At 68.3% G+C, this 55,279-nt stretch carries 54 protein-coding genes and 1 riboswitch (2 of these 55 cut by a window edge); of the genes, 21 read left to right on the top strand and 33 right to left on the bottom strand.

What is annotated here, in order from left to right; all coding sequences use genetic code 11:
* Both BUE42_RS13755 and BUE42_RS13750 read right to left on the bottom strand, forming a co-directional pair.
* Positions 1-138, bottom strand: partial view of an NINE protein gene (locus BUE42_RS13755; RefSeq protein WP_073465674.1) — the beginning only. The gene continues 300 nt to the left of window position 1, outside the view; 138 of the gene's 438 nt are visible here — the first part of the coding sequence; its start codon is at positions 136-138; its stop codon lies off the left edge, out of view.
* Positions 139-140: 2 nt separating this feature from the next.
* Positions 141-683 carry a GNAT family N-acetyltransferase gene (locus tag BUE42_RS13750; RefSeq protein ID WP_073465673.1) on the bottom strand — a complete coding sequence of 181 codons (543 nt, stop codon included), beginning with the start codon at positions 681-683 and terminating at the stop codon, positions 141-143.
* A 156-nt stretch (positions 684-839) separates the two neighbouring features.
* On the opposite strand from BUE42_RS13750, the gene rpsP reads away from it, so the two are divergent.
* The 6 genes from rpsP (at position 840) to BUE42_RS13720 (ending at position 4,810) form a co-directional block, all read left to right on the top strand.
* Entirely contained in the window at positions 840-1,106 is a 267-nt protein-coding gene (rpsP, locus tag BUE42_RS13745; RefSeq protein WP_073465672.1) for a 30S ribosomal protein S16, read from the top strand.
* Between the two features lie 22 nt (positions 1,107-1,128).
* Entirely contained in the window at positions 1,129-1,719 is a 591-nt protein-coding gene (gene rimM, locus BUE42_RS13740) for a ribosome maturation factor RimM (RefSeq protein ID WP_073465671.1), read from the top strand.
* Between the two features lie 9 nt (positions 1,720-1,728).
* On the top strand, positions 1,729-2,487 hold the full coding sequence (gene trmD, locus BUE42_RS13735) for a tRNA (guanosine(37)-N1)-methyltransferase TrmD (RefSeq protein ID WP_073465670.1): 759 nt from the start codon (positions 1,729-1,731) through the stop codon (positions 2,485-2,487).
* Between the two features lie 112 nt (positions 2,488-2,599).
* Positions 2,600-2,953: a 50S ribosomal protein L19 gene (rplS, locus tag BUE42_RS13730; protein WP_073465669.1), complete on the top strand. Its 354-nt coding sequence runs from the start codon at positions 2,600-2,602 to the stop codon at positions 2,951-2,953.
* 146 nt (positions 2,954-3,099) lie between these two features.
* Complete coding sequence (locus BUE42_RS13725) at positions 3,100-3,783, top strand: CoA pyrophosphatase (RefSeq protein ID WP_143171489.1); 684 nt, start codon at positions 3,100-3,102, stop codon at positions 3,781-3,783.
* A 37-nt stretch (positions 3,784-3,820) separates the two neighbouring features.
* Positions 3,821-4,810, top strand: coding sequence for a CobD/CbiB family protein (locus tag BUE42_RS13720; RefSeq protein ID WP_073465667.1), 990 nt, complete (start codon positions 3,821-3,823; stop codon positions 4,808-4,810).
* On the opposite strand, the gene rsgA is transcribed toward BUE42_RS13720, so the two are convergent.
* Genes rsgA through BUE42_RS13705 form a run of 3 tightly spaced genes read right to left on the bottom strand, consistent with a single transcriptional unit; the run spans position 4,811 to position 7,345 of the window.
* Positions 4,811-5,716 carry a ribosome small subunit-dependent GTPase A gene (rsgA, locus tag BUE42_RS13715; protein ID WP_073465666.1) on the bottom strand — a complete coding sequence of 302 codons (906 nt, stop codon included), beginning with the start codon at positions 5,714-5,716 and terminating at the stop codon, positions 4,811-4,813.
* The gene (locus tag BUE42_RS13710) at positions 5,713-6,045 is read right to left on the bottom strand and encodes a 4a-hydroxytetrahydrobiopterin dehydratase (protein WP_073465665.1); all 333 of its coding nucleotides are present in this window, start codon (positions 6,043-6,045) and stop codon (positions 5,713-5,715) included. The genes rsgA and BUE42_RS13710 overlap by 4 nt, the downstream gene beginning before the upstream one ends.
* A gap of 4 nt (positions 6,046-6,049) precedes the next feature.
* Positions 6,050-7,345 (bottom strand): M48 family metallopeptidase, encoded by a 1,296-nt coding sequence (locus tag BUE42_RS13705; RefSeq protein ID WP_073465749.1) that lies wholly within the window; start codon positions 7,343-7,345, stop codon positions 6,050-6,052.
* 53 nt (positions 7,346-7,398) lie between these two features.
* Between BUE42_RS13705 and orn the strand changes: the two genes are divergently transcribed.
* From orn to BUE42_RS32175, 4 genes are all read left to right on the top strand, one after another.
* Entirely contained in the window at positions 7,399-7,965 is a 567-nt protein-coding gene (gene orn, locus BUE42_RS13700) for an oligoribonuclease (protein ID WP_073465664.1), read from the top strand.
* A 393-nt stretch (positions 7,966-8,358) separates the two neighbouring features.
* Complete coding sequence (locus BUE42_RS13695) at positions 8,359-9,927, top strand: DEAD/DEAH box helicase (protein ID WP_083614134.1); 1,569 nt, start codon at positions 8,359-8,361, stop codon at positions 9,925-9,927.
* A 208-nt stretch (positions 9,928-10,135) separates the two neighbouring features.
* Positions 10,136-11,053: a Fic family protein gene (locus tag BUE42_RS13690; RefSeq protein WP_235002324.1), complete on the top strand. Its 918-nt coding sequence runs from the start codon at positions 10,136-10,138 to the stop codon at positions 11,051-11,053.
* A gap of 88 nt (positions 11,054-11,141) precedes the next feature.
* Complete coding sequence (locus BUE42_RS32175) at positions 11,142-13,001, top strand: leucine-rich repeat domain-containing protein (RefSeq protein ID WP_143171487.1); 1,860 nt, start codon at positions 11,142-11,144, stop codon at positions 12,999-13,001.
* Positions 13,002-13,027: 26 nt separating this feature from the next.
* Here the strand turns inward: BUE42_RS32175 and BUE42_RS13680 are convergent, their stop codons facing one another.
* From BUE42_RS13680 to BUE42_RS13640, 9 genes are all read right to left on the bottom strand, one after another.
* Positions 13,028-13,990 (bottom strand): YihY/virulence factor BrkB family protein, encoded by a 963-nt coding sequence (locus BUE42_RS13680; RefSeq protein WP_073465661.1) that lies wholly within the window; start codon positions 13,988-13,990, stop codon positions 13,028-13,030.
* 5 nt (positions 13,991-13,995) lie between these two features.
* Positions 13,996-15,225 (bottom strand): AI-2E family transporter, encoded by a 1,230-nt coding sequence (locus BUE42_RS13675; RefSeq protein ID WP_083614119.1) that lies wholly within the window; start codon positions 15,223-15,225, stop codon positions 13,996-13,998.
* A 107-nt stretch (positions 15,226-15,332) separates the two neighbouring features.
* Positions 15,333-15,647: a BON domain-containing protein gene (locus BUE42_RS13670; RefSeq protein ID WP_073465659.1), complete on the bottom strand. Its 315-nt coding sequence runs from the start codon at positions 15,645-15,647 to the stop codon at positions 15,333-15,335.
* Positions 15,648-15,752: 105 nt separating this feature from the next.
* On the bottom strand, positions 15,753-15,932 hold the full coding sequence (locus tag BUE42_RS13665) for a DUF1328 family protein (RefSeq protein WP_047584709.1): 180 nt from the start codon (positions 15,930-15,932) through the stop codon (positions 15,753-15,755).
* A gap of 199 nt (positions 15,933-16,131) precedes the next feature.
* Complete coding sequence (locus BUE42_RS33425; RefSeq protein WP_073465658.1) at positions 16,132-16,761, bottom strand: hypothetical protein; 630 nt, start codon at positions 16,759-16,761, stop codon at positions 16,132-16,134.
* On the bottom strand, positions 16,758-17,141 hold the full coding sequence (locus BUE42_RS13655) for a hypothetical protein (RefSeq protein WP_073465657.1): 384 nt from the start codon (positions 17,139-17,141) through the stop codon (positions 16,758-16,760). The genes BUE42_RS33425 and BUE42_RS13655 overlap by 4 nt, the downstream gene beginning before the upstream one ends.
* Before the next feature lie 108 nt (positions 17,142-17,249).
* Positions 17,250-17,651 carry a hypothetical protein gene (locus BUE42_RS13650; protein WP_083614118.1) on the bottom strand — a complete coding sequence of 134 codons (402 nt, stop codon included), beginning with the start codon at positions 17,649-17,651 and terminating at the stop codon, positions 17,250-17,252.
* A gap of 70 nt (positions 17,652-17,721) precedes the next feature.
* A complete protein-coding gene (locus BUE42_RS13645) occupies positions 17,722-17,889 on the bottom strand; it encodes a DUF1328 domain-containing protein (protein WP_047500752.1) in 168 nt (55 codons plus the stop codon).
* Positions 17,890-18,028: 139 nt separating this feature from the next.
* Positions 18,029-19,372 carry a sensor histidine kinase gene (locus tag BUE42_RS13640; RefSeq protein ID WP_073465656.1) on the bottom strand — a complete coding sequence of 448 codons (1,344 nt, stop codon included), beginning with the start codon at positions 19,370-19,372 and terminating at the stop codon, positions 18,029-18,031.
* 59 nt (positions 19,373-19,431) lie between these two features.
* On the opposite strand from BUE42_RS13640, the gene BUE42_RS13635 reads away from it, so the two are divergent.
* Complete coding sequence (locus tag BUE42_RS13635; protein WP_056805727.1) at positions 19,432-20,064, top strand: response regulator; 633 nt, start codon at positions 19,432-19,434, stop codon at positions 20,062-20,064.
* Between the two features lie 25 nt (positions 20,065-20,089).
* Here BUE42_RS13635 and BUE42_RS13630 read toward each other — a convergent pair whose 3' ends face one another.
* Positions 20,090-20,491: a response regulator transcription factor gene (locus BUE42_RS13630; RefSeq protein ID WP_073465655.1), complete on the bottom strand. Its 402-nt coding sequence runs from the start codon at positions 20,489-20,491 to the stop codon at positions 20,090-20,092.
* 344 nt (positions 20,492-20,835) lie between these two features.
* Here BUE42_RS13630 and BUE42_RS34090 point away from each other — a divergent pair, with 344 nt between their 5' ends.
* From BUE42_RS34090 to BUE42_RS13620, 3 genes are read left to right on the top strand one after another with little or no spacing between them, the layout of a single operon-like run.
* Entirely contained in the window at positions 20,836-20,958 is a 123-nt protein-coding gene (locus BUE42_RS34090) for a hypothetical protein (protein ID WP_255376863.1), read from the top strand.
* Positions 20,959-20,992: 34 nt separating this feature from the next.
* Entirely contained in the window at positions 20,993-29,776 is an 8,784-nt protein-coding gene (locus BUE42_RS13625; protein WP_073465654.1) for a glycoside hydrolase family 94 protein, read from the top strand.
* Between the two features lie 44 nt (positions 29,777-29,820).
* Positions 29,821-30,405, top strand: coding sequence for a hemerythrin domain-containing protein (locus BUE42_RS13620; RefSeq protein ID WP_073465653.1), 585 nt, complete (start codon positions 29,821-29,823; stop codon positions 30,403-30,405).
* Between the two features lie 9 nt (positions 30,406-30,414).
* Here the strand turns inward: BUE42_RS13620 and BUE42_RS13615 are convergent, their stop codons facing one another.
* From BUE42_RS13615 to BUE42_RS13605, 3 genes are read right to left on the bottom strand one after another with little or no spacing between them, the layout of a single operon-like run.
* Positions 30,415-31,338, bottom strand: a complete 924-nt coding sequence (locus BUE42_RS13615) for a transglutaminase family protein (protein WP_073465652.1) — start codon at positions 31,336-31,338, stop codon at positions 30,415-30,417.
* Positions 31,339-31,352: 14 nt separating this feature from the next.
* Positions 31,353-31,706, bottom strand: a complete 354-nt coding sequence (locus tag BUE42_RS13610) for an FKBP-type peptidyl-prolyl cis-trans isomerase (RefSeq protein WP_143171485.1) — start codon at positions 31,704-31,706, stop codon at positions 31,353-31,355.
* Between the two features lie 44 nt (positions 31,707-31,750).
* Positions 31,751-34,168 carry a membrane-bound PQQ-dependent dehydrogenase, glucose/quinate/shikimate family gene (locus BUE42_RS13605; protein ID WP_235002322.1) on the bottom strand — a complete coding sequence of 806 codons (2,418 nt, stop codon included), beginning with the start codon at positions 34,166-34,168 and terminating at the stop codon, positions 31,751-31,753.
* A 203-nt stretch (positions 34,169-34,371) separates the two neighbouring features.
* Between BUE42_RS13605 and BUE42_RS13600 the strand changes: the two genes are divergently transcribed.
* Positions 34,372-35,394 carry a methionine synthase gene (locus tag BUE42_RS13600; RefSeq protein ID WP_073465649.1) on the top strand — a complete coding sequence of 341 codons (1,023 nt, stop codon included), beginning with the start codon at positions 34,372-34,374 and terminating at the stop codon, positions 35,392-35,394.
* 61 nt (positions 35,395-35,455) lie between these two features.
* Here BUE42_RS13600 and BUE42_RS13595 read toward each other — a convergent pair whose 3' ends face one another.
* Both BUE42_RS13595 and BUE42_RS13590 read right to left on the bottom strand, forming a co-directional pair.
* Complete coding sequence (locus tag BUE42_RS13595) at positions 35,456-35,788, bottom strand: hypothetical protein (RefSeq protein WP_073465648.1); 333 nt, start codon at positions 35,786-35,788, stop codon at positions 35,456-35,458.
* Positions 35,785-38,163 (bottom strand): RHS repeat domain-containing protein, encoded by a 2,379-nt coding sequence (locus tag BUE42_RS13590; protein WP_083614116.1) that lies wholly within the window; start codon positions 38,161-38,163, stop codon positions 35,785-35,787. The genes BUE42_RS13595 and BUE42_RS13590 overlap by 4 nt, the downstream gene beginning before the upstream one ends.
* 374 nt (positions 38,164-38,537) lie before the next feature.
* Between BUE42_RS13590 and argG the strand changes: the two genes are divergently transcribed.
* Entirely contained in the window at positions 38,538-39,872 is a 1,335-nt protein-coding gene (gene argG / locus BUE42_RS13585; RefSeq protein ID WP_073465646.1) for an argininosuccinate synthase, read from the top strand.
* 4 nt (positions 39,873-39,876) lie between these two features.
* Here the strand turns inward: argG and BUE42_RS13580 are convergent, their stop codons facing one another.
* Positions 39,877-40,521 (bottom strand): hypothetical protein, encoded by a 645-nt coding sequence (locus BUE42_RS13580; protein ID WP_143171484.1) that lies wholly within the window; start codon positions 40,519-40,521, stop codon positions 39,877-39,879.
* Positions 40,522-40,653: 132 nt separating this feature from the next.
* On the opposite strand from BUE42_RS13580, the gene BUE42_RS13575 reads away from it, so the two are divergent.
* Entirely contained in the window at positions 40,654-41,100 is a 447-nt protein-coding gene (locus BUE42_RS13575) for a hypothetical protein (protein ID WP_073465644.1), read from the top strand.
* 16 nt (positions 41,101-41,116) lie between these two features.
* On the opposite strand, the gene BUE42_RS13570 is transcribed toward BUE42_RS13575, so the two are convergent.
* Positions 41,117-42,559 (bottom strand): DHA2 family efflux MFS transporter permease subunit, encoded by a 1,443-nt coding sequence (locus BUE42_RS13570; RefSeq protein ID WP_073465643.1) that lies wholly within the window; start codon positions 42,557-42,559, stop codon positions 41,117-41,119.
* 214 nt (positions 42,560-42,773) lie between these two features.
* Here BUE42_RS13570 and BUE42_RS13565 point away from each other — a divergent pair, with 214 nt between their 5' ends.
* Positions 42,774-43,292 carry a hypothetical protein gene (locus BUE42_RS13565; protein WP_073465642.1) on the top strand — a complete coding sequence of 173 codons (519 nt, stop codon included), beginning with the start codon at positions 42,774-42,776 and terminating at the stop codon, positions 43,290-43,292.
* Here BUE42_RS13565 and BUE42_RS13560 read toward each other — a convergent pair whose 3' ends face one another.
* The 10 genes from BUE42_RS13560 to dusB form a co-directional block, all read right to left on the bottom strand.
* A complete protein-coding gene (locus BUE42_RS13560) occupies positions 43,293-43,772 on the bottom strand; it encodes a 6,7-dimethyl-8-ribityllumazine synthase (protein WP_073465641.1) in 480 nt (159 codons plus the stop codon). It abuts the gene before it with no gap.
* 80 nt (positions 43,773-43,852) lie between these two features.
* A riboswitch (FMN riboswitch) is annotated at positions 43,853-44,023 on the bottom strand.
* A 50-nt stretch (positions 44,024-44,073) separates the two neighbouring features.
* Entirely contained in the window at positions 44,074-45,303 is a 1,230-nt protein-coding gene (locus BUE42_RS13555; protein WP_083614115.1) for an alpha/beta fold hydrolase, read from the bottom strand.
* Between the two features lie 12 nt (positions 45,304-45,315).
* The gene (locus tag BUE42_RS13550; protein WP_073465639.1) at positions 45,316-46,227 is read right to left on the bottom strand and encodes a hypothetical protein; all 912 of its coding nucleotides are present in this window, start codon (positions 46,225-46,227) and stop codon (positions 45,316-45,318) included.
* Positions 46,224-46,790, bottom strand: a complete 567-nt coding sequence (locus BUE42_RS13545; protein ID WP_083614114.1) for a DUF6932 family protein — start codon at positions 46,788-46,790, stop codon at positions 46,224-46,226. Before BUE42_RS13545 ends, BUE42_RS13550 begins: the two co-directional genes overlap by 4 nt.
* Positions 46,791-46,884: 94 nt before the next feature.
* Positions 46,885-47,433: a crossover junction endodeoxyribonuclease RuvC gene (gene ruvC / locus BUE42_RS13540; protein WP_073465637.1), complete on the bottom strand. Its 549-nt coding sequence runs from the start codon at positions 47,431-47,433 to the stop codon at positions 46,885-46,887.
* 15 nt (positions 47,434-47,448) lie between these two features.
* Positions 47,449-48,417, bottom strand: a complete 969-nt coding sequence (locus BUE42_RS13535; RefSeq protein ID WP_073465636.1) for a phosphatidate cytidylyltransferase — start codon at positions 48,415-48,417, stop codon at positions 47,449-47,451.
* Positions 48,417-49,037, bottom strand: coding sequence for a lysophospholipid acyltransferase family protein (locus tag BUE42_RS13530; RefSeq protein ID WP_073465635.1), 621 nt, complete (start codon positions 49,035-49,037; stop codon positions 48,417-48,419). The genes BUE42_RS13535 and BUE42_RS13530 overlap by 1 nt, the downstream gene beginning before the upstream one ends.
* A gap of 22 nt (positions 49,038-49,059) precedes the next feature.
* Positions 49,060-50,643: a bifunctional phosphoribosylaminoimidazolecarboxamide formyltransferase/IMP cyclohydrolase gene (gene purH, locus BUE42_RS13525; RefSeq protein ID WP_073465634.1), complete on the bottom strand. Its 1,584-nt coding sequence runs from the start codon at positions 50,641-50,643 to the stop codon at positions 49,060-49,062.
* 14 nt (positions 50,644-50,657) lie between these two features.
* Positions 50,658-50,894, bottom strand: coding sequence for a Fis family transcriptional regulator (locus BUE42_RS13520; protein WP_047500781.1), 237 nt, complete (start codon positions 50,892-50,894; stop codon positions 50,658-50,660).
* Positions 50,891-51,949 (bottom strand): tRNA dihydrouridine synthase DusB, encoded by a 1,059-nt coding sequence (dusB, locus tag BUE42_RS13515; protein WP_073465633.1) that lies wholly within the window; start codon positions 51,947-51,949, stop codon positions 50,891-50,893. The genes BUE42_RS13520 and dusB overlap by 4 nt, the downstream gene beginning before the upstream one ends.
* Positions 51,950-52,014: 65 nt before the next feature.
* On the opposite strand from dusB, the gene BUE42_RS13510 reads away from it, so the two are divergent.
* Positions 52,015-52,497, top strand: coding sequence for a YqaA family protein (locus BUE42_RS13510; protein WP_073465632.1), 483 nt, complete (start codon positions 52,015-52,017; stop codon positions 52,495-52,497).
* A 156-nt stretch (positions 52,498-52,653) separates the two neighbouring features.
* Positions 52,654-53,394 (top strand): hypothetical protein, encoded by a 741-nt coding sequence (locus BUE42_RS13505; protein ID WP_073465631.1) that lies wholly within the window; start codon positions 52,654-52,656, stop codon positions 53,392-53,394.
* 135 nt (positions 53,395-53,529) lie between these two features.
* On the opposite strand, the gene BUE42_RS13500 is transcribed toward BUE42_RS13505, so the two are convergent.
* Entirely contained in the window at positions 53,530-54,057 is a 528-nt protein-coding gene (locus BUE42_RS13500) for a phasin family protein (protein ID WP_073465630.1), read from the bottom strand.
* Between the two features lie 203 nt (positions 54,058-54,260).
* Between BUE42_RS13500 and BUE42_RS13495 the strand changes: the two genes are divergently transcribed.
* Positions 54,261-55,279, top strand: the 5' portion of a protein-coding gene (locus BUE42_RS13495) for an SDR family oxidoreductase (RefSeq protein WP_073465629.1). The gene runs 979 nt beyond the window's last position; 1,019 of the gene's 1,998 nt are visible here — the first part of the coding sequence; the start codon lies at positions 54,261-54,263; the stop codon falls past the right edge of the window.

The following is a 55,279-nucleotide window of genomic DNA, read 5'->3' as shown; positions in this document are numbered from 1 at the left end:
GCCATAGGCGCCGATCAGCGTCGGCACCGGCCACAGCCAGCCCCAGACGTCGCGCGGGCCATGCAGGTAGAAGCGGTGCAGCCCGAGGCTGCCGCCGACCAGGGCGATCCAGGTCGCGAGCGTCTTCGACTTGGCCATGGTCACAGGCCCGCGGCCGGCGGCACGGCGTCGCCGCTGCCGAGCGCGCGTTGCATCAGCACCACGTCGAGCCAGCGCTCGAACTTCCAGCCGACGGATTTCAACAGCCCGGTGTGCTCGAAGCCGAGGCTGCGGTGCACGCCGATCGATCCGGCGTTGGCCGAGTCGCCGATCACCGCGAGCATCTGGCGCGCGCCGAGCGCCTCGCACTGCGCCATCAACTCGGCCAGCAGCGCCTTGCCGACACCTTGCCCACGGGCGGCGTCCGACAGGTAGATGGAATCCTCGAGGCAGAAGCGGTAGGCGCGGCGCGGGCGGAAATGGTTCGCGTAGGCATAGCCGAGCACCTCGCCGCCGCGTTCGGCCACCAGCCAGGGCAGGCCCTTGGACAGCACGTCGTCGCGGCGGCGGGTCATCTCGGCGAGGTCGGGCGCCTCGAGCTCGAAGGTGCCGGTGCCGTGCAGCACGTTCCAGCCGTAGACGGCGGTGATGGCGGGGAGGTCGGCGGCCGTGCTGGCGCGAATCGTGATGGGGCTCTCGGACATGATGGGGTCGTGGGGTGGTCTGACGAGTTTATAATGTCGGGTTTCGGTGACGGCCGGCCCGGAGGGTTGGCGTATCTACGGCACCGACCCCCCGATCTGCTTGCCCTGAGTGTCTCCTGGTGCGGTGGATGTTTTCGATAATCTCAAGGAAACAACATGGTCGTGATTCGACTCGCACGTGGTGGCGCCAAGAAGCGTCCGTTCTACAACATCGTCGTCGCTGACTCGCGCGTCCGCCGTGACGGCCGCTTCATCGAGCGCGTCGGCTTCTACAACCCGGTGGCGTCCGGTGCCGAAGAGCCGCTGCGCGTGGTGTTCGACCGCATCGCGCACTGGGTTGGTTATGGCGCCCAGATGTCGCCGACGGTGGCCCGCCTGGTCGCCCAGGCCAAGGCTGCGACCCCGGTTGCTGCTGCAGCCTGAAGTCCGGCTTGAGGACGTGTCGATGACCACCGCGCCGGTGCCGACCGGGACGATCGATCCCGCGTGGCCCGAGGATGCGGTGGAAATCGGCAGGATCCTCGATGCCTGGGGCGTGAAAGGCTGGCTTCGCGTGCAGCCTTTCGCCTCTGATCCCCAGGCTCTGTTTTCTTCGCGCCGGTGGTTCGTGAAACCACCGGAGCCTCAAGGCATCAAGCTGCCGGCGACCGCCGCAGCCGCCTTTCCGCCCTTCCTGAAGGTCGTGCAGGTCAAGGAGCACGGCGATGGCGTCGTCGCCCAGGTGGCGGACGTCGCCGATCGCACCGGGGCCGAGGCCCTGCGCGGGGCGCGCCTGTTCGTCAGCCGCGCGAGCTTCCCGACCGCCGAGAAGGACGAGTACTACTGGGTCGACCTGATCGGCATGACGGTCGTGAACCGCGAGGGCCAGACCCTCGGCACTGTGGCCGGCCTGATCGACACCGGCCCGCACAGCGTGCTGCGGCTGGCCGCCCCGACGCCGGCCGAGGAGCGGTTGATCCCGTTCGTCGGCGCCTATGTCGACGATGTCAGCATGGCTGAGCGCCGCATCACCGTCGACTGGGGCCTGGACTACTGACCCTGCGCGATGCGCTTCGACGTCGTCACGCTGTTCCCCGAGCTGTTCTCACCCCACCTGACCGTGGGCGTGACGCGCCGCGCGTTCGAATCGGGGCAGGTCGACGTGCGGCTGTGGCCGCTGCGCGATTTCGCCGACGACAACTACCGCCGTGTCGACGACCGTCCGTATGGTGGCGGTCCAGGCATGGTGATGCTGGTCGAGCCGCTGGAGCGTGCGCTCACCGCCATCCGCGGCGAGCGGGCCGATGGGGCCGAGTTGGCGGTCGTGCACTTCACGCCGACCGGCCGCCGAATCGATCAATCGGTGATGCGCGAGTTCGCGTCCGGCCCCGGCGCGGTGCTGCTGTGCGGCCGCTACGAGGGCATCGACCAGCGCTTCGTCGACCGCCACGTCACGCTGGAGCTGAGCCTGGGCGATTTCGTGCTGTCCGGTGGCGAGCTGCCGGCGCTCGCGCTGCTCGACGGCGTGGCGCGGCTGCAGGACGGCGTGCTGGGCGATGCGCAATCGCACCAGCAGGACAGCTTCTCCGACGGGCTGCTCGACTGCCCGCACTACAGCCGGCCCGAATTGCTCGATTCGCCGAGCGGCCCGGACCCGGTGCCGCCGGTGCTGCTGTCGGGCCACCATGCCGACATCGCCCGCTGGCGACGCGAGCGTTCGCTCGAGATCACTGCCCGGCGGCGGCCCGAATTGATCGCCGCCGCCCGCGAGCGTGGCGAACTCAGCAAACTCGACGAGAAGTTCCTCGGCAGCCTCGGGCTATAATCGCAGGCTTTTCGATCCTCTACCGGGCGTGGCCGCCTTCTTCTTGAGCGGCCACATGAAATTGAGCAATCGTTTCCAGCAAACCGCGCCGGCAAGATCACAGGAGAACCCCATGGACCTGATCCAGACCCTCGAGCAAGAAGAAATTGCTCGCCTCAACAAGACCATTCCCCCCTTCGCCCCCGGCGACACGGTGATCGTCAGCGTCAACGTCGTCGAAGGCACGCGCAAGCGGCTGCAGGCTTATGAAGGCGTCGTGATTGCCAAGCGCAACCGCGGCCTGAACTCCAGCTTCATCGTGCGCAAGATCTCGAGCGGCGAAGGCGTGGAGCGTACGTTCCAGCTGTACAGCCCGCTGATCGCGACGATCGAAGTCAAGCGCCGCGGCGATGTCCGCCGCGCCAAGCTGTACTACCTGCGTGAGCGTTCGGGCAAGTCGGCCCGGATCAAAGAAAAGCTGGCCTGACGAAGTCAGGGTCCGACGCCAGTCGGACCTGCCGCGTAGCGGCAAAGCCGGCTTTCGCGCGCAGCGCACAAACTGGCTTAATCGCCGTTTCCCCCGGCAAAAAGGCCGCCTCACACGAGGCGGCTTTTTTCTTGTCCAATCGATCCATGCCGCTGAGCTTCAATCCGCTGGAACTGCCCGTCGAGGGCATCGACGACCACCTTCCCGCCGTTGCGTTGCCGCAGCTCTCGCCCGAGGCCTTGCGAAGCCGTTTCCTCGCGCCACCCGCATGGTCCCCCGAGATCGCCGCCGAGCGCAGCTTCGTGACCCGTGCGCCGGCCCACGCCTCGGTGCTCGTGCCGCTGGTGCAGCGTGAGGTGCTGTGCGTCGTGCTGACCCAGCGCACCGACCACCTGACCGACCACCCCGGCCAGATCAGCTTTCCCGGCGGCCGTGCCGAAAGCTACGACGCCGACGCCGTCGACACCGCACTGCGCGAGGCCACCGAAGAGATCGGCCTTGCGCGCGAGTACGTCGACGTGCTCGGCAGCCTGCCCACCTACACCACCGGCACCGGGTTCATCGTGACGCCGGTCGTCGGCCTGCTGCGCGGGGGCTTCACGATCCAGGCCGATCCGTTCGAGGTGGCCGAGGTGTTCGAGGTGCCGCTCGCGTTCCTGATGAGCCCGGCCAACCACCGCCGGCACAGCGTCGAGGTGGGCGGCGTGCGGCGCGAATTCCTGTCGATGCCGTGGACCGGCGTCGCCGCCGACGGCCGCCCGCGCCAGTACTTCATCTGGGGCGCGACCGCCGCGATGCTGCGCAACCTGTACCGATTCCTCGCCGCGTAGCTCGCCGGACCAGGCCTCGCCGCTATCATCGCGGGCCATGAGTTTCTTCGCCGTCCTGTTCGCGCTGCTCATCGAGCAACTGAAGCCGCTGCCGCGCCGCAACTTCGTGCACGACGGCCTGACCGGCTGGATGCGCTGGACCGGCCGCAACTTCGACGCCGGCCAGGACCACCATGCCTGGGTCGTCTGGTGCGTGACGACGCTGGTGCCGGCGCTGCTGGCCTGGGCGGTCTTCGCGATCGTCGTGCGCTTCAGCCTGGTCGCCGCACTGGCCTGGAACGTCGTCGTGCTGTACCTGACGATGGGCTTCCGACAGTTCAGCCACTACTTCACCGACATCCGCGATGCGCTCGAGCGCGGCGACGAGCTCACCGCGCGCCGGCTGCTGGCCGAATGGCGCCACCTCGATGCCAGCGAGCTGCCGCGCGCCGAGCTGCTGCGGCACGTGATCGAGCATTCGCTGCTGGCCGCGCACCGCCATGTGTTCGGGGTCTTCTTCTGGTTCGTCGTGCTGTCGTCGCTCGGCCTCGGGCCGGCCGGCGCGGTGTTCTACCGAATGGCCGAGTTCGCGAGCCGCTACTGGGCCTTCAAGAGCCGCACCGTCGGCGCGCCGGTGAACGAGCGTCTGCTCGCGCTGTCGCAGCGCCTGTTCGGGCTGATCGACCACCTGCCGGCGCGGATGACGGCCTTCGGCTTCGCGGTGGTCGGCAACTTCGAGGAGGCGGTGTCTTGCTGGCGTCGCGACGCCGGGCTGTGGAAGCATGCGAACGAGGGGATCATCCTGTCGGCAGCCGCCGGTGCGGTGGGCGTGCAGCTCGGTGGCAGCGCGGCGCCGGGCGTGACGCCCGACCGCTCGAAGACCTTCGACAGCGGAGCGCCGGATGAGCTGTCGAATGCCGAAGGCTCGACCCCGGGGGCGCCGCCGCAGACCGGGCACCTGCGCAGCATCGTCGGGCTGGTGTGGCGCTCGGTCGTGCTGTGGATGCTGCTGCTGGCCTTGCTGTCCCTGGCCAACCTGATCGGCTGATCAGAAGCGCTGCCGGCCCAGCTCTTCGCGGATTTCGCCGTAGATGCGGTGCCTCGACTCGCTGATCTCGCCGCGCGCCAAGGCGGCCAGCACACCGCAACCGGGCTCGTGCTGGTGCGTGCAGTTGTAGAACTTGCAGTCGGTGGCCGCGGCGCGGATGTCCGGCATCAGCATCGCCAGCTGCTGCGCCTCGATCTGCCGCAGCCCGAATTCCTGGAACCCCGGCGAGTCGATCAACGCCGTGGTGCGGGCCGAATCGAGCCAGTACCACTGCGTCGAGGTCGTCGTGTGGCGGCCTGAATTCAGCGCCACCGAGATGTCGCCCACCTGCGCCCGCGCATCGGGTGCCAGCAGGTTGATCAGCGTGCTCTTGCCGGTGCCGCTCGGCCCCAGCACCAGCGTCGCGCGGTCGGCCAGCAGCGGGCCCAGGCGGTCGCGTGCTTCCTGGGGCCGAGTCTTCAGCGCCAGCTCGATCACGTCGGCACCCATCGCGCTGTAGGGCTTCAGGCGCTCGCGCGCCGCGGCGATCTGCGGCAGGTCGGACTTGTTCAGGATGATGCGCGTCGGGATGCCGGCGCTCTCGGCAGCGATCAGCGCGCGCGCCAGCTGCGACTCGCTGAACACCGGCTCGGCCGCCACCAGCACCAGCAGCTGGTCGAGGTTGGCGGCGAACGACTTCGTCTTCCATTCGTCCTGGCGGAACAGCAGGTTGCGCCGCGCGTCGACATGCTCGATCACGCCTTCGTCGCCGGTGACCTGCCAGCGCACGCGGTCGCCGACCACGCAGTCGCTCTTCTTGCCGCGGGGGTGGCAGACGATGCGCTCGCCGTCGGGTGTCTCGACGATGTAGTGGCGGCCGTGCCCCGCGACCACCAGCCCGGTGTCGAGCGCGACGGTGTGGCTCAAGCGAGGAAGGCGACGAGCGCGTCCGCCTTGGCCGCGCAGATGAAGTCGTTCAGCGAGATGCCGCCGACCGAATGCGTGTTGAAGCGCGCGACGCAGCGGTCATAGGTGACGGCCAGCTCGGGGTGGTGGTCTTCGGTGTGCGCGATCCAGGCCAGCGCATTCACGAACGCCATCGTCTCGTGGTAGTTCTTGAAGCTGAAGGTCTTCTCGATGGCGCCGTTGTTCAGGTGCCAGCCACTGACTTGCGCCAGGTGGCTGCGGACTTCGTTCGGGCCCATCGCGTCGGCGCCTTCCAGCGCCTTGCATTTCAGGTGCAGCAGGTTGCTCATGGTGTCAGCTCGGTTGTGGATGCGTCTGGGGACGCGCTTGCGAATCTAGGGCCGCCAGGCGCTCGGTGGCCGGCGGATGGGAGTAGTAGAAGCTCGCGTACACCGGGTCCGGCGTCAGCGTGGTCGAATTGTCCTCATGCAGCTTCAGCAGGGCCGCAGCAAGGTCTTGCCCGTTCGCCTGCGAGCAGGCGTAGGCATCGGCCTCGAACTCGTGCTTGCGCGAGACCCGCGCCGCCAGTGGCCCGGCGAACACGCCGAACACCGGCATCGCGAGCATCAGCAGGATCAGCGCCAGCGCGTCGTTCGGTGCCGCGAGCGAGGGCTGCACGCCCAGCCCCAGGAAGAACCAGGCCTGGTTCGACAGCCAGCCGAGCAGCGCGAAGGCCAGCAGGCTCAGCACCGTCATCGTCAGGCTGCGCTTGAGCAGGTGGCGCAGCTTGAAGTGGCCGAGTTCGTGCGCCAGCACCGCTTCCATCTCGGGCGGGCTCAGCTTGTTGATCAGCGTGTCGTAGAAGATCACGCGCTTCGATTTGCCGAGCCCGGTGAACATCGCGTTCGCATGGGCCGAGCGCTTGCTGCCGTCCATCACGTAGAAGCCCTGGGCGGTGAAGCCGCAGCGCGCCATCAGCGCGAGCGCCTGCTCCTTCAGCGTGCCGTCGGGCAGCGGCTCGAACTTGTTGTAGAGCGGCATCACGACCAGCGGGTACACCACCTGCACGAACAGGCCGAAGGCCGTCCACGCGAGCCAGGCCCAGAACCACCAGTAGGCCCCGGCCGCCCCCATCAGCCACAGGATCAGCGCGACGATCGGCAGGCCGAGCACGATGCCGACCAGCGTGTTGGTGACCAGGTCGCGCACGAACAGCTGCCAGGTCATGCGGTTGAAGCCGAAGCGCGCCTCGAGGCGGAAGGTGGCGTACAGCTCGAACGGCAGCTCGAGCACGGCGCCGATCACCGAGAAGGCGAGCACCAGCGCCAACTGGTAGGCGAGGCCGCCGAAGCGCGGGGCGACGGCATCGCGCAGCACGCCGTTCAGCACGTCGAGCCCGCCCAGCAGCGTCCAGCCGAGCAGCACGACGGCGCCGAAGGCCATCGACACCAGCCCGAAGCGGCCCTTCGCGAGCGTGTAGTCGGCGGCTTTCTGGTGCGCTTCGAGCGACACCTTGCCGACGAAGGCCGCCGGCACGGCGCCGCGGTGCGCCGCGACGTGCCGCATCTGGCGTGTCGAGAGCCACAGGCGCAGGCCCAGCGAGGCGAGCAGCGCGGCGGCGAACAGCAGGGTCAGGTGAATGGCTTGCATGGTCTGCAAGTGTAGGGCGCGGGTCGGCGAGAATGCCCCCAAGGAGAAAACCCATGAGCGACATCGCAAGCCCGCTGCAGCAGAGCGACCAGAACCTGATCTGGATCGACCTCGAGATGACCGGCCTCTACCCGGACACCGACCGCATCATCGAGATCGCGGTCGTCGTCACCGATGCCCAACTGACGCAGCGCGTCGAAGGCCCGGTGTTCGCGATCCACCAGAGCGACGCGACGCTCGACGCGATGGACGCCTGGAACAAAGGCACGCATGGCCGCAGCGGCCTGATCGACCGCGTGAAGGCGTCGACCATCGACGAGGCCTCAGCCGAGGCGCAGGTGATCGACTTCCTGAAGCGCTACGTCGGCAAGAGCACCTCGCCGATGTGCGGCAACAGCATCTGCCAGGACCGCCGCTTCCTGGCGCGCACGATGCCGAAGCTGGAAACCTTCTTCCACTACCGCAACCTCGACGTCAGCACGCTGAAGGAATTGGCCAAGCGCTGGAAGCCGGAGATCCTCGCCGGCTTCAAGAAGGCGCAGGCCCACACCGCGCTGGCCGACATCCACGAGTCGATCGACGAGTTGGCGTATTACCGGGAGCACTTTCTGGCGAAGTGACCGTGGCGAAGTGACGCCGCGCCACGCAGAGCCCTCGCAGAATTTGGGGGCATTGCTACTTGCGGGAAAACCCGGATCCCCCTAGAATCCGCCCTTCGCCTCGGCAAAGTCTTTTTGAAAAAGCCGGGCGTTTCGTTCATCCCCTCTGACCTCATCGAGTCTTCCCACGGGTGGTTTATTCCACCGTGCGGCCTGTTCGAACCCCTCACGGGAATGGTTGGCGGCGATGCCGTCGCTTTGACTGTTCCCATGTTCCCCGGCACCGGCGCGAGTTCTTCTCGCCGATCTGGGTTCGGACCTTCTCCCCAGCGACTGATCCGCGTGCGCTTGATGCGCGCTGGTGTCGTGCTGTGCCCGTCGGGGCCGGCGGCACCGTGTTTGAGAAAGAAAATGATGAGTTCAGAGAACAATTTCGAGGCCCTGGGCCTCCACGCCGCACTGCTCCAGGCCTTGAAGGATTCGGGCTACGAGACCCCGACCGACGTGCAGTCCCGCGCCATTCCGCCGGCCCTCGAAGGCAAGGACCTGATGGTTGCCTCGAGCACCGGCAGCGGCAAGACCGCCTCGTTCGTGCTGCCCGGCCTGCAGCGCATCCTCGCCGCCCGTGGCGACAACACCAAGCGCCGCGAGAAGGGCCTGGTCTACGGCCCGCGCATCCTCGTGCTGGCCCCCACCCGTGAACTGGCGATGCAGGTCGACAAGGCCGCCACCGTCTACGGCAAGCATGTGCAAGGCCTGCGCGTGACCACCGTCGTCGGCGGCGTGCCGTACGGCGCGCAGCTGAAGGCGCTGCGCGGCCCGCTCGACATCCTGATCGCGACCCCGGGCCGCCTGCTCGATCACCTGAACAGCGGGAAGGCCATCCTCGAGAACGTCGAGATGCTGGTGCTCGACGAAGCCGACCGCATGCTCGACATGGGCTTCATCGACGACATCCGCACGATCGCCGACCAGCTGCCGCAAGACCGCCAGACGGTGATGTACAGCGCGACCTTCGCCGGCCACGTGGGCCGCCTGGCGCAAGACCTGCTGCGCGATCCGCAGCGCATCGAGGTCACCTCGCACACCGACACGCACGAGAACATCGAGCAGCGCCTGCACTGGGCCGACAACGGCGCGCACAAGAACGCGCTGCTGGACCACATCCTGACCGAGCGCGACATGGAGCAGGCGGTGGTGTTCACCAGCACGCAGCGTGATGCCGACTGGCTGGCCGACCGCCTGGCCGACATGGGCCACGCCGTGGCGTCGCTGCACGGCGGCATGCCGCAAGGCCGCCGCACCCGCGTGCTGCAAGGCCTGCGCAACAAGGAACTGCGCGTGCTGGTCGCCACCGACGTCGCCGCGCGCGGCATCGACGTGCCGACCATCAGCCACGTGATCAACTACGGCCTGCCGATGAAGGCCGAGGACTACGTGCACCGCATCGGCCGCACCGGCCGTGCCGGCCGCAATGGCCTGGCGGTGACGCTGGCCGAGCGCATGGACACCGGCATGATCCGCCGCATCCAGGCCTTCACGACGCAGAACATCCCGGTCGCGACGATCGTCGGCCTGGAGCCGAAGTCGCCGGAACCGCGCATGTTCGCGGCACGCCCCGAAGGCAAGTTCGGCGGCAAGCCGTTCGGTCGCCCGAACGGTGGCGGCTTCAACAAGGGCTACGGCAAGCCGGCCCCGCGTGGCGGTGAAGGTTTCGCCCCGCGTGGCGAAGGCTTTGCGACCCGCGGCGCCGACGGCTTCGCGCCGCGCGGTTCGTTCGATCGCCCGGCTCCGGAACGCCGCGACAACCCGTTCGCGAACCGTCCGCCGCACGAAGGCGCGCCGCGTCACGCCTTCGACCGCGCGCCGGCCGACCGTGGCAACAACGCCGGCTTCGCGCCGCGCAAGCCGGGTGGCCCGGGTGCCAACAAGGGCGGCTTCGGCAAGCCGCAGCGTCCACGCCAGGGTGGCTTCAGCCGCTGATCTCGGCTGACCGGCTGACAAAGGGCCCGCACTGCGGGCCTTTTTTTTTGGCCAGACGGATCGGGCCCGTCTGGTCTGATACGTTCTGTCGACCCGACTGAACGGGAATCAGACTGTGCCAGCGTCGTTCCGCCCCCTCACGTCCCCGTCACCGCAGCCACGCTGGTCCGAAGCGTCGCTGGCCTTGCGCGCAGCGCTTGACCAGCCCTTGGGCACGCGTTCACCGGTGACCTGGCGCCGGGAGTTTCTCGAAGGCTATCGACCGAATGACAGCGCGTTGCTGCCGCCGAGCCTGGCAGCCGAACTCGCCGAGTTGGGTCGCATGCCAGGCCAGCAGCCGGCGGGAAGCTATGCGCGCAAGGTGCTGGCGCCATGGCGGGTCGATCTCTCCTGGTCGTCGGCGCAGCTGGAAGGCAACCGCTGCTCGCGCCTCGACACCGAAGCGCTGTTCAGATCCGGCGTGATGGGCACTCACATCGACGCCGTGATGCTGTTCAACCACAAGAACGCGATCGAGTTCCTCGTCGACGTGGTGCCCGAGCACGGGCTGACGCCTGGCGTCGTTCGCAACCTGCACGCGGTGTTGATGCAGGACCTGCTGCCCGACAGCGGCGAGTTGGGCGCGATCCGCCGCAAGGTCGTCAACATCAGCGACACCGTGTACTTCCCATCGCAGGTTCCGTCGCTGCTGTCCGAGATGCTGGAGCGCATTCTCGACACGGCGCGCGTCATCAAGAACCCGATCGAAGCGGCCTTCTTCCTGTGGGTCAACATCGCCTACCTGCAGCCGTTCGAGGATGGCAACAAGCGCACCAGCCGGTTGGCGGCCAATATCCCGCTGATGCTCTACAACCGCGCACCACTGGCGTTCCTCGACGTCGACCGAGGCCACTACGCCGAGGCGATGGTGGGCGTCTATGAGCGGCAGGACGTGTCGCTGGCCGTCGACCTGTTCGACTGGACCTATCGCCGCTCCTGCGCGAAGTACGCGGTGGTGCTGGAGGCGATGAGCGCGCCGCCCCTGTTGCGAGAAGAACTGCGCAAGCTCGAAGCGTTCAACTGCGCGCGTTACCGTGTGACGATGGGCGCCACCGAGGCGTGGACTGCTGCGGGGCGTCCTGCCTGACAGGCGTTGAACAGTTTCCTGAGGCATGGCGGGAACGATCGAGGCCGAGCTGTGACCAAGCTCCGTCATCCTCCTCGTCGAGCCTTCCATGGAAAAGACCTCCGTTCCCAAACGAAGCGAGCTCAAACCTCACCCTCGCCGACACGATGTCGCTGCGCTGTCGGCGGGGCGCTTCACGGCAAGGATTCTTTGGACACTGGGTCAGGGGCCTGACAAGGCCGTTGCCGCGCTTCTGAAACTGTTCGAGCACGACAAGGTCACTTGCCTGGACCTTCGTGGCCAGCGACTCAATGGACAGCGCGGAATGGCTCTTCGAGCATTGCTCGAGCACGCGAGTTGTCCTCTGCGCGAACTCGATCTTTCAGGTTCGGCGCTGCCGCTGACCGTCTTGCGGGGCGTGGCGGAGAACGAGACATTGACCGCGTTGAAACTCGCAAATGCCCGCCTTCCGGCAAACCTGATGACTTATTTCCATGTCAACGCGCTGGTCGACGTCGTCGCAAGCAAATCACTGACGCATCTTGATCTGCGGGGGGTGGATCTCGTGGGTGTCCGGGAATCGGCCGCCTTCGCGAAGTTCTGTTCGGCCCTGGGCCAGAACAAGAACCTCGAATGGCTTGAACTTGGTGGCACCTGTCTGGGCAACGAGCAGCTTGGCCATCTCGCAGCGGCGCTGAAGGCTCATGGACAGTTGAAGTACCTTGGGCTCGGCGACAACGATTTGTGTTGGAGCGATGCGAGGGCTGACGGATTCATGAATGCTCTTTTCGCGAATCAATCATTGACGCACCTGGTGCTGCCGTGTCCTGAAACGATGCAAGACGATTTCGATTCGCGGATTCTGCGCATGCTGGAAAAGAACACGACGTTGACGGTGCTGGAACCCTACAACACTCCTGGCAGGCCGCCGCAGGCCTGCTCTTCGCGAGCCCATGACGTGCGAGTGAAGCTGGAGCAAAACCGGTTTGATCAGAACCGGCTGCGGGGCGATGCGTGCGATCTGTCCATTCGCCCACCGTCACCGATGATGAAGTGTCTGCATGAAATGACGCCGGATGCATTCGACGCATTGCTGCGCTCGCAGTGCATCACGCGCTTGCTTCTGCAAGGAGCGCAGCTCGACGAGGAAGACGTCGAGACACTCGCGCATGTCATCGGCCAAACGAGATGTCAGGTGAGGGAACTTGATCTGACGGGGGCGACATTTGCGACGATGGGAGCTCTTTTCGAGCAGATGCAGCACAACACATCGTTGCGCCGCCTCTGCCTCGGCGGCGTGGACGTGGTGAACGAACGAGGCCGGTTTCCATTGCAGGCCCATCACATTGGGGCGATTGCCAGATTCTTGACACGCACGCGGACGCTGCACACCTTGACGCTGAGCGGGCAGGGGACACTCGGCGCAAACGCAGCAGCGTTCGACGGCTTGATGGAAGCCCTGGGGAGGAATGTCAGCCTGAAGTGTCTCGACATCGGCGCCACGCTTCTTCCGGGGACTCACCTGACGCTGATCTCATCGGCCTTGCGGTGGCATGCACTGGAGTACCTCAATCTCGACTCGAATCCACTGTGCTGGGGGCCGGAGCTGAAGGCATTCCTGAAAGGACTCGCGCAGAACGAGTCGCTGCTGAAGCTCGTATTGCCTCGTGCCGTGTGCGGGAGCGACGAGCTGGTCGCGTGCCTGTGGAACATGAAAGACACGTTGCACCTCTGCCACCTTCCTCCCTTCAGCGACGAGGCGTCGCTGCCCCACCGGCAGACCAAGCGCGGTGCCATTCGGAAACAGCTCCTCGACAACCAGCGGCGCCAGGCCGAGAAAGTCGAAGCGGATCAATGGCGGGTGAAAACGCTCGTGGTCGCCTTGGAAGAGCGCAATCTGCCGCGTGACGTGACGGTCGATACGGCCAGGAAACTGATCCAGGTGACTTCGGCCAACATGCGCATCTGATGTCGCTGCACTCGGCCTGCGCGAACTCACTCGACTGCCGAGGGCACCCGCTCATGCGCCCCGATCTCCACCGCCAGCGCCGCCCCCAGCAAGAAGATCTGGCACGACCAGTAGATCCACACCAGCAGCGCTGCGAACGACCCGGCGGCGCCCAGCGTCGAGCGCAGCGCGGTGCCGGCGATGTACGCATTGATGCCGTAGCGCCCCGCCAGGAACAGCACCGCCGCCACCGCCGCGCCGATGAAGGCATGGCGCGCGCGCAGGTGCGCATCGGGCAGCCACACCATCAGCAGCGAGAACAGCGTCGTCATCACCAGCCACGACCACAGCAACTCCACCGACTGCAGCAGCGGCCCGAGCGCGGGACCGAGCGCATCGGTCTGGTCGACCACCCAGCGGATCGCCAGCAGCGCGACCGCCTGCAGCACCATCGCGACCGCGAGCAGGAAGCCGCAGCCGAGCAGCACGCCCATCGACAGCAGGCGGATCTGCACCAGCCGCCACAGCGAGCCGCGCTCGGGCGGCGCCCCCAACATCTCCTGCAGCGACGCGCGCAACTCGACGAACACGCCGACCGCGCCGACCAGCATCGTCACCACCGCGATCACCGGCGCCGCGACGGCGAACCCGCCGGCCCGCTCGCGCGACAGCAGCCGCGTTGCCGCGCTCGGCGCGCTGGCCAGCAGGTCGGCCAGCGTGCGGGCCTCGCTCGGGCCGAGCAGCCGGCCGACCGCGTCGACCATCGTCGCGTTCGCGCTCTGGTCGCCGAGCAGCCACACCAGCAGGCTCGTCACGACGACGAGCAGCGGCGCCATCGAGAACGCCGCGTAGAACGCGACCGCCGCCCCCTGGCGCGCGCCGTGGCATTCGATGAAGCGGTTGATGGCCCGCACCGCCAGCGAGGCGACACGGCCCGGCGCGCTCGCGACCATCCGGTGCCAGAGGCGGGCGACGAGCCCCGGGGTGTCGGTGGCCTCGCCCTGCGCCATGCCGGTCAGCCTTCCATCAGGCGCGCGAGTCGCGTGGCGGAGCGCGAATGTTCGGCGACGACCTTCATCACGACGATCAGCCCCGGGCCGAGGAACAGGCCCCATACGCCCCACAGCGCGCCCCAGAACACCAGCCCGATGAACACCGCCGCGGCATTCATCCGCGCGGCGCGGCTCTGCAGCCAGGCCGCGACCGCGGTGCCGATCAACGTCGACACCACCACCAGGTAGGCGGCGGTGCCGATCGCCGCGCCGGCGGTGCCATGCGCGAGGAAGGCCTCGGCCGCGCCGAACGCCGTCAGGATGCCCATGCCGACGTAGGGCACGACGTGCAGCACCGCGGCCGTCACGCCCCACATCGCCGCATCGGGAATCTCGCCCCACGCGAACCCGGCCCACACCGCCAGGCCGATCAGCAGGTTGGTGACCAGCAGCACGCCCACGTAGATGCGGATCTGCCGCGAGCATTCGTGCAGCGCGCGGCAGGCGCGCGTGCGCGACTGCGAGCGACCGCCCCACAGGTCGATGAAGCGGCCGGCGAGCGGGCTGCCGCCGCTCAGCACGAAGAACGCGACGAACACGATGATCGTCAGGTCGCCGGTGAACTTCATCAGGATCGACGAGCCGTTCAGCGCGGTGTCGCGCATCCACAGCGTGACGGTCTCGGTCAGCGTGTGCGCCGGGGCCGCGGGGATCAGCTTCTGGCGCGACGGCTTCGGCGGCGGCGCGCCGTTGGCCATGCCCTGGGCCGCGCGGTCCAGTTCCTGCAGCGCATCGCGTGAACGCTTGAGCACCGAATCGTCGTCGGCCTCGGTCGGCGTGATGCGCTCGGCCACCATGCGGATGATCTCCGGGCTGCGGTCCACCATGCGCAGCAGCTTGCCGCCGAAGGCCATCGACGCGAGCGCGGCGAGCGCGAGGAACAGCACCAGCGACAGCAGCACCGCGAGGATCTGGCTGCGCAGCAGGTGGCGCAGGCCGGCCACGACCGGCGCGACCAGCATCGCGAGCATCAGGCCGGCCACCACCGGCACCAGGAAGCGCTGGCCCCACCACAGCGCGCCGATCACCGCGATCGTCGCGATCACCGTGGCCGAAGGGGCCGAGCGCGGCAACGGTCCGGGCAAGCTCTCGTCGTGCAGTGACGCGGCCTCGTCGACCGGCGACGCGACGCCGTCGCGCACGGCCTCGACGGGAGGTTTCGCCGCGGGCGTCAAGGTGCCGGAGAGGGACATCGTGTGTGAAGACGGCGCACCGAGCGCCCTGTCCTCAACGCCGCAAGGCGCACGACCCTGGAGGGTGGTGCGCCTTCACACGGACGAGCCGTGAGGATCTTGCGGATTTACGGACGGATCAGGATGTCGTTCTTGACCGACTTCACGCCGTTGACGTTGCGGGCGATCGATTCGGCGGTGCTCTTCTCGTTCGCGCTCTTCGCGAAGCCCGACAGCTGCACGGTGCCGTTCAGCGTCTCGACGCTGATCGACGAGGCATCGACTTCCTTGTTGCCGACGTACTTGGCCTTCACCGCGGTGGTGATGGCGGCGTCGTCGACGTAGGAGCCGACGGTCGATTGATCGCGCGTCACGGCGCAACCGGTGGCGGACAGCAGGGCGACGGCGGACACGATGGCGGCGAGGGTGTTGCGAACAAACATGTGGTTCTCCTTCAGTGTGTAAACGTTGTGGTGCAGGTGGTCGGCAGGAAGGTGAACATCAGGCCCCCACCCGTGCGGGCCCGTGTCGCTGTATTCAGAAGAACATCACTTGTTGCTGATCGCTTTCGCGCCCAGCAATCCGATCAGGACCACGGCGACGAACAGCACCAGGAACAGCACGAACAGGAACTTCGCGATGCCTGCTGCACCGGCCGCGATACCGGTGAAACCGAACACGCCGGCGACGAGCGCGATGGCTGCAAAGATGATGGCCCACTTCAGCATGTCGTTCTCCTTGGTGCGATGTCGCTTCGATGAAGGCAACTCTATGGGCGGGGCCTCGCGCAAGCCATCGGACGCTGGCGTGCGCGCATGTAGGACGGAATGCTTTGCCGATTCGGCGCGCGGTTGCAGCAAACAGCGATCGGCAAAAAGAAGAAGCGCGCCATCGGCGCGCTTCGTGATGCGGGGGTGCGTGCGGTGCTCAGTGCACGGTGAAGTCGGTGCCGGGTGGAGGCGATGCGTGCGTCGGCGACGGTGGCGTGGGGGACGCAGGAGCCGCTGCAGGCGCAGCCGTTGATGCAGTCGCCGGCGCACCCGTCGATGCAGGCGCAGGCCGCGTGAAGTCCGCGATCGCGAGGTTGACCCAGCTGATGATCGACGCCAGATCGAAGCGCGGCAGCAGCCCGGCCAGCAATGCGCCGCCCGACAACCAGCGCCACGGCTTCGCACGCGTCAGCAGCATGCCGCCGACCAGCGCACCGACCAGCAGCCACCACGGGTGCTTCTTCGCGAGCGGCCTGGCCAGCTCTTCGCCCGCGTCGCGCGCGAACTCGAAAGTGGTGCGCCACGGATGGCCGGCCCACCAGCGTCGCAGCCAGCGCACCGCGATCGCGGCTGCGGGCAGGTCGGAGAGCGCATCGCCCAACGTGCCGAGCCAGCCCGGCTCCTGCGGTCCACCGGCGGCGTCGGGGTCGCGCGGTGCCTTCGCCGTCACGAGCGCATGGCGGATGGATTCGCGCGAGGCGGCGAGCCGCTCCTTCGGAGTCAGCACCGTCGTCGGCGCGACGGCGGGGAGGCCCGGGTCGAGCTGGCCTTCTTCGACGTGGGTCATGTCGCGCCCACCTCGCCGAGCATGCGCGCATCGGCCTCGAACTGCTCCTGCACGGCAGCGAAGGCCGGTTCGGCCGCTGGCCGCCGTGCGATCACGCCGGCAACCACCGCGACCACCGCCGGCACCGCCGGCGCGGCCCACAGCGCCCACACCGTGTCGGCCTGCAGCGCGGGCGTCACGGCCCACAGCATCAGCGCAACGCCTGCGAGCACCGCCGTCACGCCGACGCAGCACAGCGCGAGCGCGGTGAGCAGCAAGCGGACCGTCCAACGGCTTTGCGCCTGGCGCGCTTCGCTGCCGATCAGCGCGGCATAGGCGCTCAGGTGATCGGCAACCAGTTCGGGCCGGGTCGCGACGAGCTTGATCAGCGGATGGATCATGGCAGGCACCGGAAGAGAGCTACAGCGGTGGACGGGATGCGGACGCGACAAACCCGGTCGCGGCGTGGTGCGCCGTACGACCGGGTTGCCCGGCGCCCACGGCGGGGATCACTGCTGGCTGTTGCGGCGCGCGCTCTGGATCAGCGCCAGCAGGCCCATCAGCGCAGCACCGGTCGCCGCGGCGATCAGCATCGACTTGACGGGTTCGTCCTTCACGTAGCGCACGGTGGCGTCGCCGACCGAGGCGGCGCGCTCGCGCACTTGCGACGCGGTGTCCTTGACCGCATCGACACCGCGGCGTGCCAGCGCTTCGGCCTGGCCGGCCAGGCGGGCGATCGTCGGCTCGGCGTTGTCGCGTGCTTCGCCGATCGCGGTTTCAGCGCTGTCGAGCGCGGTGTTGGCGACACGGCGCGTGCTCTTGACCGCGCTGTCGGCCGAGTCGGCCAGGCGGTTGACGGTGTCGCTCGCCTGGCTGCTGAGGTTGTCGGTCTTGAAGGTGGACGTGCTCATGGTTGTTTCCTTGAATGTGGTGTGTGGGATAACTAAGTTAGGCGAGGCGGAGCCTCGCCGCAAGGCGTGCCTAGGTGCCGCGCTTGATGAGGCCGAACAGGAAGGCGGCAACGGCCATGATCGCGAAGATGATGAAGAGGATCTTCGCGATGCCGGCGGCACTGGCCGCGATGCCACCGAAGCCGAACAGGGCGGCGATCAGCGCGATGATGAAGAACACGACGGCGTAATACAGCATTCCTGGCTCCTTCGGTATGAGTGGTTGACGATGGACCGACTCTAGGAGCGAGGGCGTGCGCAAGGAATGGGACGGCGAGCCGATGCGATGTAGGAGGGGGCCGACGATGGCCGGCCCCGCCCTCGCAGCACCCGTCGATTCAGATCTGCGGCAGCGTCGCCTGGATGCGCGTGCCGGCCCCGGGCGTCGACTGGATGGCCATGCGCCCGCCCTCTGCCTCGACCCGGTAGCGCATGCCCAGCAACCCGTGGCTGGACGGCCTCGCGACCTGCGTGTCGAAGCCGGTGCCGTTGTCGTGCACGTCGACCTCGGCCAGCGCGCCGCGCGGCTTCAGCGTGACGACGACCTGGCGCGCCTGTGCGTATTTCGCGACATTGGTCAGCGCCTCTTGCACCAGGCGGTACACCGTCAGCTCGCCCGACGGCTTCAGCGACACCGGCGCGAGATCGCTGACCACCTTCACGCCCGAGCGCTCGGCGAATTCGCGGCCCAGGATCTCCAGCGCCGCCAGCAGCCCCAGGTTGCTCAGCGACGACGGCCGCAGGTCTTCGATGATGCGGCGCTTCAGCGCGATGCCTTCGTTCAGCGTGTCGTTCAGGTGCACCAGCCGCTCGGTGATGTCGGGCGTGTGGATCGTGATGCGCGACTTCAGGCGCGCCACGTCGAGCTTGGCCGCCGTCAGCAGCGCGCCCAGCTCGTCGTGCAGGTCGCGCGCGAGCCGGCTGCGCTCGTCCTCGCGGGCGGTCTGCAGATGCTGCGCCAGCTCGGTCAGCTGCGCGGTGCGCGCCGTCACCTGCACCTCCAGCAGGTCGCGCTCGGCCTGCAGCGCCTCCTTCTTGTGCACCCGCTCCTTCTCGAGCGTGTTCGACTGGCGCAGGTACATGAAGAAGGCCAGCACGCTCAGCGCCGTCATCGCGTTCACGCCGAGCCGGCTCAGCAGCAGCGTCTGGTAGACCTCGTCGCGGCGCGCCGCGATCAGCTTCGATTCGCGCGTCACCAGGCGCTCGGAGGCGAGGCGGATGCTCTCCATCTGCTCGCGCCCGATGTCGGTTTCGATGACCGCGCGCCAGGCCTCGTCGCGCCCGTCGGCGCGCAGCTGCACCGTGGTGTCCATCTCGGAAACCTTGCGGCTGACCAGCGTCGCGAGCACGGTGAAATCGGCGACGCGGTCGGGCTCGTGCGCGTAGTACTCGCCGAGCGTGCGCAGCGTCTCGCCGATGTTCGCCATCGACGAGCGGTACGGCTTCAGGTACTCGGGGCGGCCGGTGATCAGGTAGCCGCGCTGGCCGTTCTCGGCATCGAGCACCTGGCGCAGCAGCACCATGTTGCTGGTGCGGGCCATGCCCATTTCGCCCAGGCGATCGAGGGCGTCCACCGAGGTGCGGTACGCGGTCTCGCTGATGCCCATCAGCGTCAGCGCGGTCACCACCGCGAGCGGGAACGTGAAGGCACTGCGCTTGAATCGGTGAAAGAAGTTCTTCATGCGATTTTTCTGTGTGCCTCTAGAATCGATTGGAGTCCAACCACAGGGGACAGTCGCTCATGATCAAGATTGCCATCGTTGACGACCACGCGCTCGTGCGCGCCGGTCTGCGCCAGTATCTCGCGGAGCAAGTCGATCTGCAGGTCGTTGCCGAAGCTTCCAACGGCCGCGAAGCCCTCGACATCGTGCGCAAGGAACAGATCGACGTGCTGGTCATGGACCTGTCGATGCCGCAGCAGAGCGGCGTCGACGCGCTGGCCGCGATCCGCGCCCGCGAGCCCGACCTGCCGATCCTGATCCTCAGCGGTTTTCCGGAAGAGCACTACGCCACCACCTTGCTGCGCCAGGGCGCGAGCGGTTACCTGAACAAGGAGTGCGATCCCGAAGAGATCGTCACCGCGATCCGCACCGTCGCCCGCGGGCGCAAGTACATCACCCCGGCGGTCGCCGAACTGCTGGCCAACAACCTCGGCGGCAACGCGAACCGTCCGTTGCATGAGCAGCTTTCCGAGCGCGAGTTCCAGGTCTTCCTGCGGCTGTCGAAGGGCGAGACCATCGGCCACATGGCGGACAGCCTGTCGCTGAGCGTCAAGACCGTCAGCACCTACCGCACCCGCGTGATGGAAAAGATGAAGCTCGAGTCGAACAGCGACCTGACCTACTACGCGCTGAAGAACGGCCTGATCCAGTAGCCACGAGGCCGGTTCAAAGGGAGCGCTACAAGCTCCCCGAACTCGAATTGGCGGCCTCGCCCGAGGCCAGCCGCTGGCAGTAGCCGATCAGCGCATCGATCTCGTTCGACTTGTCGAACACCTTGTCCGCACCGAGCTCCAGGCACTTGCGCCGCATGTCGGGGGTCGCGTAGTTGCTGAGCACGACGAGCTTGGTCGACTCCGGCAGGTCGGTACTGGCCGACAGCACGCCGAGGCCCGATCCGCTCTTCAGGAAGATGTCGACGATCACCAGGTCGCAGCCGTTGCGTGGCTGCTTCAGCCAGTACAGCGCGGCGGCCTCGTTGTCGGCCGTGCCGACGACCTCGACGGCCACCAGTTCCTCGAGCGCCGCGATCAGGTTCTCGCGGATCACCGGGCTGTCTTCGACGATGTAGGTTTTCAGCATGTCCCGACTTCTGGATTTTTCTTCAACAGGCGAGGCATGCGCGGAAAGGACCTGCCTGCAAAGGTCACGGATCTTGCCATCTCCGCGGGAAACGTGACGGGAAGAGCCGCGAGGACGTCGACAGACATGCGCTCGATTGTATGAATCGGGCAACGCCGGCCCTGACGGAAGAGCGCGGGAGCGCATGTAGGAGGCAGCCTACAGGCGCGTCGCCGGAATCCCGCGTAGGACAGCACCGACAGACGAAGGCCCTCTCGTCCGGCTGTGCCGGCGAGGGGCACTCCCTAGACTCGTCCCCAGGTTTTCCGAATCTCGGAATCACGAAGAGCCGACGGGAGTGGCGAATGAAAAGACTGTTGATGTGGGCTGTGGGTGTGCCGTTCCTGGTGATCAGCATGGTCATGGTGTCGTTCAGCGACGGGCTGTCCACGCAGGTGGCGAGCCTGTCGTGGGCGCAACGACATTGACGGTGTCCGGCATGGCGCCCTCGGGGGTGGGCCGATGAATCCCTCGATCACCGTCTACGAAGGGTTCGATTTCGCGCTGCCGGCGGCGATCGAGGAGTTCGCCGGCGCGTTCTCGCGCTGGGATGCCCCGTCGCGCTCGGTGCGGCGTGCCCGCTTCAAGAGCGAACTCACGCGCGCGACCGAAGAATTGCGCGCGTGCGTGCGACAGATCGAGACCTTCACCGACGAGCAGCGTTCGCTGTCGCAGGCGGCGCAGTGGCTGGTTGACAACTTCTACGTCATCGAGCGCATCCAGACCGCGTTGACGCAGCAGCTGCCCGACAAGGCGGTGCGCGGCCTGCCGGCCTACCAGACGGGCGGCCACCCGTCGCGCGCGCGCATCGAGCTGTTCTCGCACTTCTACCTCGAGGCCTGCGATTTCGACTTCGAGGCCGATGAACTGGTGCACGTGCTGGTCGAGTACCAGAAGGTGCACCCGCTGATGCTGCGCGAGCTGGCGCTGCTCGCGCCGATCCTGAACTTCCTGCTGATCCGCCAGCTGCGCGCCTGCGCCGAGCAGATCCTCGAGATCCACCGTGGCGCCCATGCGGCCGACCTGGTGTCCGATGCGGCGCTCACGCCGTCGAACGGCAACTCGCGCGGCCCGACGCAGAAGGCCTCGTCGGCCGTGCCCGACCTGAAGAACGCTTCGCCGGTGTTCCGCCAGGCCTACCTCGGCCAGCTGGCGCAACGCCGCCGCTACGACGACCCGGCCAGCATCGCCGGCGGCGCGCATGCCGAAGGCGTCGGCATCGTCCACCAGGCCGGCGCGATCGAAGACGACCTCGTCGTGCGCACGATGCTCGACGTGCGGGTGCGCAACATCTTCCGCAGCGTGAAGGCGATCGAGCTGAGCGACTGGGTCGACATCTTCGCGAAGACCTCGCTGGTCGACCGCGCGCTGCAGCGCAACAGCGTCTACGCGCGCATGGACCCGCATTCGAAGGCCTTGTACCGGCTGGAGCTGGAGCGGCTGAGCCTGCGCAGCGGCCTGCCCGAGCCCGATCTCGCCGAGCTGGTGGTCGACCGCTTCGGCCGCCGCCGTGCCGAAGGCGACGAGGCCGGCCAGGAGGGCGAGGACGCCGACATCGGCCGCTGGCTGCTGTCCGATCGCCGGCCCGAGCTGGAGCGCAGCATCGGCCTGACGCCGAACCCGCTGCGCCGCATCGAGGACGCGATCCCGCACACCCGCCTGGTGCTGTACGCCGCGCTGGTGCTGGCGCTGAGCTTCGCGTTCACCGTGCTGGGCTTCCGCGCCGGCTATGCGGAACAGCACGTGTCGCTGCCGGCATTCATCATCTTCCTGCTGGCGGTCTGGCCGGCCTCCGAGATCGCGGTGCTGCTGATCAACCGCATCCTCGGCCGGGTGTTCCGGCCGGCGCAGTTGCCGCGGCTGGAGTTCTCGCACGGCCTGCCGCCGCAGTGCAAGACGATGGTGGTGGTGCCGACGATGCTGACCCAGCTCGACCAGGTCGGCCACCAGGTCGGCGAGCTGGAGCGCCACTACCTGTCGAACCGCGACGACCAGCTGCGCTTCGGGCTGCTGACCGACTGGCGCGACGCATCCGACCAGTCGCTCGAGACCGATGCCGCGCTGCTCGCGCAGGCCCGCGAGGCGGTGGCGCTGCTGAACCTGCGCTACCCGCTGCCGTCGGCGAGCGCCGAAGACCGCTTCTACCTGTTCCACCGCTCGCGCTGCTGGAACGCGAACGAAGGCGCCTGGATGGGCTGGGAGCGCAAGCGCGGCAAGCTCGACGAATTCAACCGCCTGCTGCTCGGCGAGCCGGGCACCTCGTACGTCTTCGACGACGGCACCGCCGAGCGCGTGCCGCGCGGGGTGCGCTACGTGATCACGCTCGATGCCGACACGCGCATGCCGGTCGGCTCGGTGGCACGCCTGGTCGGCACCGCCGCCCACCCGCTGAACCGGCCGCAGATCGATGCGCAGACCGGCCGCGTCGAGAGCGGCTACGCGCTGTTCCAGCCGCGCATCTCGTTCCTGCTGCCGCAGGCCGAGGACCATTCGGTGTTCCGCTGGATCTTCTCGAACGGTGCCGGTGTCGACCCGTACGCGGCCGCCATCTCCGACACCTACCAGGACACCTTCGGCGAGGCCACCTACACCGGCAAGGGGCTGTACGACCTGCAGGCCTTCCACACCTCGCTGTCGGGCCGGGTGCCTGAGAACGCGCTGCTCAGCCACGACCTGTTCGAGAGCGCGTTCGCACGCTGCGCGCTGGTCAGCGACGTCGCGTTCTTCGAGGATTCGCCGTCGCACTCCGAGGTCGCGGCGGCCCGCTCGCACCGCTGGGTGCGCGGCGACTGGCAACTGCTGCCGTGGCTGCTGGGCGTGCGCGCCGAGCCGCTGTCGCCGCTGAACCGCTGGAAGATGCTCGACAACCTGCGGCGCTCGCTGCTGCCGATCGCGTCGTTCGCGCTGGTCGTCGCGGCCTTCATCGACCCGGCCGCGCAGCCGCTCGCGTGGCTGCTGCTGGTGCTGGCGTCGATCAGCCTGCCGGGGCTGCTGGGCTGGTTCTCGGCCCTGTTCGCGCCGGTGCCGAAGGGCGTGCGCAGCAACCGGCCGATCCAGCTGACGCGCGAGCTCGGCCATGTGGCCGGCCATGCGCTGATCGAGCTGGTGCTGCTCGCGCAGAGCGCCTGCGTGATGGCGGATGCGATCGTGCGGGCCGTGTGGCGCACCTTCGTCTCGCAACGCAAGATGCTCGAATGGCGCACCGCCGCGCAGGCCAAGGCGGCCGCCGGCGGACAGCTGCGGCAGTTCAGCTGGGCCATCAGCAGCGCGACGCTGCCGCTGATCGCGTCGAGCGCGCTGATCCTGCTGTTCAACCGCGATGCGATCGTCGCCGCGGCGCCGCTGCTGGCCGTCTGGTGGCTGGCACCGGTGATCGCGGTCGCGATCAGCTCGCCGGTGCTGCTGGCGGGCCGGCTGGCCGGCGACCACGACCTGCGCGAGTTCCGCCGCGTGGCGCGCCGCACCTGGCGTTTCTTCGAGGACTACGTCGGCCCGGCCGACAACCACCTGCCGCCCGACAACGTGCAGTTCGAGCCGGAAGAGGTGGTCGCGCACCGCACCTCGCCGACCAACATCGGCCTGTACCTGCTGGCGCTGACGCGGGCGCGCGACCTCGGCTGGCTGGCCGGCGGCGATTTCCTCGGGCGCATGAAGGCGACGCTCGGCAGCATGGCCAAGCTGGAGACCTACAACGGCCACCTGCTGAACTGGTACGAGACCCAGTACCTGCGGCCGCTGGAGCCGCGCTACGTGTCGTCGGTCGACAGCGGCAACCTCGCGGCCCACCTCGTCGTCGTCGCGCGCGCGCTGCAAGAAGAGCGCGAGCGCCCGGTGGTCGGGCCGGAGCGGCTGGCCGGTCCGCGCGACAGCTTCCTGGAGCTGCAGGCGGCGTGGCGCAGCGTGCGCGCCGGCAGCCCGCGCGGCGACAAGGGCAGCGCGCCGCGCGGCAACGTCAGCCCGGCCGAGATCGATCGCGCGGTCGCCGACCTCGGCACCAAGCTGCTGCAGGCCGATCCGGCGACGCCGGCCGATGCCGGTCGCGCGCTCGCCGGTGCGTCTCAGCTCGCGCTGCACCTGAAGGAGCTGCTCGAGGCCTATGCCTTCGGCAGCGCCGACGGCACCGCGCAGGGCGCCGGCGCGTTGAAGCCGGTCGTCGACGAGGCCGAGCGGCTGTGCCAGGCGCTGGCCGCGCACCTCGACGACCTGCAGCGGCACTGCCCGTGGGCGGTCGAGGCGGCGTTCAGCACGCTGCAGCAGCAGGCGCCGGAGGTGTTCGGCGGCACGCTCGCCCAACTGCTCGCGCGGGTGCCGTGCGTCGGCGACCTGCCGGTGCACCTGATCGAGGTCGAAGCGGCGCTGAAGGCCGCGCAGCGGCGCGACGGCCAGGCGACGGCCACCGCGATGCTGCTGGCCGCCGCGCTGAAGGCCTGCGCCGAAGCGCGCATCGCCACCGCGGCCTGGCTGGCCGACCTGGACGCCTGCGCAGCGCAGGCCGAGGCGGCCTGGCGCGGCATGCAGTTCGGTTTCCTGTTCGATGCGCGGCGCAAGCTGTTCTCGATCGGCTACCGCGTCGCCGAGCACCAGCTCGACGAAGGCCGCTACGACCTGCTGGCCTCCGAATCGCGGCTCGGCAGCTACCTCGCCGCCGCCAAGGGCGACGTGCCGGTCGACCACTGGTTCCGGCTCGGCCGGCACATGGGCCTGGTGGCCGCCGGCCCGGTGCTGATCTCGTGGTCGGGCTCGATGTTCGAGTACCTGATGCCGGCGCTGGTGATGAAGACGCCGCCCGGCAGCCTGCTGCACCAGACCTGCCACAACGCGATCGCCGAGCAGGTCCGCTACGGCCGCGAGCAGAACGTGCCCTGGGGCATTTCCGAATCGGGCGTCAACGTGCGCGACGTCGAGCTGACCTACCAGTACGGCCCGTCCGGCGCACCGGCGTTGAGCCTGAAGCGCGGCATGGACCGCCAGCTGGTGGTCGCGCCGTACGCCACCGCGCTGGCCGCGCCGTTCGCGCCGGCCGAGGTGCGGCAGAACTTCGCGGCCTTGGCCAAGCTCGGCGCGCTCGGCCCGCACGGTTTCTACGAAGCGATCGACTTCACCGCCGAGCGGCTCGGCGAAGACGAGAAGTGCGCCATCGTCAAGAGCCACATGGCGCACCACCAGGCCATGAGCCTGCTCGCGCTGACGCAACTGCTGACGACCGACAGCCTGGCCGACCGCTTCCACCGCGAGCCCGAGATGAACGCCTTCGACTTGCTGCTGCAGGAGCAGGTGGCCGGCTCGGTGGTGATCGCGCGCGACAGCACCAGCGCACCCGAGCGCCACGAGAAGCTGGCCCGCCACTCGACGCAGCGCGTGCGCCGCGTGCAGGCCACCGACGTGCGGCGGCCGGCCGTGCACCTGATGTCGAACGGCCGCTACGCGACCGCGCTGACCGCCAGCGGCTCCGGCTACAGCGAATGTGCCGACCTCGACATCACGCGCTGGCGCGAAGACCGCGTGCTCGACGACTGCGGCCTGTTCATCTACCTGCGCGATGCCGATTCGGGCGTGCTGTGGGGGGCCACGCTCGCGCCGACTTTCAGCGAGCCGGACTACCAGTCGGTCGAGTTCGCCGAGGCGCGCGCGCAGTTCGACCTGCGCCAGCACGGCATCCGCAGCAGCCTGGAGGTGGTGGTCGCGCAGCAGGAAGACGCCGAGATCCGCACGCTGAAGCTGACCAACGAAGGCCACGGCGTGCGCCGCATCGAGGTCAGCGCGCTCGGCGAGGTGGTGCTGAACCAGCGCAATGCCGACATGGCGCACCCGGCCTTCTCGAACCTCTTCATCACGACCGAGTTCGACGCGGCGCGCGGCGCGCTGCTGGCCACGCGGCGCCCGCGCGCATCGCACGAGTCGGCGCCGACCGCGATCCTCGGCGCGGTGGTCGAGGGCACGCAGGCCGGCCCGCTGTCGTACGACACCGATCGCCGCACGGTGATCGGGCGCGGCCGCGGCAAGCGCGAACCGCTCGCGATGACCGAGCAGGGCGGCCTCGCGATGACGACCGGTGCGGTGCTCGACCCGGTGCTGTGCCTGCGCCAGACCATCGAGCTGAAGCCGGGCCAGTCGGCGCGCGTCGCCTTTGTGCTCGCCTTCGGCACCGACCGCGAGAGCGCGAGCCGCACCTGGCAGCGCCTCGGCTCGTTCAGCGCGCTGCAGCGCGAGATCTCGCGCTCATGGGTGTATGCGCAGGCCAAGCTGCACCAGCTGGGCGTCGGCAGCGAGGAGGCGACGCACTTCCAGTCGCTGTCGGCCTACCTGATGTTCTCCGACACCGCGTTCCGGCCCGGCACCGAGTTCATGCGCGGCAACCAGCTGTCGCAGCGCGCGCTGTGGCGCTACGGCATCTCGGGCGACCGGCCGATCCTGCTGGTCACGATCGACTCGAACGACGACCTGCCGCTGGTGCAGCAGATGGTGCGCGGCCACCACTTCTGGAAGGCGCGCTCGTTCGAGGTCGACATCGTGGTGCTGAACGACCGCGCGACCTCGTACTCCGACGACATGCAGCACGCGATCGAGAACATGGTGCGGCAGGCCGGTGCCGGCCCCGACTCGCCGGCCGCCGGCGGCCGCATCTACGTGCTGCGCGGCGACCGCCTGCCCGACGACGAGCGCCGCCTGCTGATGACGCTGTGCCGCGTGCTGCTGCGCGGCGGGCAGGGCCTGCTGGGCGACCAGCTGCGCCGGCGCACGCCGCGCGAGGCGCTGCCGCTGCCGCAGGCGATGCCCTTGCGCGCGCCGCTGGCGCAGGGCGGGGCGCCGACCGAGCCGACCGCCACCGCGGAGCTGCAGTTCTTCAACGGCACCGGCGGCTTCACGCCCGACGGCAAGGAGTACCGCATCGTGCTGCCGCCGGGCCGCATGACGCCGGCGCCGTGGGTCAACGTGATGGCGAGTCCGCAGATCGGCACGCTGGTGTCCGAGAGCGGCTCGGCCTTCACCTGGCGCATCAATGCGCGCGAGAACCAGCTGACGCCATGGTCAAACGATGCGCTGGTCGACCCGTCATCGGAAATCCTCTACCTGCAGGACCGCGCGACCGGCGCCTACTGGACGCCGACCGCGCAGCCGCGCAGCGCGCCCGGCGCGACGCACGAATGCGCGCACGGCGCGGGCTACAGCCGCTTCACGACGCAGGCCGAGGGGATCGAATCGGAGCTGACGCACTTCGTCGCGTGGGACCGGCCGGCCAAGCTGATGCGCCTGCGCGTGGCCAATCGCAGCGCGCGCCGCCGCACGATCACGCTGACGCTCTACGTCAACCTGTGCCTGGGCGACAACCGCAGCGGCAAGGTCGACCTGCTGTCGACCTGGGCCGGCCGCAACGCGACCACCACGCTGTACGCCCGCAACCCGATGAACGCCGACTTCGGGCGCGACATCGCATGGCTCGGCAGCTCGCACCCGGTGAGCGGCTGGACCTGCGACCGCGCCGAGTTCATCGGTATCGGCCAGGGCCTGGGCGCGCCGCAGGCGCTCGAATCGCAGCGCACGCTGCGCCAGGCGGCCGGCGTCGGCCCCGACCCGTGCTGGGTGATGCAGGTCGAGCTGAAGCTGGAGCCGGGCGAGTCCGACGTGGTGGTGTTCTCGTTCGGCCAGGCGGCGAGCCTCGCCGGCGCCGATGAGCTGGTGCGCATGACCACGCGCGATGCCGACCAGGCGCTCGCGAACGTGAAGGCGCAGTGGGACGAGCTGCTCGGCGCGGTCGAAGTGCGCACGCCCGACCGCTCGCTCGACCTGATGCTGAACCGCTGGCTGCTCTACCAGGTGCTGAGCAGCCGCTGCCTCGGCCGCTGCGGCTTCTACCAGGCCGGTGGCGCCTACGGCTTCCGCGACCAGCTGCAGGACGTGATGGCGCTGGTGCATGCCTGGCCCGGCTTCGCGCGCGACCACCTGCTGCGCGCCGCCGCCCAGCAGTTCGTCGAGGGCGACGCGCAGCACTGGTGGCACCCGCCGAGCGGCAAGGGCGTGCGCACCACCTTCTCGGACGACCGGCTGTGGCTGCCGTACGCGGTGGCGTACTACGTGTCGGTGACCGGCGACGATGCGGTGCTCGACCAGACGGTGTCCTTCCTCGAAGGCCCGCAGCTGCCGCCGCACGAGGAGAGCCAGTACTTCGAGCCGACCGTCTCGCACGAGAGCGCGACCTTGTTCGAGCACTGCGTGCGCGCGATCCAGGTGAGCCGCGGGCGCGGCGTGCACGGGCTGCCGCTGATGGGCTGCGGCGACTGGAACGACGGCATGAACCGGGTCGGCTGGAAGGGCCAGGGCGAGAGCGTCTGGATGGCCTGGTTCCTGAAGTCGGTGCTCGACGAGTTCATGCCGATCGCGATGCGCCGCGAGCGCGCGGACCTGGTCTCCGAATGGACGCTGCTGTCGCAGGAGCTGATGACCGCGGTCGACGCGAACGCCTGGGACGGCCAGTGGTACCGCCGCGCCTACTTCGACGACGGCACGCCGCTCGGCTCGGCGTCGAACGACGAATGCCGCATCGACTCGCTGTCGCAGAGCTGGGCGGTGATCGCCGGTGGCGGCGACCCGCAGCGCGCGCGCGACGCGATGGAGAAGGTCGACGAGATGCTGATCGACCGCGAGTCGGAACTGATCCGCCTGTTCACGCCCAGCTTCGACAAGACCGCGCACGACCCCGGCTACATCAAGGGCTACGTGCCGGGCATCCGCGAGAACGGCGGGCAGTACACGCATGCGGCGGTCTGGACCGCGATGGCCTTTGCGCGCCTCGGCGATGCCGGCCGCGCCTACCCGCTGTACGCGATGCTGAACCCGATCGGCAAGAGCGATTCGCGGCTCGCGGTGCAGCGCTACCGGGTCGAGCCCTACGTGATGCCGGCCGACATCTACGGCGAATCGCCGCACACCGGCAAGGGCGGCTGGACCTGGTACACCGGGGCCGCCGGCTGGTACTGGCGCATCGGCATCGAAGAACTGCTGGGCGTGCGCGTGCGCGACGGCGTGCTGCGCATCGCGCCGGTGGTGCCGGCCGCGTGGCCGGGCTTCAGCGTCACGCTGCGGCGCGGCAAGACCGTCTACGAAGTCGAAGTCAACAACCCGTCGCGACGCGAGCAGGGCCAGGGCACCTGGTCGCTGCAGCACGACGGGAACCCCGTTTCCCTCGAGGGCGGCGTGCCATTTGTCGATGACGGTGCACGGCACCGGGTTGTGGCCACGCTCGCCTGAATGCAGTCAATCAGCGCTGAAGTCGCATTGAAAGGAGATCCCTCATGCCAGCCGCCCCGCGCCCCCGCGCCAAGCCGTCGCGCTTCGATGCCATCGAGATGCTGAAGGCCGACCACATCGCGATCAAGAAGCTGTTCATCGCGTTCCACCAACTCAGCGACCGCAGCAACACCGACGGCGAACGCCGCGCGGTGGCCGAACGCATCTGCACCGAGCTGACGGTGCACGGCCAGATCGAGGAGGAGATCTTCTACCCGGCGGTGCGCGCCGCGATCGGCGACGATGCGCTGGTCGACCAGGCCGAGGTCGAGCATGCGAGCGCGCGCGAGCTGATCGCCGAGATCTCGGCGATGACGCCGGCCGACGAGCAGTTCGATGCGAAGGTCATCGTGCTCGGCAAGCACATCGATGCGCACGTCGAGGAAGAGCACAGCAAGATCTTCCCGAAGGCGAAGAAGGCCAAGGTCGATTTGAAGGCAGTCGGCACTCGGCTCGCGTCGCGCAAGGCCAAGCTGATGGAGGAGTACCACGCGATGGCCAGCGGCGGCGAGCCGCACGAGGACGAGAACGCCGATCCGGTCGGCCGCCCGCCGTTCGAGCACGGGCACCGGCCGGCGTCGCGGGCCTGAGGAGACTGATCAGCCGGTCCGCGTGACCTTCACGTCGACCTGCAGGCCGATGTAGGCATCGGCATCGCCGAACCAGCTGCCCGAGATCGGCGCGGCCTGCTTTGGATCGCGCGCGACGCCGACGCGCACCAGCTGCGATCCGCCGAGCAGGTTGTTGGTGGGATCGAACGGCAGCCAGCCCGCGCCGGGCAGGTAGGCCTGCAGCCAGGCGTGCGTGGCACCGGCGCCGGTGGTAGGCACGGTGTCGACGGATGCGCCGCCGTCCGCTGCATCGCGCTGACGGCCGGCCGGGTCGAGCGCCGGGTCGTAGAGGTAGCCCGAGACGAAGCGGGCCGCGACACCCAACCGCCGCACCGCCTCCATCATCAGCAACGCGAAGTCACGGCAACTGCCGGTGTTGAGCGCCAGCGTCTTCAGCGGGTCCTGCGTGCCTTCCTCGTCGCGGTCGGCGTAGGTGAAGTGGTCGCGGATGTGCTGGTTCATGCGCACCAGCATGTCGCGGGTGCCGGTCGGGCCGTCGGTGCGGACGAACTGGCGCGCCCAGGCGGAGAGCTTGCCATGCGGGTCGTCGTGGTGCGGGCGCAGGTAGTGCTCGAGGTCGAAGCGCTCGTCGACCGAGTACGAGAACGGAAAGAACTCGGCCGACGGCGACAGCGGCAGTTCGAGGTTGTGGCTGCTCGCATGCTCGATCGTGAACGAGCAGACGAAGCGCAGCTCGGACGCCTCGCCGAGCGGTTGCACCAGCGCGATCGAGTTCGAGTACGGGTCCTGGATCATCCGCACGCCGGCTTCGGGGCTGACCTTCAGGTCGGTCGCGAGCACGCGCAGGTCGTGGCTGTCGCGCGGGCGGAACATCACGCGGTGCTCGCCGAAGCGCACCGGCTTCGAGTAGCGGTACGTCGTCGTGTGCGTGATGTCGTACTGGATCGTCATCGACGGCCGCGGGCTCAGACGCCGAGCAGTTCCACTTCGAACATCAGCGTCGCGTTCGGCGGGATCACGCCGCCGGCGCCGCGGGCACCGTAGCCGAGCTGCGGCGGGATCACCAGCACGCGCGTGCCGCCGACCTTCATGCCCTGCACGCCTTCGTCCCAGCCCTTGATCACCATGCCGGCGCCGAGGCTGAAGCCGAACGGGTCGTTGCGGTCCTTGCTGCTGTCGAACTTGGCGCCCTTGACGCCGTTGTTGTAGAGCCAGCCGGTGTAATGCACGCTGACCTGCTGGCCGGCTTGTGCTTCGGCGCCGGTGCCCGGCACGGTGTCTTCGTATTGGAGGCCGGAGGCGGTCGTCTGCATGGGAATTCCTTGTGGGGACGCAAAACCGGCATGCTAACGCGGCCGCGGGATCACCGTGGCAACGCATAGGCGAGCACGTAGTCGCCCGGCTTTGTCCCGGTCGACCCGTGCCCGCCCGCCACCACCAGCAGCAGCTGCCGGCCGTCGGTGCCCGCATACGTCATCGGCGTCGCCTGGCCGCCGGCCGGCAGGCGCTGCTTCCACAGCTCGCGGCCGGTGCTCACGTCGTAGCCGCGCACGTAGTCGTCCAGCGTGCCCGACAGGAAGGCCACACCGCCGGCCGTCATCATCGGCCCGCCGATGTTCGGCACCCCCATGCGGAACGGCAGCGGCAGCGGCGACAGGTCGCGCACCGTGCCGTTGCGGTGCTTCCACGCCACCTGCCCGGTACGCAGGTCGACGCCGGCGACGTTGCCCCACGGCGGCTGCTGACACGGGATGCCCAGCGGCGAGGTGAACGCGCTCATCTTCGCCGCGTACGGCGCCCCGAAGTTCTCGTTCAGCGCGGGCAGCGGCCCCTGCGGCTCGCCCTTGCCCTGCACCATCAGGCTGGTCGCATCCGGCCGCGGGACCAGCGTCGACGTGAAGGCCAGCGTGGTCGGCGTCGTGAAGGCGACCTGCCGCACCGGGTCGACCGCGATGCTGCCCCAGTTGAAGACGCCGAAGTTGCCGGGGTAGATCAGCGAGCCGCCTTCGGACGGCGGCGTGAAGCGCCCGTCGTAGCGCAGCCGGTGGAACGCGATGCGGCAGGCGAGCTGGTCGAACAGCGTCGCGCCCCACATGTGGCGGCCTTCCAGCCGCTGCGGTTCGAACGACACGGCCGAGCGCGGCTGCGTCGGCGCGGTGTGGTCCCCGGTCGCGGCGCCCTGCGGCGCAGCCACTTCCTCGACCGGCAGCAGCGGCTTGCCGGTGCGGCGGTCCAGCACGAAGATCTCGCCCTGCTTGGTCGGCTGCACCAGCGCCGGCACCGTCGCGCCGCCGACCGTGAGGTCGACGAGGCTGGGCTGCGATGGCACGTCGTAGTCCCACAGGTCGTGGTGCACCGTCTGGAACACCCAGCGCGGCTTGCCGGTCGCGACCTCCAGTGCCACCACCGACGACGAGTAGGTCTCGACCGCTGCGCTGCGTTGCCCGCCCCACTGGTCGGGCGGCTGGTTGCCCATCGGCACGTAGACCAGGCCCAGCGCCTCGTCGACGCTGGAGATCGACCAGCTGTTCGGCGAGTTCGGCGTGTAGCTCGCACCCGCGGCGATCGGCGCGGTGGCGTCGGGGTTGCCGGAATCCCAGTTCCACACCAGCGCGCCGGTCTCGATGTCGAACGCGCGGATCACGCCCGATTGCTCCTTCGTCGACACGTTGTCGAGCACGGTACCGCCGATGATCACCAGGTTCTGCGTGACGACCGGCGGCGAGGTCGAGTAGTACGAGCCCGGCTTCAGGTTCGGCATGTGCGCCCAAAGGTCGACCTGGCCGCGGCCGCCGCCGAAGCTGCGGCAGATCGCGCCGGTCTCGGGATCGAGCGCGATCAGGCGGCCATCGGCCGTCGGCATGAAGAGCTTGGCGGGGCAGCGGTCGATGGCCTTCGCGCCGGTGCTGGTCGCGGCGACCAGCAGGCCGACGCGTTGCGGCGAGGTGTCGGCCTCGGTTGCAGGAGCGGAGGCTGCCGCAGCGGGCGCCTCGGCCCGCGGCGGCTGGTAGCCGAGGCCGCGGCAGGTCAGGTGCTGCAGCGCCAGCTCGCCCTGGATCAGCGGGTCGTAGCGCCAGATCTGCTGGCCGGTGGTCGCGTCGAGCGCCACCACCGACTGGTGCGGCGTGCACAGGTAGAGCCGGTTGCCGATCTTCAGCGGCGTGACCTCGTAGGTCGTCTCGACCGGGTCGCCGGGCCGGCCGCGCAGGTCGCCGGTGCGGAACTGCCATGCGAGCTGCAGGCTGCCGACGTTGTCGGGCGTGATCTGCTTCAGCGGCGACCAGCGCTGGCCGTGGCCGGTGCGGCCGTAGGCGTGCCATTCATCCGAAGGCACGGCCGACGCGGCGTCGCTGACCACCGCGGCGGCGGGCAGGCTACCGGCCTGGTCGTGGCGATCGACGGTCCACGACGCGACCGCGATGCCGACGGACAGCATCAGCACGGTGGCCAACGCGGCGCGCGCGCTGCCCAGGCCGGTGCTGCCCAGCGAGCGCGCGACCCACGGCGTCACCAGCAGCACGCCGAGCACGAACAGCAGGTCGAGTCGGGCCGCGAGCGGCCACCAGTCGAGGCCTGATTCCCACAGCGCCCAGACCAGTGTCGCGAGCAGCCAGCCGGCGAACACCCACAGCGCGGCGCTGCGGCCACGCCACAGCAGCACGCCGCTCGCGAGCGCGGCGACACCGGCCGCGAGGTAGTACGGGCTGCCGCGCAGCGCGACCAGCCAGGCGCCGCCGCCGGCGAGCGCGAGGCCGGACAGGATCAGCACGGCGGCGAGCACGCGGACGAACAGGGCACCTGAACTGTTCGGCGAAGGAGTAGGTGAAGTCGGCAAGGGCAATCTCCAGAAGGCGACGGACAATCGCCGGCACAGGGCACGGTAGCGGCCCGCATGCAGGCCGGCAGTCGGCCGCGATCCCGGCGGTGCGTAGGACGGCGTGCCTTGCACCGTCGGCATGTCACCGCATTACAGGAGATGACACGATGTTCGAAGCCACCCTCGCCGGCAGCCTGCCGAAACCCGCCTGGCTCGCCGAGACGGGCAAGCTGTGGCCCACGTGGCAGGCCGAGGGCGCCGCGCTGGCGCAGGCCAAGCTCGATGCGACGCTGCTGTGGATCAAGACCCAGGAAGACGCCGGCCTGTCGGTGATCGGCGACGGCGAGCAGTCGCGCCAGCACTTCGTGCACGGCTTCCTGGAGCGCGTGGCCGGCATCGACTTCGAGCACAAGGTCGAGATGGGCATCCGGCGCGACCGCTACAAGGCGATGGTGCCGCAGGTGGTGGGGCCGCTGAGCCTGACCGGCCGGGTGCACGAGACCGAGGCGCGCTTCCTGCGCGCGCACACGCAGCGCAAGATCAAGTTCACGCTGCCCGGCCCGATGACGATCGTCGACACCGTGGCCGACCGCTTCTACGGCGACCGCGTGAAGATGGCCTTCGCGTTCGCCGAGCTGCTGAACCAGGAGGCGCGGGCGCTGGAGGCCGACGGCGTCGACATCGTGCAGTTCGACGAGCCGGCCTTCAACGTCTACATGGAAGAGGCGGCCGAGTGGGGCGTGAAGGCGCTGGAGCGCGCGGCCGAGGGGCTGCGCTGCACGACCGCGGTGCACATCTGCTACGGCTACGGCATCCAGGCCAACATCGACTGGAAGAACACGCTGGGCGACGAGTGGCGCCAGTACGAGAAGGTGTTCCCGGCGCTGGCCGCGAGCCGCATCGACCAGGTGAGCCTGGAGTGCATCCATTCGCATGTGCCGCCCGACCTGATGGCGCTGCTGGCCGGCAAGGACGTGATGGTCGGCGTGATCGACGTCGCGAGCGACACGATCGAGACGCCCGAGGAAGTGGCCGACACCATCGGCCGCGCGCTGCAGTTCGTGCCGAAGGAGCGGCTGATCCCGTGCACGAACTGCGGGCTCGCGCCGATGAGCCGGGCGGTGGCGGAGGCGAAGCTGAAGGCGCTGGGGGAGGGGGCGGCGCTGGCGAGGAGGCGCAGCGGGGGCTGAGGGACCGCAAGAAGATGAGTCGAACGAAGTGAAGATTGGGGGATCACTGCTTTCCTCACGCCTACGAAGCTTCGGCGTACTCATCCCCGAATAGTCCGAACCCATTCTCCAGGTACGTCATGACCTTGCGAGCATCCTCGCGTGTCTGCACCGTGATTTCTCCAAGATCCAACGTGATGGCGGTCTTGAGCGACTGCGGCGCGAAGCGCACACCAGCCACGGTAAGCAACCCGTCGAAGCCGCTGACGATCATGGGCTGCACATCGTTGTTCGGAAACATGAAGGAGATCGTGTTTCCCGTCTGTGGAACCACAGGCAAATCAATCTCGCCCGACATGTTTCCGAATGCGGCGGTCGAACCATAGAACAACGCTAGTTCAAGGTTGAGCTTCATGGTGTCAATGGAGCGTTGGGTATGTAGAGGGTGCTTGAAGCGATGATCTCTGCTGTCATGTCGCATCCCATTCTCTGTCCGAGGGAAATCATCGCATTGATGTTGTCGATCATTCCTTGCAACCCTGGTCGATGGCCTACCCAGGTCGTGGACGTTCCTGTCAACGCCCTGTTCGGAACGTCATAGGCGAGCGTGAACAGCTTGCTCGGATCCTGCAGCATGTTGTTCATTTTCACCCGAGCCGCAGCGATTGCCTGTTGAGCAGCGGCCTTGAGCGCGAGGCACGGGTCGCCAGCATTCTGGCAGTGCCGATCCCATTGACGCTCTTCGAGCGGCGACATGCCTTTTGGCCGAGACGCTGCAAATATTCCTTCGAACGGATTCCGGAACGCAGGCCATGACGCGGATTGAGGCGTCATGGACGGGTAGTCGGGATCGACGACTGGTGGCGATCCATATTCGCAGACCAAAGCGAACCACGTCCATTTGCAGCTCGCGAGGCCGTTCGGGTCAACATAGTTCAGTGGGTCGCCGCTGACATACGCGTAGCCGTTGATCCCACCTCGCAGCCCGCTGGGATCTGCTTGCGAGTAGCCACCTCTTGAACCGTCGTAGCTGCGGAAGTAGTTGTAGAACAGCCCGCTCTCCGCATCCGCATACTGCCCGGGGAACCGCAGGTTCTGCCCGAATGCCCCAAGCCCGTCGGGATTGGTCTCCGGTGCCGTCGTGCCGAACGGCTCGGCCAGCCAGCGCCAGCGCTTGGCGCCGTTCCGGTCGACGACGATGCGCGGCGCGTTCAGGTGATCGGCGTGGATGTAGAACACCAGCGGGGCTGCGCTCGGGCTCGCGTTGGTCGGATCTGGCATGAACATCGCCACCGGGATGTTGTCCAGCCACACGTACTCGCGCAGCGCCTTGCCGGTCTGGTCGTATTCGCCGAGCAACTGTCCTTCGAGGTCGTATACGAAGATCACCGTCTCGCCGGTGCTCGTCACCTTGCGGATGCGGCGGCGTTTGGCGTCGTAGTCGTAGCTGCCCGTCACGCCGGCTTTGGTGATGCTGGTGATCGCGCCGTTCAGGCCGTAGGTCGCCGTGTAGTTCGCGCTGTCGCTGGTCGTGTTGCCGGCGTTGTCGTAGCCGAAGCTGCGGGCCGGGTTCGTGAGGCTCGTCAGCCGGTTGCTCGTCGCCTCGGTCGTGTACGTGCTAGGGCTGCCGTTCAGGCTCACGCTGGTGCGGTTGCCGTTCGGGTCATAGGCGATCGACCAACTCGATGCGGCCGTCGTGATGCTGGTGAGTTGGCTGTTCTCGTCATAGCCGAAGCTCTGGTCCAGTGCTGGCTGCGCGGTGCCGTCACTTGCCAGCAGGTGCGTGAAATCGGTGATGCGGTCGGCCGCGTCGTAGGTCACGTCGCGCAGCACGTTGCCCAACGGGTAGCGCACGATGCGGCCGCTCAGGTCGAACTGCCGCATGTGCGGCACCAAGCCGCTCGTCATGTGCCAGTCCCAGCCGCTCACCGGGCCGAAGGGTTCCCACTTCACGTTGCTGATCAGCGGGATGGGCGTGCTGCCCGCGTCCTTGGCCAGGCTCATGGCGATGAGTTCGCCGACATCGCGCGTGATCACCAGCACCCGGCCCGACGGGTAGGTGATGGTCATCAGGTCGCCGTGCGAGTAGGCGTACTTCACCGTCGTCACGATCGGCACGGTATTCGCACCGGCCTTCGCGTTCACCGACTGCACGGCTTCCGTGATCCGACCCCGCGGGTCGTACTTGACACGGGCAAAGCCGCTCGGGTGGTCGGTGCGACTCAGGCGGCCAATGCTGTACGTGTAGTCGGGCCCGGTCAGATCCCAGTTCCACGTGATGGTCTGGCTTGGCTGGCCGCTCTGCGCGTAGCCGACGCTGGTCAGACGCCCTTCAAGGTCGTAGGTGTAGGTCTCGGTGACGCCTCGGCTGTCGGTGCGGGTCTTCAGGCGCCGAGCTGCGTCATACGTGATATTCGTGATGCCGGTGTCCGGACTGATCAGCTGCGTGGCATCGCCAAAGCCGTTGCGCGGGTATTGCGTGACCAGGTTGCGCGGGTCGGTCACCTTGGTCGGGCGTCCTCCGCCGTCGTACTCGATCGCGGTCTTGCCGTTCTTCGGGTCGGTCAGCTCCTTCACGCGGTACTGCGCGTCATAGCCCACACGCGTTTGAACGTTCAGGCCGCCCGGATCACGGGTGATCTTGGTGACATTTCCTTCGGCATCGTATTCATAGGCTCGCACTGGAGTGGGAGACACCGGCGGCGGTGGGATATCAGCGTGGCATGGGACAGCAGGCAGAAGCAGGCAGGTCGTGACAGCAATGACCCCTGCGTGGGTCGTCGTGTTCATGGTCGAGTTTTGACAAGCGGTTGATCGATTCGCGCTGCCACACCCTCTTGAGGGGACTGCTTGGCCGGCGCACTGCGCTCATTGAATCGCCGACCTCGATCAATGGCAAGCGTTGTGTGTGGCCGTCGGCGGCCTGCAACAGGCCGCCGATTGACGATGACACCCAACGCCAATTTCCGTATCTGCGCGCGCCCGCGCAGATACGACATCAGTGTGCAGAAACGATGGAGACCTGATGCCACTCGACGATCCAGCGGGCCGGATGACCCGCGGCCCATCGCTGCCCAAGGAGCTTGGATGGATCGGATCAAAAAAGACCGAAAATAGCGGCCCGCCCCGCTCGTCGGACCCTTTCCTCCTCTCGAAGATCCCAGATGGCCACCATCCTCCAGAACCTGCCCCTCGGGCAGAAAGTCGGCATCGCCTTCTCCGGCGGCCTGGACACCAGCGCCGCGCTGCACTGGATGAAGCTCAAGGGCGCCTTGCCCTATGCCTACACCGCCAACCTCGGCCAGCCCGACGAGCCCGACTACGACGAGATCCCGCGCAAGGCGATGCAGTACGGCGCCGAGAAGGCCCGCCTGGTCGACTGCCGGCTGCAACTGGCCAATGAAGGCATCGCCGCGCTGCAGGCCGGCGCCTTCCACATCTCCACCGCCGGCATCACCTACTTCAACACCACGCCGCTCGGCCGCGCGGTCACCGGCACGATGCTGGTCGCGGCCATGAAGGAAGACGACGTCAACATCTGGGGCGACGGCAGCACCTTCAAGGGCAACGACATCGAGCGCTTCTACCGCTACGGCCTGCTGACCAACCCGAGCCTGAAGATCTACAAGCCCTGGCTCGACCAGCTCTTCATCGACGAACTGGGCGGCCGCGCCGAGATGTCGGCCTTCATGACGAAGGCCGGCTTCGGCTACAAGATGTCGGCCGAGAAGGCCTACTCCACCGACTCCAACATGCTTGGCGCCACGCACGAGGCCAAGGACCTGGAGCACCTGAACAGCGGCATCCGCATCGTCAACCCGATCATGGGCGTGGCCTTCTGGCGCGACGACGTGGCGGTCAAGGCCGAAGAGGTCACGGTGCGCTTCGAAGAGGGTCGGCCGGTCGCGCTGAACGGCCAGACCTTCGCCGGCCCGGTGGAGCTGTTCCTCGAGGCCAACCGCATCGGCGGGCGACACGGCCTGGGCATGAGCGACCAGATCGAGAACCGTATCATCGAGGCCAAGAGCCGCGGCATCTACGAAGCCCCGGGGCTGGCGCTGCTGCACATCGCCTACGAGCGCCTCGTGACCGGCATCCACAACGAAGACACGATCGAGCAGTACCGCATGAACGGGCTCAAGCTCGGTCGCCTGCTGTACCAGGGCCGCTGGTTCGACCCGCAGGCCATCATGCTGCGCGAGACCGCGCAACGCTGGGTGGCGCGCGCGATCACCGGTGAGGTCACGGTGGAACTGCGCCGCGGCAACGACTACTCGATCCTCAACACCGAGAGCCCGAACCTGACCTACGCGCCGGAGCGGCTGTCGATGGAGAAGGTCGAGAACGCGCCGTTCTCGCCGCTGGACCGCATCGGCCAGCTGACGATGCGCAACCTCGACATCGCCGACACGCGCGAGAAGCTGATGGTGTATGCGCAGGCGGGGCTGCTGAGCTCGGCCGGTGGCGCCGCGCTGCCGCAGCTGAAGAGCGAGGACTGATCCCTCAGCGGCAATCGCCGCTCAGGGCCGCCTTCGCGAGCGCGGGCAAGGCCAGCAATCCGGTGAATCCTGCGGCTTGCTCCTTGCCGTCATCCGGGTGAAGGCAGTCCGGCTTCACGGCCTTGCCGATCGAGCTCGTCAGTTGCTCGCCTTGCGACTTCGCGCGGGGGAGCAACGCCGGATCGCCCCGGCCCATCATCGTCGCCAGACCGGATCTGCTTGACGCGACCGCCCGCCGGAGAACGGACTCGTCGAGCCGAAGCGGCTGGCTCGCCGCCGGTTCGGCGCTTCGGGCGTCCATCGTCGACGAGGGTGAGGCAATCTCGGCATGGATCGGTCCAGCATCGATCGGCCGAGAGACGGACGCCGGTGCTGTTCGATGGATGGCCCCCGGCGTCACGCCGGATCGACTGCGTCGGACTGGCTCCTCGGCGACCCGAGCGGCGAGCGGCAGCAGCAGCCATTGCATGCGTCGAATCCCGCCGGCTCGCCGATCGGCGGACTCCTTCACCGGCATCAACACAAACCACAGCCCTGCGACGTGGAGCGCCGCCACGACGGCGAGCACCGTGGCATGGGTTTCGAGGCGATGGGCAGTGATGATCCGGGCGACCGTTGTTCGAACCGGCCACATTCTCGTGGATCTCACCGGCACGCCTCAGGTGATGGCCGCCTACAGGCTGAAGCGGCGGTCTCCGATCGACGGGCCGGGAAGCTGCATCGATCATTGATCAAGAGACGGCTCCGGGGTCGGGGCCGCGACATCTTCACGAGGAATCGCATGAAAAGCTTCGTCACGTCCGTCCCGCTCGCCCTTCTCACGTTGATCGCCGCCGGCTGCAGCTCCACGCCGAGCAACCTGCAGACGGCCACCGGCGACACGCGCCCGCAGCCGGTCATCGTGCAGGTGCCGGTGCAGATCTCGACCCCCGAGCTGGAATCGGGCTGCTGGGCCCAGTTCTATGGCGACCGCAACTTCAAGGGCGAGGTCGCGACGCTGGTCGGCCCGGTGTCGCTCGAAAGCGCCGACAAGATGAACGGCCGGCAGCTCAAGAAGGAGATCGACAGCCTGGTGACCGGCCCGAAGGCCACGCTGCGCGTCTACGAGCACGCGATGTTCAAGGACCGCTCGATCGCCTTCGGCCCGAACAGCCGCGAAGGTGGGCTGATCACCAAGCTCGGCGTCGGCGGGCACATCCAGTCACTGCAGCTCGAGTGCACCAGCTGATGGCGCAGGTGGCGACTCACGCGGCGTGCGCGGTCTGACCCTCGGCCGGCGCCGCGACCTTCGTGAACCGGGCGGCCCCGAGCAAGCCGCCGGCCGCGGCGAACACCGCGCCGATCAGGAACGCAAGGTGGTAGCCGGCGGTGAGCGCCTCCTTCGGGTCCGCGCCCGCTGACACCAACGCATCGGTGCGCGCCGCCGCCAGGCTGGCCAGTACCGCCAGCCCCAGCGCGCCGCCCATCATGAACGCCTTGTTGACGATGCCCGAGGCCAGCCCCGAATCCTGCGGCTGCACCTCGCTCATCGCCGCCAGCAGCAGCGGGTTGAACGCGACGCCGGCCCCCACGCCGAGCAGCAGCATGCTCGGCAGCACGTCGATCCAGAAGTTGCCATCGACCGGCGCGCGAGCGAACAACGCCAGCCCGAGCGCGGCCACCAGCAGCCCCCCGGCCAGCGGCTTCTTCAGCCCGAAGCGCATCACCAGCTTCGCCGACAGCCCGAGCGAGAACGCCGCCATGATCAGGTTGGACGGCAGGAACGCGAGCCCCACCTGCATCGGCGTGTAGCCCAGCACGAGTTGCAGGTACAGCGCCGAGATGAAGAACCACGCGAACATGCCGGCCGCCCACAGCACGCCGACGATGTTGGCCGTCGACAGGTTGCGCAGCCGGAACAGCGACAGCGGCACCAGCGGCTCGGCCACGCGCGACTCGATCGCGAAGAACGCACCCAGCAGCACGACGGCGCCGCCGAGCAAGCCGAGCGTCTGCGCCGACAGCCAGCCCGCCTCGTTGCCGTTGACGATCGCATACACCGCCAGCATCAACGCGATGGTGATCGTCGCCGCGCCCGCCACATCGAGCTTCGCGCCATGCGCGGCCGGCGGCGTGGCCGGCAGCAGCACGAGGCACAGCGCCGCCACCGCGATGCCGATCGGCAGGTTGACGAGGAAGATCCAGTGCCAGCTCAGCGCGCCGGTCAGCAGCCCGCCCAGCAGCACGCCGATGCTGCCGCCACCGGCGCAGACGAAGCCGTAGACGCCCATCGCCTTGGCACGCTCGGCCGGCTCGGTGAAGAGATTCATGATCAACGACAGCGAGATCGCCGACACCACCGCGCCGGCCAGGCCCTGCACCGCACGCGCGACGATCAGCACCCCCTGCGACTGCGCCAGCCCGCAGCCGAGCGACGCCAGCGTGAAGCCGGCGATGCCGAGCAGGAACAGCCGCCGCTGGCCGTACAGGTCGCCGAGCCGCCCGCCCAGCAGCAGGAAGCCGCCGAAGGTCAGCATGTAGGCGTTGACCACCCACACCAGCGAGGTCTCCGAGAAGCCGAGGTCGCTGCGGATCGACGGCAACGCGACGTTCACGATGGTCGTGTCGAGCACGATCATCAGCACGCCCAGGCACAGCACGGCCAAGGCGAGCCAGCGCTTGCGGGTGTCGAGATGGCGGTGGGGCATCGGGGCTCTCCGGCGGGGAAAAGGCGCCATTCTCCATGGCAGGGCCATGCCGTCCAGCCCCGCCGCGGCGGCCCGGTTCGTGCGATCCTTGTCGCGGTTGGCCGACACACCCCCCAACAGAGGGGGAGCGTGCCGCGCGACGGCCGGGCGCGCGCTCGCTAGACTGCGCCGTTCAGCGCCGGGGAGGCGTTTCACTTCAGAAGACTCAGACCACATGAAACGGGCCACGTTCCTGCTCAAGCTTTGTTACTGCCTGAACCTGTTCGGGTTGTTGCTGCCGTTCGCGCTGGCGCGGCTGGGCGGCCTGCCGGCCCTCGGCGATGCTGCCACGGCCGCCGCCGCGCTGGTCGCCGGCCTGAGCGCGCTGGTGCTGGTGCTTGCGGGCCTGTACCGCATCGGCCTGGTCGTGCGCGTGCCCGGCACGCTGGACGCCTGGCCGGCGGCCGGCCTGTCCGACGCCTTGCAGCGCATCGGTTCGGCCGGGTTGCACGCCGGCGCGGTGGTCGGCTTGGCGAGCCTGGTGGCGGGCCCGTGGCTGCATGCGGCCGATGCGCTGCTGGCGGCGCAGGTGCTCGCGTTGGCCGGCGGCATCGGGCTGATCGGCCTGGTGCTGTTCGAGTTCGGCCGGTTGACGTCGTTCGAGCAGCGTGCGCGCGAGGAGCTGTCGCCGCAACGCCTGCGCCCGTCGCCGGCGATCGAGGGCCATTCGAGCCTCGACCGCCGCAAGCACTGATCAGGCCGGCAGCGCCCTCAGCGCTTCGAGCGTCGCCAGGCAGGCACCGGCCACTTCGGCGCCCTTCTTGACGAAGTGCTCGCTGAAGAACTGCCGGTGCTCCGCATGCTCGTGGAAGTGCCGCGGCGTCAGCACGGCCGAGAACACCGGTACGCCGGTGTCCAGCTGAACGCGCATCAGGCCGTCGATCACCGCGGCGCTGACGAACTCATGCCGGTAGATGCCGCCGTCGACGACGAGCGCGCAGCCGATGACCGCGTCGTAGCGGCCACTGCGCGCGAGCTTCTGCGCATGCAGCGGGATCTCGAACGCGCCGGGCACGTCGAACGCCTCGATGCCGTGGGTCGGGATCCGTCGTCGCTCGAACTCGTCGAGCAGCCCGCGACGGGCCTGTTCGACGATCTCGCGGTGCCAGGAGGCGCAGACGACCGCGATGCGCGGCGCGTCGGTGGGGGAGAGAGTGGTGAGGGTCTGATTCATGGGGTCCTCGAGTTGGATGGCCAGAATCAGGGCGCGCGACAACGCGAGCGCTGCAGCCGAAGCCGCCGTGCCCGTGACATTCGCGTTTCTCTTTCATCCGGACTGTGACCGTCGGCCCTGGCATCGCACCAGGTCTGCTGACCCCGATCGCACCGATGCGTGACGCAACGGCATGACCGGGCGCTCGCGGGCTCCCGTGATCGCTCACGGATACCGCCGGTGGGGAATTTCGCCCCGCCCTGAGAACGCTGTCCGCCGGTGAAAGCGCGGACGCGGCGATTCTAGAAGGGCTGGAAGAACCTCACTCGCAGCGCAGCGCCCCGCTCGCGACGCAGTCGAAGAAGCCGAGCACCCGGTGCAGCACCGGGATGCGGTACGCATCGGCCTCGATCAGCAGCGAGTGCTTGCCCTGCACCACCGTGCGGCCGACACAGTAGCCGGCGCCATGCGCTGCGTTGAGGGTGTCGCAGAAGGTCTTCTGCGCCGACGGCTTCACCACCACGTCCTGCTCGCCCTGCAGCAGCAGCACCGGCTGGCGGATGCGCGCCGCGGCCTCGCCGCGCACCCGCTCGGCGGCGGCGCAGGACTGCTGGAACCAGCGGTACGACACGCCGCCCACCTTCGCATGCGGCGAGCCGCAGTCCGGCCCGTCGCAGCGTGCCTGCGCGCGCATGTCCCAGTGGCGCTTGAAGCGCGCCGCGCTGTGCGTCAGCGCGTTCGGTGCGTCGGGCGCGCGCTGCCTGATCAGCTCGTAGGCCGGATCGAAGGGCGTGCCCTCGGCATAGCTCTTCGGCATCAGCCACGCGATGCCCGACAGCTGCATCGTGCCGCCGTCGCACAGGTAGTCGGCCAGTTGCGCCGTGACGCCGGCGTTGCTCGCGCCAGTGGCCCACGGCGCCATCATCGGCGTGACGAGCGCCAGCGCCGCGATGCGTGCCGACGGCGAGGCCTCGAGGAACAGCGCCGCCGCCGCACCGCCCATCGAATGCGCCAGCAGGAACAGCGGCAGCGGCCGGCCGATGCGCGCCGTGCGCACCGGGCTGTCGACGAAGGTCGCGAGGTCGTTCACGTAGTCGTCGAAGTTCTCGACGTGGCCGATCGAATCGTCCTGCGGCAGCAGCCGCTGCGAGAAGCCCTGGCCGCGGTGGTCGTGGATGTAGACCGAGTAGCCGCTGCGCACCAGGTCGCGCACTGTCTCCTGGTACAGCGCGAGGCCTTCGGTGCGGCCGGTGGCGATGACGATGCCGCCGCGCGTCTCGGCGCGGTGCTGGTACAGCCGGTAGTGGATCTTCACGCCGTCGACGCCGGTGAAGGCGCCGCGCGTCAGCTGCGCCTCTTTCAGCGCGAGCGCTTCCAGGTCGGTCCAGCTCGGCGATGCGGCGAGATCCGCCTCGGTGCCGATCACGTAGGGCGCGGCGCCGGAGGCTTCCAGCGGTGGGAATGACGAAGTCTCCTGGGCGCAGGCCGGGTCGGCCGTTGCCACGAAGATCAGCCCTGCGGCCAGCAGCCGCATCAAGTTTCGCAAAATCATCTCAGGGGGTTTTCAGGTCCAACGTGGGGAGCGGACAAGCAGGTAGCGGGGGCGTCCGTTGCCGACCTGGGTGGTAAGGACGTCGATCGGCACCGTGTCGCCCAGGTGGCGATTGATTTCGGCGATGTCCTCGACGGTCGGCGCAATCTTGCCCCGCAGGAGCTGGCCGCCAGCGTCGGTCTTGAACTCGAAGGTTCGGGCCTGGGGAAGCAGTCCGGTGAAATGTCCGGTCAACGTGACGTGGTCCTCGTGCAGATTGTCTTCGGCCAATCGTTGCAGGCTTTGCTTCACCTGCCCGACATCGACATAGCGGACAGTTCGATCGGCAACCTGCAACGTGCAGACCGCATCGTGGTCCGCCAGCACCTTGAGGAACGCTCGCACCTTCTCGACGGCGCGCCGATCGGTTTCGGAGGCGACGTCGGCCAGCTCCTCGTCGGTGCCGAAGGTGCTCGCGAGAAGTGCATGCATGCGTTCAAGCGCCGTGGCCATCGCACTGCGCTCCAGGGAAGGGGTTGGGTCCGGGCTGTGTTCCTCGAGTTCGAAGCCGAAGGATCCCAGTGCCGTGCTCGTGATGAGCAGCGGGTTCTGTCCGCGATTTGGAATCGGGCCCGAGGCAGCGAGTGGCGCCGACAAGGAAGCGGCCATGGCTGCAATGGCTTCGCTGAAGCTGTTCACCGCGCGCATGCCGAAGTCGGCAGAGACACCGCGGCTGGCCACCACCGGTGCGCCGCTGAAAGTGAGTCGGGCACGAGCGGGTTCCGGTTCGAGAGCCTCGGGCGTTTCCTGAAGGCGCGTTTCGACGGCACGCAGGCGGGCTTCAGTGCTGCTGCGCGTCAGCAGTGCCGACGCCGGAAGCTGTGCCAACTGATCGCGAAGGAACTGTTGGTCGGCAAGCAGGTGGTGGCGTTCGTCGGCTGTCATGGATGCAGCGAATCGTAGCGGTCGAGCCATTGCCGCGCCAGCAGATCGGTGGCGGGCTCGAGATCGACTTGCAGAAAGCCTTTCCAGGTCGCGTTGCGCCGGTGCGACCAGAGGCTGTACCAGTAGGTGCTCAGGGCGACGATGGTTCGTGCCGGCAGCTTGTCGAGTTCCACGAAGTAGCTGTCGACGTGGAAGCGGGTCTTGGCTTCGTCGTGATCGAGGACGCTGGTGTTGTCCGGACCGGGCGCGAATCCTGGTGGTGAATGAAGAAAAGTGACCACATCGATGTCCCGAGGTGCACGCTGCTCGAGCAGTTCAATGTGCTCCATGAAGCTGCCATCAAGCCACTGCATCCCGCTGACAAGGCCGATGGCATGCAGCGCTGCGCGGTAGTGTACGAATCCCGACAAGATCTGATGGCGCGCCGGGCTGGTCGCGAACCGCATCACCAGATCCAGCATCGAAATGGAATAGGGCGAGCGTTGCGGCGCTGTGGGGTTTTGCGAGTCCATCGGCGGCAGGATGCCCAGCGGCGTCCACTCGGGTATGGCAACGGTGCTCAATGAACTGTCTCCGCCGGGTTGTGAAGGCCGGCGGGCAATCTATCAGCCTGTCGAACGGACGCGAACGGGACAGATGTGCTTTGGTGGCCGAGACTCAGTACGTCCGCCCGGACTTGAACTGTGCCCGCGTCGTGCGCGTGCGCTGCGTCGCGCGATCGATCGCGGCGAACGACTTCGCGGCGTGCGCATGGCACACCGCGAGGCCGAGCGCGTCCGCGGCATCCTTGCCGGGCAGGCCGGGCAACTTCAGCAGCCGCATGATCATTTCCTGCACCTGCTCCTTGCGCGCCTGGCCGTGGCCGACGATGGCCTTCTTCATCTGCAGCGCGGTGTACTCGGCCACCTCCAGGTTGCCCGACACCAGCGCGGTCAGCGCCGCGCCGCGGGCCTGGCCCAGCAGCAGCGTGCTCTGCGGGTTCACGTTGACGAAGACGATCTCGACCGACGCGCAATGCGGCTCGTAGCGGGCGGCGACCTCCCGCACGCCGTCGAAGATGATCTTCAGCCGCGCCGGCAGGTGGCCGATGTCGGCGGCATCGGTCTTGATGGTGCCGCTGGCGACGTAGTGCAGCTGCGTGCCGTCGATGTCGACCACGCCGAAGCCGGTGGTCCGCAAGCCGGGGTCGATGCCTAGGATGCGCATGTCAGGTGGCGCTCATCACGCATCGAAGTACCACCGCACCGAATGGAAGAACACCGGCGCCGCGAACGCGAGCGGCGCGACGCGGTCGAGCAGCCCGACCGCACCCGTCACCGACGCGCGGTTGCCCCAGCGCCGCACGCCGGCGTCGCGCTTCAGCGCCTGCATCACCAGCGAGCCCAGCGTGCCGCAGCCCGACGCGATGAAGCCGATCAGCAGCGACTGCGCCGGCTTGAACGGCGTGATCCAGTACAGCAGCCCGCCGACCAGCCCGCCGCCCAGTGCGCCGATGATGAAGGCGCGCCACGAGAACGCACGGTCGATGTGGCGGGCCACCGGACGTGCGCGCACGCGCCGGCTTGCCAGCGCCTGCACGCCCTGCGCACACGCCACCACCAGCACCAGGTACAGCACCAGGAAGGCGCCGCGCTCCTGGTAGCCCTCGAAGTCGAGCAGCAGCAGCGCCGGCGCGTGGCTCATGCCGTAGATGCACACCATCGTGCCCCACTGGATCTTCGCGGTGCGCTCCAGAAAACGCGTCGCGTCGTTGCCGAGCGCCGCGAGGATCGGCAGCGCCGCGAACGCATAGACCGGGATGAACACGGTGAACAGGTCGAAATGGCGCGTGCCCGCCAGGAAGTACTGCGCCGGCAGCACGACGAAGAAGGCCGCCAGCAGCGCGCGGTGATCGCCGCGCCGGGTGTGCGTCAGCGTGATGAACTCGCGCAGCGCGAGGAAGCTCATCAACGCGAACAGCAGTGTCGCGATGAACGCGCCCGATGCCCAGGCCACCCAGAACAGCACCGTGCCGATCCACACCGCGCGCAGCTCGCGGCGGAAGCGCTCGGTCAGCTCCGCCATCTCGGGCGACAGCTCGCGCAGCGAGCGCGCGAACGCCAGGCCGGTCACGATCGCCAGCAGCCCGAAGATGATCACGAACAGCAGGCCGACCTGCTGGCTCACCGTCAGTTGACGCAGCGCACCCATCAGGCCGCCACCTTGCTGAGCGCCAGCACCGCGGAACGCGCGCGGTCGAGGAAGACGCGCTTGTCTTCACCGGCCGCCAGCGTCATCGGCGCGCCGAAGGTCACCGAGCAGAGGATCGGCACCGGAACCACTTCGCCCTTGGGCATCACGCGTTGTACGTTGTCGATCCAGGTGGGTATCAGCTGCACGTCGGGGAACTGCTCGGCCAGATGGTAGAGGCCCGCCTTGAAGGCCTGCGGCTCGCCCTTGTTGCCGCGCGTGCCTTCGGGAAAGATCACCAGCGAGTCGCCGTTGCGCAGCGCGTCGACCAGCGGCTCCAGCGGGTCTTCGTCCTCGGTGCGCACGCGGCTCACGTAGACCGCATTGAACACCTCGCGCGTGATCCAGTGCTTCAGCGGCGACGAGGTCCAGTAGTCGCGCGCGGCGATCGGCCGCGTCTGCGCCCGCAGGTCGTGCGGCAGCGAGGCCCAGATCAGCACCCAGTCGAAGTGGCTCTGGTGGTTGGCGAAGTAGATGCGCTGCTCGGCCTTCGGCGGGCTGCCGTACCAGTGCCCCTGGGCACCGGTGATGAGCCTGGCAATGGTCGAAAGCAGCAGTCCGACGAACTCGGGGCGGGTCATGCCGGGATGGTAGCCGCCGCGCTCAATGCCTGAAGTGGCGGATGCCGGTGAGCACCATCGAGATGCCGCGCTCGTTCGCGGCGGCGATCACCTCGTCGTCGCGCATGCTGCCGCCCGGGTGGATCACGCAGCTCGCGCCGGCATCGATCACCACGTCCAGCCCGTCGCGGAACGGGAAGAACGCATCGCTCGCGACCGCCGAATCCTTCAGCGACAGCTTGGCGTTCTCGGCCTTGATGCTCGCGATGCGCGACGAGTCGACGCGGCTCATCTGCCCCGCGCCAACGCCGAGCGTCATGCCGTTCGCGCAGAACACGATCGCGTTGCTCTTGACGTACTTCGCGACCTTCCACGCGAACAGCAGGTCCAGCATCTGCTGCTGCGTCGGCTGCTTGACGGTGACGACCTTCAGGTCGGCGATCGCCATCTCGTGGTTGTCGGCGCCCTGGATCAGCAGGCCCGAGCCGATGCGCTTCACGTCCTGCGCATTGCGGCCCTGCGACCACGGCGTGGCGCCGCCCGGCGGCAGCGCGATCTGCAGCAGCCGCACGTTCGGCTTGCCCTTGAAGGCCGCCAGCGCCTCGGCACTGAACGACGGCGCGATCACCACTTCGGAGAACTGCTTGACGACCAGCGCCGCCGCCGCGCCGTCGAGCTCGACGTTGAACGCGATGATGCCGCCGAAGGCCGAGCTCGGGTCGGTGTGCAGCGCCTTGCTGTAGGCCTGCGCGGCATCGGCGCCGATCGCGACGCCGCACGGGTTCGCATGCTTGACGATCACGCAGGCAGCCGGTGCGTCGCCCGGGCCGAACGACTTGACGCATTCCCAGGCCGCATCGGCATCGGCGATGTTGTTGTACGACAGCTCCTTGCCCTGCAACTGCTGGCCGGTGACCAGCGAGCCCGGTGCCGGGTTCAGGTCGCGGTAGTACGCGGCCGACTGGTGCGGGTTCTCGCCGTAGCGCAGGTCCTGCAGCTTCACGAAGCGGCCGTTGCTCTGGGCCGGGAAGGCGCTGCGGCTGCCGCCGGCCTGCAGCGACGACAGGTAGTCACTGATCGCGCCGTCGTAATCGGCGATGCGGTTGAACGCCGCCACCGACAGCTTGAACTTCGTCTCGCGGCTGACGCTGCCCGCGGCCTTCAGCTCGGCGACGACGCCGGCGTATTGGGACGCGTCGGTCAGCACCGCGACGTCTTTCCAGTTCTTCGCGGCCGAGCGCACCATCGCCGGCCCGCCGATGTCGATGTTCTCGATCGCGTCTTCGAGCGTGCAGCCGGGCTTGGCCACCGTGGCCTCGAACGGATACAGGTTGACGACCAGCAAGTCGATCGTCGAGATGCCGTGCGCCTGCAGCGCCGCCATGTGCTCCGGCACGTCCCGCCGCGCCAGCAGGCCGCCGTGCACTTTCGGGTGCAGCGTCTTCACGCGGCCGTCGAGCATCTCGGGGAAGCCGGTGTGGTCGGCGACCTCGGTCACCGGCAGGCCGGCGTCGGCGAGTAGCTTCGCGGTGCCGCCGGTGGACAGCAGCTTGCAGCCGAGGGCGTGCAGTTCGCGTGCGAGGTCGAGAACGCCGGTCTTGTCGGAAACGGAAAGCAGGGCTTGCATGAGAGGGTCTCGAGTTATTTGGTGAGCTTGTGGTCGAGCAGCTTGCGCCGCAGCGTGTTGCGGTTGATGCCCAGCCATTCGGCGGCGCGGCTCTGGTTGCCGTCGGCATGCTTCATCACCACGTCGAGCAGCGGCTTCTCGACGACCTTCAGGATCATGTCGTACATGGCGTTCGGCTCGACGCCGCGCAGGTCCTTGAAGTAGGTCTCGAGGCTGTCACGGATGCATTCTTCGATGTGCTTCTTGCTCATGCTTCTTGTTCGATGAGATCGTGGTTGGCTGCGCCGCCGGGGTGTGCCGCGGGCAGCCGATGGTGCGTGTCGGCCAGTTGATCGAACCAGTCCGTCACGGCGCGGACCTGCTCCTCGCAGGAGTCCAGCGTGTTCATGCGGGCCCGAAAGCCCTCGCCGCCGGGCAGTGCGCGCACCGCCCAGCCGATGTGCTTGCGTGCGGTGCGCACGCCGGCGTATTCGCCATAGAGGCCGTAGTGCTCGTGCAGGTGCTCCAGCAGCCAGGTCTTGGCCTGCAGCACCTCGGGCGCCGGCAGGTGCTCGCCGGTGTCGAGGAAGTGCGCGATCTCGCGGAAGATCCACGGCCGGCCCTGCGCCGCGCGGCCGATCATCAGCGCGTCGGCGCCGGTCGCGGCCAGCACCTCGCGCGCCTTCTCGGGCGAGTCGATGTCGCCATTGGCCACCACCGGGATGCGCAGCGCGGCCTTCACCGCGGCGATCGTGTCGTACTCGGCGTGGCCGCCGTAGCCCTGCTCGCGGGTGCGGCCGTGCACCGTCACCATCGCGATGCCGGCCGATTCGGCCGCGCGGGCGATCGCGAGCGCATTGCGTTCGCTCTGGCACCAGCCGGTGCGCATCTTCAGCGTCACCGGCACATGGCGCGGCGCGCAGGCGGCGACCACCGCCTCGATGATCGAGAGCGCGAGCGGCTCGTCCTGCATCAGCGCCGAGCCGGCCCACTTGGTGCAGACCTTCTTGGCCGGGCAGCCCATGTTGATGTCGATGACCTGCGCGCCGCGGTCGATGTTGTAGGCGGCGGCCTCGGCCATCTCCTGCGGCTCGGTGCCGGCGATCTGCACCGCGATCGGCGCCACCTCGCCGTCGTGGTTGGCGCGCCGCGAGGTCTTCAGGCTGTTCCACAGCTCGCGCCGCGACGTCACCATCTCGCTCACCGCGTAGCCCGCGCCCAGCCGCTTGCACAGCTGGCGGAACGGCCGGTCGGTCACCCCTGCCATCGGCGCGGCGAACAAGCGGTTCGGCAGCACGATGTTGCCGATGACGGGGCCGGTGGGCATGGTGGGCGGAGTGCCAAAAAAGGAGGCAGAGTATAGCCCTTGGGGCCTGCGCATAATGCCCGCGGATGGATGCATGGATCGACCCGCTGATCGCCCTGCTGGCGCTGCCCGGATATGGCCTCAGTTCGATCTTCGTGATCGCGCTGATCTCCGCCACCTTGCTGCCGATGGGCTCGGAGCCGATGGTGGTGGCCGTCGTGAGTGCCAACACCAGCCTGTTCTGGCCCGCCGTGCTGGTGGCGACCGCCGGCAACACGCTGGGCGGCGCGATCACCTGGTGGATGGGCTACGGCGCCGAGAAGGCCTACGAGCACGTGAAGCACAAGCCGCACGAGGTGCGCGTGCTGCGCTGGCTGCAGCGCTTCGGCGCCAAGGCCTGCCTGCTGTCGTGGCTGCCGATCGTCGGCGATCCGCTGTGCGCGGTGGCCGGTTGGCTCAAGCTGCCGTTCTGGCCCTGCGTCGGATTCATGGCGATCGGCAAGTTCGCACGCTACCTGGTGATGACGGCGGGTGCGCTGTGGTTGTTTCCCGGCTGGTTTGCGGGATGATGGGGGGTTCATTCGGCACCGCAACGGTGCGCAATCAAACCGTGATGGATTGCCGGCCGGCAGCGATTGGCGGCGATTGGCGGCGAATTGCGATGACGGCGCCATGGCCCCTCGTGGCACGATCCTCGCTGAGCCCGCGGGCTGACAAGGCAAAGCATGAAGTTTCCGACCCAATCCAAGCCCGACACCAAGCCCGCCGCTGCGAAGGGGTCGGCCAAGGGTGCGCCGAAGAGCGCGGCCGCCCCGGCCCGGCCGATGAAGGCGTCGACTGCGACGCCCGCCTCCACGGCCACCAAAGACACCAAGGGAAGCAAGGGAAGCAAGGCGGCCAAGCCCGGCAAGGCGAGTAAGCCGGCCGCGGACCCGAATGCGTTCCTGAAGAACCCGGTGCGCTGGCTGAAGCGATTGTTCCGCCGGCCGGTCCGGCTGAAGCGTCAGGGCCTGGATTTCAAGCTCGTGCTCGACGATCCCGCGACCCGCTTCGGCGACACCACGATGGACGGCTCGAAGATGACGCCGTCGGACACCGCCGACGTGCAGGCGATGCGCCTCGAACTGGGCGCGGTGCTCGACCGCGATCCGCGCTCGCGCAGCGTGCTGGTGCACCTCAACATGCTGGAGCGCGCGCTGAAGACCAAGGGCATGAAGGCCTTCGAGGACCTGCCGGCCGAACTGCTGCGCAAGGCGATGGCCCAGCTCGACACGCTGGTGATGGACTGGTCGGCGCGCGGCCTGACGCTGCTGCGCGCACGCGCCTCGGGCACGCTGGCGCGCACGCGCATCAGCGCCGGCACGCGGCAGGCCGACTTCGGCGACACCACGCATGTGCAGGTGCGCGAAGCGAGCGTCACGACCTTCATGGAAGTCGAGCGCGAGTGGGAAGACATGAAGCGTTGACCACCGCAGAAGTTGACCACCCCCGGAGGTAGAAAGTTGACCACCCCCGGAGGCGCTGCGCGCCTTCCCCCTCAAGGGGGCGCCGCCAGCGGCCCGGCGGAGCCGGTTCCGCGGCGTCCGCTGGGCTGAACCCGCTCAGGCGGTCTTGCGTGCGGCCCGTTTGGCGGGCGTCTTGGTCGGTGCCTTCACGGGGGCCTTTGACGCGGCCTTGCGTGCCGCCTTGGCGGGCGCGCTGCCGTTCAGACCGGCGACCTTCGCGCTCAGTTCGTCGATGCGCTTCGTCAGCGCAGCGACATCCTTGGCGCTCGGCACGCCCAGCTTGGCCAGCGCCTTCGCGGTGCGTTCCTCGAAGATCGTTTCCAGCTTGTCCCAGTGCTGGCCGGCCTTGGCACTCACGTCGCCGGCCATGCCGCTCATCTTGTTCGTGACCTCGCCGATCTTCTCCTCGGCCACCGCCTGGGTCTTGCGCTGCAGGCTGACGCCTTCCTTGACCAGCGCGTCGAACACCTTGCCGCCTTCTTCCTGGGCCTTCGAGAAGGCGCCGAGGCCGGCCAGCCAGATCTGCTGGGCCGAATCCTTCACCGTGCCGGCGAACGCGCTGTCGAGCAGGCCGGCCGCCGAAGCGCTCTTCTTCTCGGCCATCTTCTGCAGTTTCTTGACCATGGGTTCCTCTGTGGGTTGTGGAGTCGGTGATGTGAAAGTCGCCGCGCCACTATAGGAGGGCACCTCGCACGCGGCACCGGCTTTCTCTAGGGCGCAGCCTCTATGCGGCATCGGTGGCGGGCTCGGGTAATCGCGCAGCAGGGCGCCTGCGGGTTTGGTCAAGAATCAAACCAAACCAACCCGACCGTTCCCAGGAGGACTGCATGCAGTATTTCGTCACCGGCGCCACCGGCTTCATCGGCAAGCGGCTCGTCAAGACCCTGCTGCAGCGCCGCGGCGCCACCGTCCACTTCCTGCTGCGGCCCGAAAGCGAAGGCAAGGTCGACGAACTGCTGCAGTACTGGGGCGTCACGAAGGCGCGCGCCGTGCCGGTCTACGGCGACCTCACCGCGAAGAAGCTCGGCGTCGCGGCCGATGCGCTGAAGGCGCTGAAGGGCAAGATCGACCACGCCTACCACCTCGCCGCCGTCTACGACCTCGCGGCCGACGAAGAGAGCCAGGTGAGGGTCAACGTCGAAGGCACGCGCAACGTCGTCGAGTTCGTCCGCGCCATCGACGCCGGCCACCTGCACCACGTCAGCTCGATCGCGGCCGCCGGCCTGTACGAGGGCGTGTTCCGCGAAGACATGTTCGACGAGGCCGAGGGCCTCGACCACCCGTACTTCATGACCAAGCACGAGAGCGAGAAGATCGTGCGCAAGGAATGCAAGGTCCCGTGGACGGTGTACCGCCCGGCGATGGTGGCCGGCGATTCGCAGACCGGCGAGATGGACAAGATCGACGGCCCGTACTACTTCTTCAAGCTGATCCAGCGCATGCGGCAGATCCTGCCGCCGTGGATGCCGAGCGTCGGCCTCGAAGGCGGTCGGGTCAACATCGTGCCGGTCGATTTCGTCGTCGCCGCGCTCGACCACATCAGCCACTCGAAAGCCGAGCTCGGCAGCAAATGCTTCCACCTCGTCGACCCGCAGGGCTACCGCGTCGGCGACGTGCTCGACATCTTCAGCAAGGCCGCGCATGCGCCGAAGATGAACCTGTTCATCAATGCCGCGCTGCTGGGCTTCATTCCGCGCAGCGTCAAGAAGGGCCTGATGGCGCTGGCGCCGGTGCGCCGCGTGCGCGCCGCGGTGATGAAGGACCTCGGCCTGCCGGAAGACATCTTCACCTTCATCAACTACCCGACGCGCTTCGATTGCCGCGACACGCTGGCCGCGCTGAAGGG

The organism is Rhizobacter sp. OV335 (genome assembly GCF_900142965.1).
In the GTDB taxonomy this organism is placed as follows: Bacteria; Pseudomonadota; Gammaproteobacteria; order Burkholderiales; family Burkholderiaceae_C; genus Rhizobacter.
The sequence above is the reverse complement of the archived record's forward strand: the minus strand, read 5'-3'. Positions and strand labels throughout refer to the sequence as shown.

What these genes read in the sequence shown, in the direction of transcription:
- trmD (WP_073465670.1), top strand. Translation starts at nt 1,729, where the DNA reads ATGCGCTTCGACGTCGTCACGCTGTTCCCCGAGCTGTTCTCACCCCAC.
- orn (WP_073465664.1), top strand. Translation starts at nt 7,399, where the DNA reads ATGAGCGACATCGCAAGCCCGCTGCAGCAGAGCGACCAGAACCTGATC.
- BUE42_RS13620 (WP_073465653.1), top strand. Translation starts at nt 29,821, where the DNA reads ATGCCAGCCGCCCCGCGCCCCCGCGCCAAGCCGTCGCGCTTCGATGCC.
- BUE42_RS32175 (WP_143171487.1), top strand. Translation starts at nt 11,142, where the DNA reads ATGGAAAAGACCTCCGTTCCCAAACGAAGCGAGCTCAAACCTCACCCT.
- BUE42_RS13635 (WP_056805727.1), top strand. Translation starts at nt 19,432, where the DNA reads ATGATCAAGATTGCCATCGTTGACGACCACGCGCTCGTGCGCGCCGGT.
- BUE42_RS13560 (WP_073465641.1), bottom strand. Translation starts at nt 43,772, where the DNA reads ATGAATCAGACCCTCACCACTCTCTCCCCCACCGACGCGCCGCGCATC.
- purH (WP_073465634.1), bottom strand. Translation starts at nt 50,643, where the DNA reads ATGCAAGCCCTGCTTTCCGTTTCCGACAAGACCGGCGTTCTCGACCTC.
- BUE42_RS13595 (WP_073465648.1), bottom strand. Translation starts at nt 35,788, where the DNA reads ATGAAGCTCAACCTTGAACTAGCGTTGTTCTATGGTTCGACCGCCGCA.
- BUE42_RS33425 (WP_073465658.1), bottom strand. Translation starts at nt 16,761, where the DNA reads ATGACCCACGTCGAAGAAGGCCAGCTCGACCCGGGCCTCCCCGCCGTC.
- BUE42_RS13665 (WP_047584709.1), bottom strand. Translation starts at nt 15,932, where the DNA reads ATGCTGAAGTGGGCCATCATCTTTGCAGCCATCGCGCTCGTCGCCGGC.
- BUE42_RS13705 (WP_073465749.1), bottom strand. Translation starts at nt 7,345, where the DNA reads ATGCAAGCCATTCACCTGACCCTGCTGTTCGCCGCCGCGCTGCTCGCC.
- BUE42_RS13645 (WP_047500752.1), bottom strand. Translation starts at nt 17,889, where the DNA reads ATGCTGTATTACGCCGTCGTGTTCTTCATCATCGCGCTGATCGCCGCC.
- BUE42_RS13600 (WP_073465649.1), top strand. Translation starts at nt 34,372, where the DNA reads ATGTTCGAAGCCACCCTCGCCGGCAGCCTGCCGAAACCCGCCTGGCTC.
- BUE42_RS13615 (WP_073465652.1), bottom strand. Translation starts at nt 31,338, where the DNA reads ATGACGATCCAGTACGACATCACGCACACGACGACGTACCGCTACTCG.
- BUE42_RS13550 (WP_073465639.1), bottom strand. Translation starts at nt 46,227, where the DNA reads ATGACAGCCGACGAACGCCACCACCTGCTTGCCGACCAACAGTTCCTT.
- BUE42_RS13535 (WP_073465636.1), bottom strand. Translation starts at nt 48,417, where the DNA reads ATGGGTGCGCTGCGTCAACTGACGGTGAGCCAGCAGGTCGGCCTGCTG.
- rpsP (WP_073465672.1), top strand. Translation starts at nt 840, where the DNA reads ATGGTCGTGATTCGACTCGCACGTGGTGGCGCCAAGAAGCGTCCGTTC.
- rplS (WP_073465669.1), top strand. Translation starts at nt 2,600, where the DNA reads ATGGACCTGATCCAGACCCTCGAGCAAGAAGAAATTGCTCGCCTCAAC.
- BUE42_RS13575 (WP_073465644.1), top strand. Translation starts at nt 40,654, where the DNA reads ATGAAAAGCTTCGTCACGTCCGTCCCGCTCGCCCTTCTCACGTTGATC.
- BUE42_RS13720 (WP_073465667.1), top strand. Translation starts at nt 3,821, where the DNA reads ATGAGTTTCTTCGCCGTCCTGTTCGCGCTGCTCATCGAGCAACTGAAG.
- BUE42_RS13680 (WP_073465661.1), bottom strand. Translation starts at nt 13,990, where the DNA reads ATGGCGCAGGGCGAGGCCACCGACACCCCGGGGCTCGTCGCCCGCCTC.
- BUE42_RS13565 (WP_073465642.1), top strand. Translation starts at nt 42,774, where the DNA reads ATGAAACGGGCCACGTTCCTGCTCAAGCTTTGTTACTGCCTGAACCTG.
- BUE42_RS13555 (WP_083614115.1), bottom strand. Translation starts at nt 45,303, where the DNA reads ATGATTTTGCGAAACTTGATGCGGCTGCTGGCCGCAGGGCTGATCTTC.
- BUE42_RS13695 (WP_083614134.1), top strand. Translation starts at nt 8,359, where the DNA reads ATGAGTTCAGAGAACAATTTCGAGGCCCTGGGCCTCCACGCCGCACTG.
- BUE42_RS13630 (WP_073465655.1), bottom strand. Translation starts at nt 20,491, where the DNA reads ATGCTGAAAACCTACATCGTCGAAGACAGCCCGGTGATCCGCGAGAAC.
- BUE42_RS13650 (WP_083614118.1), bottom strand. Translation starts at nt 17,651, where the DNA reads ATGAGCACGTCCACCTTCAAGACCGACAACCTCAGCAGCCAGGCGAGC.
- BUE42_RS34090 (WP_255376863.1), top strand. Translation starts at nt 20,836, where the DNA reads ATGAAAAGACTGTTGATGTGGGCTGTGGGTGTGCCGTTCCTGGTGATC.
- argG (WP_073465646.1), top strand. Translation starts at nt 38,538, where the DNA reads ATGGCCACCATCCTCCAGAACCTGCCCCTCGGGCAGAAAGTCGGCATC.
- BUE42_RS13725 (WP_143171489.1), top strand. Translation starts at nt 3,100, where the DNA reads ATGCCGCTGAGCTTCAATCCGCTGGAACTGCCCGTCGAGGGCATCGAC.
- BUE42_RS13570 (WP_073465643.1), bottom strand. Translation starts at nt 42,559, where the DNA reads ATGCCCCACCGCCATCTCGACACCCGCAAGCGCTGGCTCGCCTTGGCC.
- BUE42_RS13710 (WP_073465665.1), bottom strand. Translation starts at nt 6,045, where the DNA reads ATGAGCAACCTGCTGCACCTGAAATGCAAGGCGCTGGAAGGCGCCGAC.
- ruvC (WP_073465637.1), bottom strand. Translation starts at nt 47,433, where the DNA reads ATGCGCATCCTAGGCATCGACCCCGGCTTGCGGACCACCGGCTTCGGC.
- BUE42_RS13500 (WP_073465630.1), bottom strand. Translation starts at nt 54,057, where the DNA reads ATGGTCAAGAAACTGCAGAAGATGGCCGAGAAGAAGAGCGCTTCGGCG.
- dusB (WP_073465633.1), bottom strand. Translation starts at nt 51,949, where the DNA reads ATGCCCACCGGCCCCGTCATCGGCAACATCGTGCTGCCGAACCGCTTG.
- BUE42_RS13750 (WP_073465673.1), bottom strand. Translation starts at nt 683, where the DNA reads ATGTCCGAGAGCCCCATCACGATTCGCGCCAGCACGGCCGCCGACCTC.
- BUE42_RS13625 (WP_073465654.1), top strand. Translation starts at nt 20,993, where the DNA reads ATGAATCCCTCGATCACCGTCTACGAAGGGTTCGATTTCGCGCTGCCG.
- BUE42_RS13640 (WP_073465656.1), bottom strand. Translation starts at nt 19,372, where the DNA reads ATGAAGAACTTCTTTCACCGATTCAAGCGCAGTGCCTTCACGTTCCCG.
- BUE42_RS13675 (WP_083614119.1), bottom strand. Translation starts at nt 15,225, where the DNA reads ATGTCCCTCTCCGGCACCTTGACGCCCGCGGCGAAACCTCCCGTCGAG.
- BUE42_RS13590 (WP_083614116.1), bottom strand. Translation starts at nt 38,163, where the DNA reads ATGAACACGACGACCCACGCAGGGGTCATTGCTGTCACGACCTGCCTG.
- BUE42_RS13510 (WP_073465632.1), top strand. Translation starts at nt 52,015, where the DNA reads ATGGATGCATGGATCGACCCGCTGATCGCCCTGCTGGCGCTGCCCGGA.
- rimM (WP_073465671.1), top strand. Translation starts at nt 1,129, where the DNA reads ATGACCACCGCGCCGGTGCCGACCGGGACGATCGATCCCGCGTGGCCC.
- BUE42_RS13520 (WP_047500781.1), bottom strand. Translation starts at nt 50,894, where the DNA reads ATGAGCAAGAAGCACATCGAAGAATGCATCCGTGACAGCCTCGAGACC.
- BUE42_RS13670 (WP_073465659.1), bottom strand. Translation starts at nt 15,647, where the DNA reads ATGTTTGTTCGCAACACCCTCGCCGCCATCGTGTCCGCCGTCGCCCTG.
- BUE42_RS13530 (WP_073465635.1), bottom strand. Translation starts at nt 49,037, where the DNA reads ATGACCCGCCCCGAGTTCGTCGGACTGCTGCTTTCGACCATTGCCAGG.
- BUE42_RS13655 (WP_073465657.1), bottom strand. Translation starts at nt 17,141, where the DNA reads ATGATCCATCCGCTGATCAAGCTCGTCGCGACCCGGCCCGAACTGGTT.
- BUE42_RS13505 (WP_073465631.1), top strand. Translation starts at nt 52,654, where the DNA reads ATGAAGTTTCCGACCCAATCCAAGCCCGACACCAAGCCCGCCGCTGCG.